This is a genomic window from Chryseobacterium carnipullorum (assembly GCF_900142785.1).
GTDB classification, from domain to species: Bacteria; Bacteroidota; Bacteroidia; order Flavobacteriales; family Weeksellaceae; genus Chryseobacterium; species Chryseobacterium carnipullorum.
The window spans coordinates 172172-229842 of sequence record NZ_FRCD01000005.1; the positions used below are offsets into that span (position 1 = coordinate 172172).

Sequence of the window (57671 nt, forward strand, 5' to 3'; positions counted from 1 at the left end):
GGTATATGAAATCAATATGCTGAGATGTATTTTCTGCGGGATGTGTGAAGAAGCTTGTCCTAAATCTGCCATTTATCTTACAGACAGATTGGTAGATGTAGAAACCAACAGAGGATCTTTCATCTATGGAAAAGATAAATTGGTTGAAAAAATAAATGAAAGGATTGATATTACGACAAGACAATCCGAGAAACAAAAAAATGCGGTAAAATAATGGATCAGTTTTTATTTTTCTTGGTGGCGTTTTTAGCAGTAGCTAGTGCAGTATATTTTGTATTTGCAAGAAATCCTCTCTATGCTATTTTGTCATTAATTGTTACGATGTTTTCAATTGCCGGAATGTACATTCTTCTGAATGCACAGTTCCTTGCAATCATTCAGATTATAGTATACGCAGGAGCCATCATGGTATTATTCCTTTATATCCTGATGATGCTTAACCTTAATAAACAAGACGAAAGTAAGAAGAACAATACTTTAAAATTTGTTGGAGTCTTTACAGCCGGTCTTTTATTAATTGGAGTTTTAGGCGTATTCAGAGGAGTAACCGATAACCACATTGTATTGGAAGATGTAGACAAAGGAGTGGGTCTTACTAAAAATCTGGGCAGACTTTTGTTTAATCAATATGTTTTACCGTTTGAGCTTGCATCCATTCTAATTTTGGCAGGTATCGTAGGTGCGGTATTAATCGGTAAAAAAGATTTATAAAATTATGGGAGAAGTAAATACATTTATACAAAGCGTCCCTCTTAACTATTTCATCATTCTTTCTTCAGTATTGTTCTGTTTGGGAGTATTGGGAGTACTGTTGAGAAAAAACGCTATTGTTATTTTGGGCTGTGTAGAGCTTATGCTGAATTCTGTAAACCTTTTATTGGCTGCTTTTTCAGCATATAAAGGCAACGGAGACGGACAGCTTTTAGTTTTCTTCATTATGGTGGTAGCCGCCGCTGAAGTAGCGGTAGGTCTGGCAATTATTGCTATGCTGTATAGAAATACCCGTTCTGTGGATGTAAGTATATTTAATAAATTAAGAGGATAAGGAATGGAAAATTTAGTGTATGCAATAGTACTTTTACCACTTTTAGGGTTTCTTATTAACGGTTTATTCGGAAAAAATCTTCCAAAAATATTCGTAGGCTCTCTGGCTACAGCAATGGTTTTCGGATCATTCTGTATTGCAGTAAGTCTTTTTATGAAATTTGATTCTGAAAGTCAGCCTGTCATCGTAAAGGCTTTTGAGTGGTTTACAGTAAACGGGATCCAGATTAATGTCGGATTTCAGATTGATCAGCTTTCGTTAATGATGGTGATGATCATTACAGGGATCGGTTCTCTGATCCATTTATATTCTATCGGATATATGAGTCATGACAAAGGTTTCTATAAGTTTTTTACTTATCTGAATCTTTTCATCTTCTCTATGTTACTTCTGGTAATGGGAAGCAACTACCTGATCCTGTTTATCGGATGGGAAGGGGTAGGTCTTTGTTCTTACTTACTGATCGGATTCTGGTATACCAATGAAGAATATGGTAAAGCAGCAAGAAAAGCTTTCATCATGAACAGAATTGGTGACCTTGCTTTACTGATCGGGATCTTCATGATCGCGGCTCAGACCAATGCAGTGGATTACCTTACCGTAGCACAGAACTCTTCAAAATTTGAATTAGACGGAACAGTAATTATCTTTATTACGGCCAGTTTATTTATCGGGGCTACCGGTAAATCGGCTCAGGTTCCTTTATATACCTGGTTACCGGATGCAATGGCAGGTCCTACTCCGGTTTCAGCATTGATCCACGCGGCAACGATGGTAACAGCCGGGATCTATTTGGTAGTAAGATCAAACTTCTTATTTACCTTGGCTCCTACGGTTCAGGGAGGAATTTTATTCATCGGATTCTTAACAGCTGCTTTGGCTGGATTCTATGCACTTCGTCAGAACGACATCAAAAAAGTATTGGCTTACTCTACCGTTTCTCAGCTTGGATTTATGTTCATTGCTTTAGGATTGGGAGCTTATACGACTGCGATGTTCCACGTAATGACGCACGCATTCTTCAAAGCACTACTATTCTTGGGAGCAGGTTCTGTCATCCACGCGATGAGCAACGAGCAGGATATGCGTTTCATGGGAGGTCTGAAAAAATACATTCCTATCACCCACGCTACTTTCCTTATCGGAACACTGGCAATCTCAGGTTTCCCTCTATTATCGGGGATGATCTCAAAAGACGAAATTTTAGTAGCAGCATTCGCTAAAAACCCTGTTTACTGGGTGATCTTATTTGTTTTAGCGGCAATGACTGCCACGTATATGTTCAGACTGTACTACCTGACCTTCCATGGAGAATTCAGAGGGACGGAAGAGCAGAAACATCACTTACACGAAAGCCCGTCTAATATGACGCTTCCGTTGATCGTTCTGGCTATCCTTTCTGTGCTTGGAGGTTTCATTAACCTTCCTCACTTTATCGGACACGGTCATTATGCCAAGCTGATGGAATGGCTCAAACCGGTTCTTACTGAACAAAGCTATAACCAGATGGAAGCTACTCTTTCGGGAGTTCCGTTTGGCACTGAAATGATATTATTAGCAGCCACAGTGCTGATGTTCTTCTCTGTATGGTTTATTGTAAAAAATACCTACGTGAAAAAGAAAAAGATGGCACTGGCAGAAGAAAGCTATACCGGATGGGAAAAGCTTTCTGCTAAGAAATTATATGTAGATGAACTTTACAATGCATTGATTGTAAAAACTGTTGAAGGATTAGGACGCGGAGGAAAGATGTTTGATAAAGGTATCTTAGACCGTTTTGTAGACTTTGTAGGCGAAGGCGCTGAAGACAGCGGAAAAGCGATGAAGCGCATCCAAAACGGAAATGTAGAGACTTATATTCTTATCATGTCTTTAGCTGTGGGAATTATACTGATTGTTAACTTTATATTACAATAATGTCTGGTTTATTATTAACATTATTACTATTACCTCTAGTAGGTTCGGGATTAGTTTTTGCCTGGAAAAATAAATCCAGCAAATATTTGGCGCTAGGAATTGCATTGATTCAAATGCTTATTACTTTCTACATCGCAGCGGATTTTGATTTTAATCCGACCGTAGACAGTGTATTGCAGCATGAGATCAATTATCCATGGTCACAATTTATTAAAAGCTCTCTTCATTTCGGAATTGATGGAATGAGTCTGCTTCTATTATTGCTGACCAATATTTTAACGCCCATCATTATTTTATCTTCTTTTAATGAAAATGTAAACTATAGAAATACATTCTACGGTCTGATTTTGCTGATGCAGTTCGGTCTTGTAGGGGTGTTCACTTCTTTAGACGGACTGTTGTTCTACATTTTCTGGGAAGTAACCTTGATTCCGATCTGGTTCATTGCCGGGCTTTGGGGACAGGAAAATAAAAGATTTGAATTCACCACGAAATTCTTCGTTTATACATTCGTTGGGTCATTATTCATGTTAGCTGGATTGATCTATGTGTACAACCACTCTGCATCATTTGCTTTAACAGATTTATACAACGCCCAGCTTAAAGAAACACAACAAACGGTGGTCTTTTGGTTTATCTTCTTTGCATTCGCAGTGAAATTACCGGTATTTCCTTTCCATACATGGCAGCCGGATACATACACCTACTCTCCTACTCAGGGATCCATGCTTTTATCAGGGATCATGCTGAAGATGGCGATCTATGGGGTTATCCGTTATCTTCTTCCGATCACTCCTCTTCCTATTGCGGGAATTTCAGGACAGATCGTGATTATACTTGCTATCGTAGGAATTGTTCACGGAGCACTGATTGCGATCATCCAGACCGATATGAAGAGAATCATTGCCTATTCTTCTTTCTCTCACGTAGGATTGATGGTCGCAGGGATCTTCTCTTCTGCAGTGATCACTTTAAGAGGAACATTCAATATTGAAGGAGCTGAAGGAGCTTTAGTACAGACTTTTGCACATGGTATCAACGTAGTGGGACTGTTCTACTGTTGTGATATTTTATACAAGAGATTTAAATCAAGAGACATCAGACAAATGGGAGGTTTAGCGAAAGTGGCTCCTAAATTTGCCGTGTTGTTCCTGATCATTATATTAGGTTCAATGGGAGTTCCATTAACCAATGGATTCATCGGAGAATTTATTTTGTTGAAATCGGTCTATGACTTTAACGGATTGGCAGCAGTTATCGCCGGTCTTACGGTCATTCTTTGTGCTGTTTACCTGTTGAGATTCTACGGAAAAGCAATGTTTGGTGAAGGAAACGAAGCCGTTTTAAGTACAGCAAAAGATTTATCCGCTGTGGAATTTTCTGTATTGGCAAGTTTAGCGGTTTTCGTGATCTTGCTGGGTATATTCCCACAGCCGGTAATCGATATGGTGAATAGTTCGCTGACGTTTATCTACACAGCAATGGCTAATTAGAAGATTAAAAGATTTAAAAATTAAAAAATTAAGAGATTAAGAAATGAGGAATCAGAAATTTTATCTCATCTCCCCCGTCTCACATCTCAAATCTATATTATGAGTGTTTTAATTATTGTTTTCCTAACGGCAGTTATTGCGTTATTTTCAGGAGTTTTTGAACAAGGAAAATTCGCAAGATACATTGGGATTTTAGGATTGATCATCGCTTTATATGTAAGTTTCTTACCGGAATGTGCTTTCTTTGAAAAGTATAGACACATGTATGAATACACTGCAAATACGGCGTTATTCACCAAAATATCTATTGTAACAACCTTATTGTTATTCTTCCTGGGAGGTTTTGCATTCAGCAATCACAGAAGCCACCAGTCAGAATTATATGCACTGATGCTTTTTGCATTATGCGGAGGAATCGTCCTTTTCGGATACCAGAATCTGGTTACTCTTTTCTTAGGGGTAGAAATTCTTTCCATCCCGTTGTATGTAATGGCGGGTGCCAACAAAACTGATTTAAGATCAAACGAAGCTTCGATCAAATATTTCCTGATGGGTGCTTTCGCAACAGGTTTCTTACTGTTCGGGATTGCATTTATCTACGGAAGCAGCGGAAGCTTTGACCTGTATAAAATCCAGGATTTTGGAGTTAAAAATCCAAAAGATGCCATGTTCATTTTAGGTGTTCTGCTTATTTTGTGTGCACTGGCATTCAAAGTAGCATTAGCCCCTTTCCATATGTGGAGTCCGGATGTATATGCCGGAGCCCCTTCACTGATCACGGCATTCATGGCGAGTGTGGTAAAGATCTCAGGATTCTTTGCTTTGTTCAGATTAATGACCATCGGATTTGGAGGCGTGACGGAACAGTGGATTAATGTTTTTGGAGTATTCTTAATCATCACATTGCTTTTAGCCAACGTTATGGGTCTTGCCCAGACCAATGCAAAGAGAATGTTGGCCTATTCTTCTGTATCTCACGCGGGATACATAGGATTGGTATTCTTCGGAATGACCAGCCTTTCTACCTATAACCTGGCATTCTATTTATTTGCTTACTCATTATCTACGGTAGGCGTTTTCATGTGTCTGATCTATGTAGAAAAGCTAAAGAGAGAAACGTCTTTCGGAGCCTTCAAAGGATTGGCAAAATCTGAACCCCTACTGGCAACTGTTGCAGCGATCTCAATGCTATCAATGGCAGGAGTTCCTTTAACTGCAGGTTTCATGGGAAAATTTGCTTTATTCTCTCAGGCGATGAATTCCAAGCATGGCGTTTTCTTAGTATTGGTAGCGGTATTAGGTTCTGCAGTGTCTATTGCCTATTATTTAAGACTGATCATTTCTATGTTCTTCTTTAAAGATTCTACATTTAAATCTTCAGAAAAAGTAACCCTTACCTACAATATCGTAGCGGTATTTGTCATTGCATCTATTATTCTGTTGGGTATTTTCCCGGATATTTTCGCAAGACAATTCGGATTGTAAGATCTAACATAAAAATATACAAAGCACAACTTTTCAGTTGTGCTTTTTTTGTGATGAACAGTTATTCGATGAAGACTTTCAGATAAAACCAATCAAAGAAATACTATTTTACACAACTAACAACGAACGTGAAAGTTACTATCATCACAATAGAATTATAAAAAATTATAAACCTGTATACCAGAAACACTGAGTTTTTATTTTAAATATGCCGGAAAACAGTTAAATTTGAATAACATTGACCACCATGAAAAAAAATCTTATCACTCTATTGACATCTTCAATCATTGCAGCAGTTGTTTTTTATGTAAGCAAAGACAAAACAGATGTGGGCAATTACGGAATGCTTGTAGCGGCAGTTGCTATTATATTTAGCGTACCATTAATGAAATTTTTGTTTCCGGTAACCAAAGAGTTAAAGATTGGAACATCAGAATTCTATCCTAATCTTTTTCATAAAACTGTAGATTATTTTAAAAAGAAAAGCCACTACAGATAATGCTCTACCGATTTCAGGATTTTGTTTGATAATAAGAAGTAAAGCTGCAATAAAAGATAGTTTTTCACTAATTTATACCCAATCCGGAAGTGTTCTTTTTTTCATAACTTTACTTTAAATTTCAGCTTTTGGCCAATCTTTATAAAAAAGACGCTCCCTTTCAGGTTCTTATCTCATTCGAAAAATATTTGGATGTGCTGGAACATATCCGTTATAACGATCGTTTGGAATACCGTGCCAACTATGCTGAATCATTGATTGACAGTACCAAAAACTTTCAGGAACTGAAAGACGGCTTTCAGGATGTTTCCCTTCTCGAAAAACATAAAGACCTCATCAGACTGTTGCTTGCCGATCTTTTCCCGACGGGATTGACCAATAATGAGATTAAGGCAGCCAGTATTCCGCTTTCCAATGTCACTTTTAACTATACGGAACGTTTTAAAAATATCCTTAAAGATGCAGGAAAAGATTTTGAAATAGAGCTGAGAAATATCGATGACGATGAATTTTATGTATTCTGTTGCTGCCTCATCGTACAAACTTATTTCAAAAGAGACATCAAAAGTAGCATGCCTCTTTATTATGATATCCCGAACAGGCTGGGAATCATGAAACATTATAAGATCACAATCAATTCAGATTTTACGGATCTTTATCCTACTGAAACGGCAAAGATTCCTTCTGATGATGTACTGGATATGCTGTTGGAAAATCTCGATGATTTCCAGCTTTGGAAAAAATACTTCCCATCGCAATCGTGGGTGCTTAAAGGTTTTGCTATTATTTCTCTGGTAGACTGTACTTCAGAAGTCGCACTCTCTGACCTGAAGTCGAGTATGATAGAAATCGATCCCGAAGATCTCAGCCCGAATGAAAATCTTGTTGAAATTTTTAAATCTTATTTTGATGTACCGGAGCTTAATTTCGGACTGATGCTTTTCGATAAAAAAGATCAGAAACTGGGAAGACTTCCGATCTATGAAAATATTTTCACCCATCATGTTCTGGATTTCTGGATCAATGCATTTGATGAAGAAACCCGAAAGAGTACATTTACCAATTTAAACCATAATTCCAAACCGATTGTCATCTCGAATGTCAACAATCTGGATGAAAGTATCAAAGCTCTTCCTTCCTTCAGTATTTTAAGAGATAATAATATCAACAGCTTCATGGTGATTCCTATCATGAAAGACAATGATCTTCTGGCCATCATGGAATTCACCTCTCCACAAGCCAACAGCTTCAACGGATTAAAGCTGAAAAAAATGGAGTTTTTCACCGATATGATTCTTTTCTCCCTGAACAGATTCAGCTTTGAAAAAAACTACCAGATAGAAGCTATTATCCAGCGCGAATATACCTCCATCCACGACAGTGTGGTGTGGAAGTTCAGAAACGAAGCCGAGAAATATTTCAATGCTTCACTGGGAAAGAAAATGTATACGCTGAAACAGATCTCTTTTAAAAACCTGACTCCATTGTTTGGGTTCTCCGATATCCGTTCTTCTTCAGAAAAACGTTTTAATCTGATGCTTGAAGACCTCAACCAGCAAATTGAAACGCTTCAGGATTTATTTACCTTGATCAATTCTGACTCAGAAAAATATCTCCTGGCACTGGATGTTTTTGAAAATGAACTGAACAACGAGATCAAAGCTGATACGGAACAGCGTCTCCAAAGACTTTTAAGAGAGGAAATCCATCCTTATCTGCAGGGAAAACTGGAAATGAAGACGGACAAAAATATCAAGACCAGGATCAAAAATTATTTTGTACAGGTCTTTACACAAACCGATTTATTTTACGCCAACAGAAAAAGTCTGGATGATTCTATAACACTGGTTAACAGAAAACTGGCCGATATGCTGGATGAAAGTCAGGTTAAAGCACAGCAGATCTTCCCACATTATTATGAAAGATTTAAATCTGACGGTGTAGAACACAATCTGTACATTGGACACAATATTGCACCGGATCTTAATTATACTTCAAAAGAAGTCCACAAATTAAGATACTGGCAGCTTAAGACGATGTGCAATATGGAACGTGAATTTCAAAACTTTAAAAGAGATCTTCCCATCCAGTTAGATATTGCTTCACTGATCTTTGTTTATAATGAAAAAATAGACATCCGCTTCAGAATGGATGAAAAGCGCTTCGATGTAGACGGTGCCTATAATTCCTATTACGAAATTATAAAAAAACGTCTGGATAAAGCCCATGTTAAAGACTCTTCAGAAAGAATCACCTGTCCCGGAAAGATCACCATTGTTTATTTCGGTATGGAAAATCAGAGAGAATATCTGGAATATATCAACAAGCTCCAGAAAAAAGGAATTTTGCAGAATGATGTGGAATTTTTAAAAGTTGAAGATCTACAGGGAATTACCGGACTATTAGCATTGAGGATTTCATTAGCTGATGAATCATAAGCCCGAAAGAAACACCAAATCAAAAGAAGAAATTCTTAGAGCACATTAGAGATTATTATTGCTTATATTTTTTTAGTATTGTGAATTTTCATAATGTCATCTTTTCAACAAAAATAAAAAACCATCAATCGATACAGTAAGAATCCGGCTTTTTAAGCTCATCCTGTGGTATTCCCGCCTGTTCAAAAATAGAATATTCAATGGTTCTGCATATACTGTTCAGCGCCAGATCATTTTCCTCTTCTCCAAACGGTTCTCCTATTTCCTGAATAATGGCATCCAGTGCAATGAAGGTATAACTGATGAGAAGAACAATCAAAGGCATCATCCACCCCAGTGAATCCACCAATCCAAAAGGCAGCCAGAAGCAGTACAGATACACCGTCCGGTGAAGCAAAACGCTGTAAGCAAATGGCAGTGGTGTATTATGGATTCTTTCACACCCTCCCAAAATATTGGAAAACTGGTTCAGCTGATGATCCATAGAAGTCATTACGATGGTGTCGATATTTCCTTTTCGCTGTTGCTCATTCAGCCAGTCTGCAATAAACCCCAGAATAATGCTCGGAATAAATTTTTTGTCCTTCAGCTGTTCTGCATGCTCCGGAGAAAGAAGCCTGGTTAAATGCTCGGTCCCCGATTTGTCTCTTAGCTGGTAATTCAGAGACCAGCCGAATGCCGATATCAATTTAATCATCTTTTCCTTTTCCTCTTTTGATCCTGTTGATGGATCATTGACCAGGGAAAGAATCTGTCTTGTCAGCGATCTGGTTTCAATCACCAGTGATCCCCAGAGTTTACGGCCTTCCCAGAAACGGTCATAACTTGCGGAATTACAGAACCCCATGAAAATAGCCAGCGCGAGACCCAGCAAAGTAAAAATGGTAGGATTAAGATGTACTTTATAATCAAAGATCTTTCCTTTAAAAAAATAGATGGAGAGTGAAAATAACAAAATAACACTCAGCTGGACTATAATTTTCTTCAGTACGGAACCTCTCCATATAAACAACATTTTCAGCCAATTGGTCCGCTGTCTGACAATCATCTGTATTTTTTTTTAATTAAAGAGTAAGAAAAGCATAGGCAAAAGAAAGCACGGAAATAATGATTCCGGCCATAAAAATCTTATACGTAATTGATAAAAGCTTGTATTTTCTGTCAAGAACTTTTCCCAGAAAATAAAGATCCTTTACCATAGAATCGTAAATGTAATCCCTGTCCTTGATAAGATCTTTCATCGCCGTGTGATAGTCATTGAATATCATTTGGTGAAAATTTCCGAAGAACAGAAGATTTACTTTCCGGTCTGTAACGTCCTGAGCTGTAAAATTAGTTTTAGTTACATTCGGTTTTGTAGACAGTATGGCAAATATAATCGTCAAAACACTTGAAAGCAGCAACACAAAACTTGGAATGATCAGGTGGGCATTCTTAGGAGTATCCAGTTTAGGAACCAGTACAGAAAGACAAACTGAAATAATAATGGCATTAACGGAAAGAAGAATATTCGCTTTGCTGTCTGCAATATCACTCAGTCTCGTATGATTATTCAGAGTAACTCTGAACAGGGTATCAACGCTACGGTCAGATTTTGCTTCTTTAGGTTCTTTCTTATTATCGGACGATTCTTTTTTATCTTCTTTTTTATCCTCCTCTTTTTCCAGCTTCTTTTCTATCTTTTTGATATTTTTCTTTTTTAACGGCTCCCAGTTCTCCTTTGCATAGTCGGTGTAATAATGGTGCCTGTTTTTAAGCATATCAAGGTTTCCGGCATTCCATTCTTCATTGGAGAAGCATCTTACGTTGGTAAGCTCCCATTCTTTTCTCAGGGCATCGGAGATATCATTATAATCGTGGCTCGCGAAGTGACTGCAATCTGCATCTTTCACAATCTTCTCGAGAAGGTTCTGTGGTTCGTAGGTGATTTTTGTCGCCAGAATCAATCGCGAAACATCTTCGATATAGCTTTCGGGATAATTTTCCTGTTTCAGAAAATCGGCAAGAATGGTCACCCCTTTTTCTTCATGGTTCTGGGCACATTCTACATATCCGGTATCATGAAACCACAGCGCCAGGAGAACTTTTTCCTGATCTTCTTCGGATACAGAAGTATTTCGCATGATCTCCTCAGCCTTATTGACAGTATAGGTCGTATGAATAAAATTATGGTAAAAGTATACAGAAGATAACTTATCTTTGAATAAGATTTCGACATAATCTTTAGCTTTGTGTAAAATGCTCATTCCTGATTTTTTGTTAATGTAAATTTATGAATTTATCCTTTAAAACTCATTTAAAAAATACTTCTATTGCTTTTAGAGCAGTATTGTCTGCAGGAGTTCTTTATTCCTGCGCAACATATAACGTAAAAAAGGGTAAAAACTTATTTGAAGTGGAAAATTCTGATATAAAATCTGAAAATGATTTTAAAATTTTCCTGATCGGGGATGCCGGAAATGCGAACGAACCTCAGGCGCAGCACACCTTAAATTTACTCAAAAACAAACTGGATTCCGCAGACAGCAAATCTATGCTGATCTTCCTGGGCGATAATATCTATCCCAACGGTTTACCTAAAGAATCAGATAAAGATTACGCATCAGCGAAACAGAAGCTGGAGAATCAATTGTCCATCACCAAAAATTTCAAAGGAAAAACATTAGTCATTCCAGGGAATCATGACTGGAATAATGACCTGGAAGGATTAAAAGCACAGGAAGATCTTGTCAGGAATTATTTCAATGATAAAAAATCTTTCCTGCCTAAAAACTCATGTGGTATTGATGATATTAATCTGTCTAAAGACATCAAACTTATTGTCATTGACACCGAATGGGCTCTTGTAAATTGGGATCAGTATCCTGGCGTGAACAAAAACTGTCCGATCAAGACCCGCGAAGATTTCTTCACAGAATTTAAAGATCTCGTGACTAAAAATCAGGATAAAAGAATCATTGTTGCTTTGCACCACCCCATTATCAGTAGCGGAACTCATGCAGGCTTCAATTCTGCAAAATCACATCTTTATCCGTTGAAAAGCAAGGTTCCCGTTCCGGTGGTTGCCAGTGTCATCAATGTTCTGAGAAGTTCTTCCGGAGCAAGTCTTGAAGACATTAATAATCAACATTACGCAGACCTGGCCAACAGGTTGAAAAGCATCGTTCAGGATAAAGAAAATATTATTTTTGTTTCAGGACATGATCACAATCTACAGTATCATGAAGAAAGAAACATCAGACAGATTATCAGCGGTGCAGGTTCTAAAACAGACCCTTCCACCATTGCTGAAAAGACCGATTTCTCTTACGGAGGCAGTGGTTTTGCCGTTCTGAATATCAGAAAAGACCAGAGCACCGACGTTGAATACTTCTCTACAAAAGATAACCAGCTTAAAAAACTTACGCATATTTCGGTGATTTCAAAACCGGATGTATTTGTCAATAATTACCCAAAGTCCTTTCCCGCCACCGTTCAATCCAGCGTTTATCCTGTAGAACTTACCCAAAAAGGCAAAGTCTACCGTTGGCTTTGGGGAGAACACTACAGAAAATATTATGGAATCCCGGTTGATGCTCCTACCGCTGATCTGGCTTCATTGAATGGCGGGTTTAAACCTTTCAGAGAAGGCGGAGGAAACCAATCCAACAGTTTAAGACTAAAAGCAGCAGACGGCCAGGAATTTGTCATGCGTGGCGTGAAGAAGAGCGCGGTACGTTTCCTTAATAATATGGCGTTCAAAAAAAGCACTTTCGGAAATGAACTGAACAATACATTCCCTGAAAAGTTCCTGCTTGATTTTTATACGACCAATCATCCGTTTACTCCTTTTTCAGTAGGAAATATGGCAGATAAGCTGAATATCTTCCACAGCAATCCGAAATTATATTATATTCCGAAGCAATATGCTTTGGGAGAGTACAACAAAAATTACGGTGACGAAATGTATATGATCGAAGAACGTTTTTCTTCCGATCCTAAAACACTCGCTTCACTTGACAATGCCAAAGACATCCTTTCCACAGATGATGTTCTGAAAAATTTCACCAAAAATTACAAATATTCTGTAGACCGGGAATCCTATATCCGGGCAAGAATCTTTGATATGCTGATTGGTGACTGGGACAGACATTCCGACCAGTGGAAATGGGCAGAATATCAGGACGGTGATAAAGTCATTTATAAACCGATCCCGAAAGACAGAGATCAGGCGTTCAGTAAATATGATGGGGCTGCTTTTAAAATTATTATGAATGTTCCGGCCATCCGCCACATGAAAACTTTTAAGGAAGAGATCAAAAACGTAAAGTGGATGAATATGGAACCGTATCCATTGGATCTTATCTTTTTAAAAGGAGCAACTCCGGAGGAATGGGCTGCGCAGGCCAGATATATTCAGGAACATCTTACGGATGCAGATATTGATGAAGCATTTACCAATCTTCCAAAAGAAGTAAAAGATGAAACGATCGCTGATATCCAGAGAAAACTAAAAATCAGAAAAACAAAACTTCAGGACTATGCAGCACAGTATTATGATGTACTGCAGAAAAAAGTTCCTCTGGCAGGAACTGTAAATCCAGATAAATTCGTGATTACCAAAGACGGACATTCCGTTAATGTAAAACAATATAAACTGGATAAGAACAAAGAAAATCCTGAATTGGTTTTCGAAAAGACCTACGAAGATTCAAAAACGAAAGAGCTCTGGATCTACGGTCTTGAAGATCACGATATGTATGAAGTTTCGGGTGAAGGAAGACCGAAAATGAACATCAGGCTCATTGGAGGATATAATCATGATGTTTATAATATCGCTGATGGAAAAAGCGTAAAAATTTATGATTTTAAATCTCAGAAAAATACTTACAATGGTTCTGCCACGAAAAATATTTCTGATGATTATGATGTCAATACCTACAATTATAAGCATCCGAAGTATAATTTCTTTGCCGGTTATCCGAATGCAGATTACAATCCGGATGATGGGGTAATCTTAGGGGTTCTGGCTAATTACACAGTGAATAATTTCATCCGTGATCCTTATACTCAGAAACATAGTCTTAAGGCTAATTTTTATACGGCTACTGGAGGATTCAATGTGGCCTATAAAGGAATTTTCAAAAAAGCAATATCGGGATGGGATTTCAATCTTGATGCCGCTTTTACTACGCCAAGATTTGCCGAAAATTTCTTCGGATTATCCAACGAAAGTTTATATGATAAAGAAAATACAGAAAGAGAATACAACAGAGCAAGAATCTCCAAGTTTAATTTTGCACCTTCTATTTCTAAAAAAAGCTGGATGAACCTTCAGCATCAGTTCCAGCTTACGTTTGAGGATAATAAGGTTCAGCGTAATGATGACCGTTTTGTAGACCAGTCGCCGGATGTGAGACCTGAGGTTTTCAAAAGCCAGCAGTTTGCAGGAGCCAATTATACTTTCAGCTTCAAAAACTTAGATAATAAGGCTTTCCCTACCTTAGGTCTGGAACTCCTTGTAAAAGCAGACTGGAAAACGAATCTTGCCAATACCGAAAGAAATTATTTTACCCTGAACGGAACGCTGGGTATAGATCACAGAATTGACAAAAGAGGCAATTTTGTTTTTGCCAATTCCAGTCATGCGATGTGGATCAGCAATAACAATTTTGAATTTTACCAGGCAGCAAGTATTGGTGGAAATAATGGAATGAGGGCTTTCAGAAATGAAAGGTTTTCAGGGAAATCTTATTTCACCAACAATTCTGAGATCCGATGGGATTTCGGAAGGGTAAAAAACAATATCATTCCTGCCAATATGGGGGTTTTGATAGGCTATGATCTGGGTCGCGTATGGAATGACAATGAAGATTCCCAAAAGTGGCATCAATCTGTAGGAGCAGGCTTCTGGATGAGCGTCGTCGATATGTTCTCTGCCAGGCTGAATTACTTCTATGGTTCAGATGGAGGCAGAATTTCTGCAGGCGTTGGGATGACTTTCTAAATTGATCTGTTTTATCGTTTATACTTTAAATTTTACACGTAACTGTGGAGAAAGATTCACCCTATACATTAAATATCAATATAAAAGAAATTTAAAAATTCATACATTTCATTCGTAAATCACTACAAATAAAGCAAATACGATTTATAAAACGAACTCATATTTTCCACAACTTTCAATAAACACATCCATAGAACTATATGTTTGTACATCTTTTAAAAATTCAATGTTTTAAAAAGAATATATATTTGTTTTAAATTATTTCAACAAAAACAAAACTATAGGATGAAAAAAACGCTATTATACATGGCATTATTTGTCATGTCTTCACATGCGCACGCACAGGTGGGTATAGAGACTCCAACTCCACAAAACACATTACATGTCAACGGAAGCCTTCAGGTCGTTAAAGACCTTAATGTAGGCGGAAATGCCAAAACCAAAGGAAATTCGGGAAACCGGGGTGAGGTTTTGATGTCCAACGGAGCCGGAGCTGCTCCTACATGGGGAACTATTGAATCTCAGAATTTTTTAAAAGTAGTATTTGTAGGCAATAAAACCGATACAAATCCAAGTTCAGGAAGTTATACCGGTACAGGAAGCAATCCGGTAAGCACTCATGACAGCTACGCGAAGAGCTATGTTTATAATGTAAGCAACAAAATAGACAATACGTATCTGCAGTATAATACCAGCACGGGATTATTCACCGTGGTTAAACCAGGATATTACAACATTGTTCCCTATATTACGTATGATCTTAGCCTGAATGGTGATGGATATACAGCAGGAACAGCAAAGTCGTCTATTCAGAAGGTTTCTCCTGCAACGGAAACACTGGCCTCCATTTCTACAGGGCATGGCGAACGAACCCTGGCTGTGAACCACAACCTGTCTTCTATTACGTATTTTAATAAGGATGATACCTTCAGGATACGATGTGTTTATACCCAAAGTTTCAGATTATCTGCTGGAAACATTCACATTTCTTATCTTACTCCGTAAAGATATTTTTGAGTTTAACCCTTTTGCTATTATTTAGCCTGAGGGTTAAATTCAAATCTATATACATTACCTCCTGTCTCTTTATCTTTTTCATCAGCAATCAAAAGGGTTTTATCATCAAGGAAAACAACTGCTTCTTTCTGAGAGTTATGATTTAACGGTATTTTTTCAATTTTGGAAGTATTGAAATTATCTGCTGTAAATCCTGAAAGTACATGGATATTTTTATGGGTCAGCAAAACGATTGTATCATTTGTACTGCTCACTGCTGCTGAAGTAATGGCCGCATCACTGTATTTACCTTCAAGCTTTAATTTTCCGATGAGCTTAGCTTCAAAATCACCTTCTTTATTCGGAACCTGGAATACCAGGAAAGTTCCGTCAAAACCTTTGCTTCTATTCTTAGTAAAAAGATAGAAATTCCCGTTCATCTCTACGAAAGCTTCACAGTCGTACAGCCAGTTCGACTTTTTCGGTGGAAACTCTGTTTGTCCTTCATAATGAAATTTTGTAGTTTGGATGGCTCTTGTTGTCTTTTGGGAAGTATCTTTTAAGTCTAATTTCAAAATAGCCAGATTCTGCCTGTTATTGTCATTATTTCCAAAATCACCAATGTAAATATTTCCCTGCCCATCTTTCGTGATATCCTCCCAATCGTGATTTTCAGCATTATCAACCAGAACATCGGTTACCAGTTTACCCTGCATATCCAAACCATACACTACATTTTTATTTCCCTGATCTTCTATAGCCCAAATGGTATTTTTATCCTGAGACAATACGATCCCGGAAACTTCTTTCAGCTTTTTAGGCAAAGAAAACTCTACTTTCAAATCTTCAGTTCTAGGGGAATCCTGAGCTTTTGGATTACAGCTCCACAATAAAAAGGCCGATAGGGTAAGAATGCGCAACATAGCTATTTTTTTAATTTTTTAAACTGAAAATACGAGTACCGTATATTTTTCTCTAAGTTATTAATAATCTGCTGATGGTAAAGAAAAAAACCTGTCGCAAGCCCTATTAAACTTCCGATAATCGTGTCCAGAAGTCTTGCATGCATCAGATTTTCAACGTTATGATGTACCAGACTTCCGGTTTCCGTTAAAAGAATCGTTAAAGGCGTTATAAATATCACCGCAAAACCATAATTCCTTACAATCAGAAGTTCTATAATAAATTGCAGGACCGTGATCATGATGATCATTTCTATCTTGGCAGGATTCACCAACAGGATCAGCCATGCAAAACCTATTCCAATAAAAGTACCGAGAATTCTGTGCATATTACGTTGTCGGACATGTTCAAAATTCCGTCCCTGTATGATGGCTATTGCCGCAATGGAGATCCAATAGGTATTTTCAAATTTCAGAAGATGCCCTGTGATCAGCGTCAGCATCATAAAAAAACCGATAATACTGCTTTCTACAAATTTGGTATACCGTCTTTTATTAAAACTTCTCCTTCTTGGAAGCGATAAGACCTCTTCTTTTTCTATAAAAACAGAGTACAGAAAAGCCAGTGTACATGACAATATAGCTCCCATGGCTACGAGACCTACTCTTATGGGGATCATTTCAAGATCGAACTGATAAGTGCTCGCCATGGCTGCCAGCATGATAAAGAAAAAATTTCCGGGCGGGGGAATTTTAAAATAGGAGGTAATAAAATGAGCCAAAAAAGAAATAATTCCCAAAGACAGTCCTGCTGCATAAACATTAAAACTAAAAAACAGGCTGATGGTAAAAGAAAAAATCATCCCGAAAGCACAGACCGCCAGATGAATCATCCTTTGAGTGATAGGCGCTGAAGTGAAGTATAAAATAGTCAGAGCTCCCAAACTGGACAAGCTGCCATAATTGGGTTTTCCTAAAAAATAGCCTATAAAAAGACAGCTTCCGATACAAAGTGCCGCAAGAAACGGAAAATGCCATTTCCTTTCTGTTTTCTTGAATTCCAACAGATACTGAAACCGATGATGTGCGGGACGCTGAACCTTCATTTTATGACATCAGTTTTGCTTTCTCCCACAAAACATCCATTTCCTCTAAAGACAGATCAACCAGACTGATCTTGGATTCTTCAGCCAGCTTTTCCATTGTCTGAAATCTTGAGATGAATTTTAAATTCGTCCTTTCCAATGCAGAATCCGGATTCAATCCTGAAATTCTTGCATAATTAATGAGTGAGAAAAAGACATCGCCAAGTTCCAGTTCTTTTTTATCTAAATCGGTTTCTTCATGGAATTCCTGAATCTCTTCATCTACTTTTTTCCAGGCATCTTCTGCATCGTGGAATTCAAATCCGATTCCTTTTACTTTATCCTGAATCCTGTAGGCTTTTACCAAACTTGGAAGACTTTTCGGAACGCCACCCAAAATAGAGGTATTGCCTTCTTTCAGTTTCAGCTTTTCCCAGTTCTGCTTCACCTCTTCTTCATCTTTAACCTCCGTATCACCGTAAATATGAGGATGCCGGAAAATCAGTTTCTCATTTAAAGAATTGATGACATCAGCGATATCGAAACTTCCTTTTTCAGATCCTATTTTAGAATAAAACACCAAATGAAGTAAAACATCACCAAGTTCTTTTTTGATTTCCTGTAAATCTTCCTGCAAAATTGCATCTGAAAGTTCATAGGTCTCTTCAAGCGTCAAATGACGAAGTGATTGCAGGGTCTGCTTCTGATCCCATGGACATTTTTCACGCAAATCATCCATGATGTCTAATAATCTTCCGAAAGCTTCTAATTTTTCTTGTCTGGTATTCATAGGTCTTTGAAAATTCAAGTATTGCAAATTTAGGGTAAATCTTTATGAATAAAGTTCTTTTGTCCTGAAATCGCAGATCTGGTTTGGTCAAATAAAAAACAAAAAAATCCCTGGCAGAAGTTCTGCCAGGGATTTATATTGTACCATTCGGGATTGATTATCCTTTCTTAGTGTGTGTACTTTTTGGAGCTGCTTTCGCTGCGGAAGTTGCTTTTACTTTTGCAGGAGCAGGCTTTTCTGCTTTTGGAGCTGCTTTTTTAGGAGCATCTTTATCAATGCTTACTTCCCCTTGTTCACCATCCAATGTTTCAGATTCTGCTTTTACGAAGCTTTCAGGAGTGATGTATCCGGCTTTCTGAAGAATATTGTACCACTGAGCCAATTTCTTGATATCAGAAGCATATACTCTGTCTGTATCATAATCAGGAAGAGAAGCCGTCATAAAAACTTTAAGATCATCATCAGAAGATTTGTGGGAAATAGCTTCTTTATAATCATAATTTTTAGCAATATTTTCAAAAACCTCGAATAAAGGAACTTCTTTATCAAATGTAAACATGGCAATATTATCTAACAAACTCACCTGGCTGGAGTTTCCAATGCTTACTTTTTTCTTAGTCGTAACATCTTCAATGATAAAACCGTTTCTTAATTGAGAAACTAATTTGAAAAGTCCTGGCTTTCCAGAAATTGAAATTATTTTTTCTAACAGCATAATTTTATTTTTTGTAAATTCTGCAATCGGCACTGGGCTTTTTGCTGTTTATTATTTTGTTTTTTAATCCTTGTTTAAATTACTTTGGAAATCTCATTTTGTAACTGATGCTTACTTCTCCATTGGAGATTTTCGTCAGCTTACCTTTTACTAATTTTTTCTTCAATACGCTTAAATGGTCTGTGAACAAAACCCCTTCAATATGATCATATTCATGCTGAATTACGCGGGCTCTAATATCGGAAAAAGTTTCTGTATGTTTCACAAAATTTTCGTCATAATATTCAATGACGATCGTTCCCTTTCTTTTCACATCTTCTCTTACATCCGGAATAGAAAGACAGCCTTCATTGAATTTCCATTCTTCGCCTGATTCTTCAAGAATCGTAGCATTAATGAAAACTTTTTTAAAGTTGGCCAGCTCGTCTTTGATATCTTCGTAATCTTCGTCTTCTGCAAGAGGAGTAACATCAATGACAAACAAACGCAGGTCCAGTCCGATCTGCGGTGCAGCCAGACCAATCCCGTTTGCACTGTACATTGTTTCGAACATATTATCTATAAGTTCCTGTAAACCGGGATAATCTTTTTCTATATCTTTCCCTACTTTTCTCAAAACAGGATCCCCAAAAGCTCTTATCGGTAAAATCATCTTATTCTTTGTTCTAAAAAATTCTGCAGTATAATAGTTGCACTTACTTTATCTATCAACCCCTTTTCCTGTCTCTTTTTCTTGCTTTTTCCACTTTGGGAAATAAAAAAAGAAGCCATTTTGGAGGTAAATCTTTCATCCAGGCGGTGGACCGGAATACCGGAAAATTCTTTCTGAAATTCTTCAATGAATTTTAAAATATCCGTCTCCACTGCAGAAACATTTCCTTTCAGATCTGTAGGAAGACCTACTACCACATCATCCACTTTGTTTTCGGTGAAATATTTTTTCAGAAATTCCATCAAAAACCGGGTTTCAACGGTATCCAGGCCACTTGCAATAATCTGCATATCGTCTGTAGCAGCGATACCGCAGCGTGCCTTTCCGTAGTCTATTGCAAGGATCTGTCCCATAAGTGTGCAAATTTAGTAAAATTTAATGATTTTATTCATAACGCAGTTTTTTTATAAAAATCATGTTTTATTCCATTATTTTTTTTATAATTTTAATCTTCCAAAAAACGAAAATATGAAGAAACTCATCCTCGTAAGACATGCGAAAAGCGACTGGCCGGAAGAAACAGAGGATTTCGACAGACCGTTGGCAGACAAAGGATTAAAAGACGCGATGAACATGTCCAGATTCATGAAAAGCAATGATATTTCCATTGATCATTTTGTTTCCAGCCCGGCGGTCCGTGCACTGAATACGTGCAAAATTTTTAACCAGACCTATCAGCTTAATGTCTCTACGGAAGATAAGCTTTATAATCCCTCGGAAAGAAATTTTGAATCGGTGATCTACGACCTGGATGACAGCGTGGGTTCTGTAGCCCTTTTCTCTCATAACAACGGAATTTCCAATTTTGCGAATTCTATCTCTGAAGATATTTTTCATTTCCCTACCTGCGGAGTTGCCGGTTTTGAGATCGACTGCAATTCGTGGTCTGAATTTGACGGTGCCAAAAAGAAACTCCTGTTCTTTTATGAGCCCGGTAAAATATAATTTTATCTTTTTGTATCTGATTCCTCTCCTACTCTTTTTTTCATGTCAAAAAAAGGAGAAAACCTATATTGAAACTGTTGCGCTCAATGATGTTCAGCTCACCAAAGCCAAACCCGGTGACTGGAGATATTCCCGTGATGAGCCCTTTCAGACTTTTGAAGATTTTCAAAAGCTGGACAAAATAAAACCAGAACCTGGAAAAAACACGATTTACCTTCAGCCCATAGGAGAATTCAATGATCTTCAGAAGAAAGAAATAGAACGTACCAGAGACTATTTGAGTACGTATTTTCAGCTCAGTACAAAAGTCCTTCCGGTTTTACCCAATACTATTTTTCCCAAAATGGCAAGGCGAATTTTTAAAGATGGTCAGGAGCAGATTTTGGCAGGTTATGTTCTGGAGAATATACTGATCAAAAGAAAGCCTAAAGATGGTGTTGTTTTAATGGGAATCACAGAAAAAGATCTTTTTCCGAGACCTGAATGGAATTACGTTTTCGGGCAGGCCTCTTACAAAGACGGGGTGGGCGTCACATCCATGTACAGGTTTTCTAACGGCAATCTTTCTGAATCCAATTTTAATGAAAGTCTTGAGAGGCTGATCAAGATAAGCTCACATGAAATCGGGCATATGTTCGGAATCAGCCACTGCCTGAATGCAAACTGCGTGATGAACGGAACCAATTCGCTTTCTGAAACCGACTTTCATTTTGCCAGAGCCTGCTCACTCTGCCAGCAAAAATTGAATTCAACCCTTCGGTATGATCAAAAGAAACGCCTGACTGCTCTTAAGCATTTCTTTGAAAAACAACATTTAAATGCTGAGCTTTCCCGCACAGAGCAAGATCTTAATTTGTTAAAGTAGGTCACTTTTCCTCCACTCACGAATTTTGTCAGACCTTCATGAATTTTACTATTCAGTTTCAGATCAGAAAAAGTATGAACGTAAAACATCGGTTTATCCTGATCCTGTAAAAGAAGCACTGACGATTCAAAATGCACCTTCAAAGGAGTATAAAATTTTCAGCATGGTAGGAAATCTTATCCTTTCAGGTTCATTGGAAAGAGATTCAATTCATGTAAGCGGATTGACAAAAAGAGTCTACATTATTCAAATCGGAGATGTTATTAAGAAGTTCATTAAAGAGTAATCACTTCTGTCATCTATAAAGCAAAAGAGCTCCAAGGAATACCGGAGCTCTTTTCTATTGAATATTATTAAATTCTTTATTAGCTTTTTACCTTTCTCAGATCCAAATCGTCAAAATCAAAACTAAAATCTGTAACGTCAGAGATAGGTTTTAATTGGGCAGATTCTGCTTTTCCGGTTTCATCATAATTAAAAATAATATAGGCATCGGCATCATAACTTCTGTCGTCCCATTTAATAATAAATGAATTATTGGAATAAGGAAGCAACTCTCCTTTCAGTCTTGGTGAATTTTTGCAGGAGATCCTGTAGGTACTTCCCTGCTGGGCAATTTCTACATCACCAAACCATTGGTCACGGTACTTCCCTACAAATTGTTCTGCTTTCGGCTGAATATTTTTCTCCTTTTTAAAGGCTTCAGATTTTGCAAAAGCTTCTTTTTTCTGTTGGTCATATTCGGCATTTACTTTTGACATTCTTTCGCCATATATTTTCAGCCAGTTTCTGTCTGCTACTCCCAGATAAGAATCTTTAACGGTGTTCGTAATGGTATTGAACGCTGCTCCGGACTGCTGGTTGGTAAGGACTACAATTCCTAATTTCATATCCGGAATCAGGGTAAACTGAGTAACGGTACCAATCAGTCCTCCGGTATGCTGAATTTGCTTGTGTCCTTTTACATCACTCAGAAACCAACCTAATCCGTAACCATAAAAACTTGTATCATAAGGGTTTTTCATAGCGACTCTATCTGGAATCTGTAAGCTCCATAATTGCTGTACATTTCGATCTGACACCAGTTTTTTACCGTCTTTCGTCGTGAAATTATTTAAAAGAAATTCAGCCCAAACAGTCATGTCTTTAATATTACTCATAATTCCTCCTGCTGCATTACCTGTTTCGCTCCAGTCGTGAGGAACCGCAATGGCTTTACCATCTACAGGAGCATGGGCATCAATCTTGTTGGATACCGCTTTGGCTCTACTGTAGCTTCCAAAGCTTGAATTCATCCCCACAGGCTTCATAATTCTCTGCTCAATAAATTCTGCCCAGCTCAATCCGGAAATTCTGTGGATTACTTCTCCGGCTACAATGAACATTACATTATTGTAGTCTAAGGTCGTTCTGAAAGGATTTTCAGGCTTCAGAAATCTCACATTGTGTACAATATCATTAACTGTAAGACTTCCGCCTTCAGGGAAAAACATCAGATCCCCCTGTCCTAAACCTAATCCTGCTCTGTGCGTGATAAGATCTTTGATGGTCACATTTTGAGAAACGTACGGATCGTACATCTGAAATTCAGGAATATATTTTGAAACTTTATCGTCCCAGTTCAGCTTTCCTTCATCAGCTAAAATAGCCAAAGCGGTACATGTAAAACCTTTTGAGTTTGAAGCAATTCCCACCAATGTATTATCATCCATCGGCTGTTTTGTGGTTAAAGAACGTTGTCCGAAACCTTTGGAATAGATCACTTTTCCATCTTTTATGATCCCGACTGACATACCCGGTACGTCAAATGTTTTTAAAGTATTCTGGATCAAATCATCCAATTTTTTCTCTTCAACCTGAGCATTGAAGAGCCCTACTGCGGCAAGAAAAAGTAAAAAAGAAAATTTCTGCTTCATTTTTTATAATTTTCTCAAATTTAATAAATATTAGGGGATGCCTGTCTCCGTTCTACAACTTTGTTTATTTAAAAGAAAACTAAAACTTAATAAAAAATAAATCTTTCCTAACTTTGCAAAAATTTTCAGAGCTTCATGACAAAAATCCTTCTTCTTTCCGATTCCCATTCTTATATAGATGACCGCATTTTAGAATATGCGTCGCAAGCTGATGAAATATGGCATTGCGGAGATTTCGGAAGTATTGAGGTGATTGAAGAACTGGAAAAAATAAAACCGTTAAAAGGCGTTTACGGAAATATAGACAACGCCAAAATCAGGGCTGAGTTTCCTGAGGTAAACCGTTTTTTCTGTGAAGATCTGGAAGTTTTGATGATTCATATTGGTGGATATCCCGGAAAATATACCCCAATCACCAACAAAGAGATTTCTGAAAAGACACCCAAACTATTTATTTCAGGACATTCTCATATTCTGAAGGCTATGTTTGACAAAAAAAATAATCTTCTGCATCTGAATCCGGGCGCTTGCGGCAAGCAGGGATGGCATACAATGAGAACCATGATGCGTTTCGTGGTGGAAGGAGAAGAGATCAAGGATCTTGAGATCATTGAACTGGGGCCGAAAAGTTAATTTTGAAAACAATAAAAGAAACAGCAAGTACATGAAAATCGGAGACAAAGTTTCTGTAGTAGATGAGGATTTAAGCGGAGTCATTACTTCTGTGAAAGGCAATATTGTTGTTTTCAAAGATGAGTATGGGTTTACGCATCAGTACCCGAAAGAGAAGCTGGTTCCTAAAGATGCTGATCTCTATGAAAATATTCGGATCATTAAAAAAGCGGAACCCCAAAAAGTGGTTTCCAAAAAGCACCAGAAAAATCACATGGTCCTGGATCTGCATTTTCATCATCTGGTTAAAAACCCAAGCGATTATGACAGTTTCGAAAGACTCTTTATGCAAAAGGCAAAACTGATGGAAGTTCTGAACTTCTGCAGAAAACATCATTTGAAAAGGCTGGAGATCGTTCACGGGATTGGTGACGGTATATTGCAGAGGATGGTTATGGATGTTTTGGAAAGCCAGTCAGATATCGATTTTTACAATAAAGAAATACTTCATCATCAATCAGGTGCCGTTATGATAGAATTTCACTAAATTTGCCTCAATTGAAATATGAACGTACTTAATTTACTTTTTACCAAAGACGGATTAATCTACCAGATCGCAAAAAACAAAAGCATTCTGGAGGAAAAGTCTTATTTCGTTACCGAAGAAACACCAGAAAATTTAATTGAGGATAAACTTGATGAAATTTTACTGAAACAAAGGTTTGAAGAGATCCATGTGATTTCTGCGCTGAATCATTTTACGCTGATGCCTGAAGGATTTTCAGAACATGATGCAGGATTTGAACTGATTGCTTTTAATGCTCCGGCAGACAGAGAAAAAGAAGAACTCATGCTTTCTGTCAACAAAAGATTCGGTGTACAGTTTTATTACACGTTCCCTAAAAACTTTTATAAGAAAATAAAAGAACTGGCCGTTCCCGTTCATTTTAATTTTTCTGGAGAAAAGTTTTTAAATTCTATTAATAATAAAAACAATAAAGAAATCCATATCAATCTTTATCATAACCAGTGTGAGTTTTTTGCCATTGATAACAAGAAGGTGATTTTATATAACAACCTGGATGTGAATTCTGAAGTAGATTTCCTTTATTTCGTAATGTTTACGTTAAGCAAAATAGGTTTCGGAATTAATGAAACCAGCTTTTATGCTTATGGTGAAACGACAGAAAATGAAACTTTTATTTCTGAGCTTCAGAAATTCGTTAAAAATATGAGGATTGTCTTTGACAACATTCCCAATAAGAATTTTATACTTAATTAGGTTACGGGCTGCAGGTAGCAGGAATAAGTTTCCAATTGCAACTACCTGCCGCCTGTGATCTGCGATCTAACAACTAAATAAATATGTTCAGAATAATCTCAGGCAAGTGGAAAGCCAAAAAAATAGCCGCTCCTAAAAACTTTGATGTAAGACCTACTACAGATTTTGCCAAGGAAGCGCTATTCAGCATCCTGGAAAACAAATATGATATGCAGTCGATTTCGGTACTTGACCTTTTTGCGGGCATCGGTTCTATCACCTTTGAATTTGCTTCCAGAGGATGTCAGGATGTCACTTCAGTTGAACTGAACCCCAAACACACAAGCTTCATCAATGCTACAGCTTCAGATTTGGATATGTCACAACAGATCAGTGTTCAGAGAGGCGATGTTTTTGACTGGCTTAAAAAATTCAGAAACAATAAAAGTTTTGAGATTGTATTTTCTGATGCTCCTTTCGAAATGGAGGAGAAGAAATATTATGAGTTGCTGTCTTTAGTTCTGAACAATAAATATCTTAAACAGAACGGCGTTCTGATTATAGAACATCAGAGCAGAATGAAACTTGAGCACCCGAATTTAACAGACACCCGAAAATACGGAAATGTAAGTTTCAGTTTTTTCGAAGCGAATAAAGAAGATAATCAGGAAATTTAATTCCTGATTATTTTTTTTACGGAAAGATCGGGTGCAGCAATGCCCCAATTGGTAATCGCTTCCAGTACCGGCAGTAAAGTCTTTCCAAAATCGGTTAAGGTATATTCTACCATTAAAGGAGGTTTTTCTGTATAGACCTTTCTGTTGACGATATGATCTTCCTCAAGCTGTTTCAGCTGAAGGCTTAAGGTCCTTTCTGTAATCGTCGGAATTAGTTTTCTTAATTCGTTATATCTTTTAGCACCATCTATCAGGTGAAATAAAATAACTGCCTTCCACTTTCCTCCTATAAACTTCATCGTTACGCTGGTACAGCAAGGATATTCTTTGTTATCTATTGTATACATTTTATACTATCATTTTTTACCGTTATTGCAAAGGTAATAAACTTAAATTACTTTTGTAACTATAAAAATGATAGTACAATAATTTATGAACTTTTTACAACAAATGAAAAACAGGTATACTGTAAAAAAGTATAATCCTCAAGGCAAAATCAGTGCAGAACAGATTGCCGAACTGAAAGAAATCCTTAATTTAAGCCCGTCTTCAATTAACAGCCAGCCATGGAATTTTATTTTCATTAATACTCCTGACATCAGAGAGCAACTGGCAGAAGCATCTTATTTTAATAAGGATAAAGTATTGGAAAGCAGCCATGTGATTGTATTCCAGGTCATGAAAAATCCGGAAGAATTTGAAAAACAGATCGAAGAAAATCTTCCTGAAGGTTCCGTTAATTATTACAGAACCATGGTAAAACCTAATGGTGACGCTGCGATCCGTTCATGGATGGGGCATCAGGTATATCTTTCGCTGGGTGTTCTTCTTTCTGCTTGTGCTGCAATGGGAATTGACTCTACTCCCATGGAAGGAATTGAGACCGATAAATATGATGCAATTCTGAAAAACGATTCTTACGAAACACTTTTCGCCGTTGCGATCGGAAAAAGAGCTGACAACGACAGTAACCATCCGGAAGTCACTCCCAAAAGAAGACTGAAAAGTGAAATGGTGATTTTAGAGTCTTAATAGCTCTGTTCTTTAGCCGTAAAATAAAAGCTGTTTCTCTGGAAACAGCTTTTGTATTATAATACTTTCAATTCTAAATCGATGGTCTTTCCGAAGAATTTTTTAGAGATCTTCTCAAAGTTTTTCGTCAGATCCGAAAGATAAAAATGATAATTGGGTTTTGGATTATTATCATTCAGAAGATGATATTTATCCAGAATGATCTTCAGGTGATTGGCCACAATGTTGGGGGAATCAATCACGCGGACTCTGTTTCCATAATATTGTTTGATTTCATCAATCAATAAAGGGTAATGAGTACATCCCAGGATCAGGGTTTCAATGTTTTTCAGCTTGTTATTGCTTAGATAATTATAAATGATGGCATGCGTGATCGGATGGTTCTTGAATCCTTCTTCAATAGCAGGAACCAGTAGCGGAGTAGCAAGCTCATCTACTTTGATCCATTTATTTTGTTTCCTGATGCTTTTTTTATACAACCCTGAATTGACAGTTGCTTTCGTCGCAATCACCCCAACATTATTGTGAATTTCATAAGCTACTTTCTCAGCAACGGGATTAATAACATCGATAACCGGAACTTTTCCATCCACAGACTGCATCACCTCGTTCAAGGCATTGGCTGTAGCCGTATTGCAGGCAATAACAATAGCTTTGCAGTTTTGCTGAAGCAGAAAATTGGTGATCTTGGTGGAATATTCTATAATCGCATCTTTCGACTTTTCACCATAAGGAAGGTGCTTGGTATCACCGAAATAGATCAGATCTTCGTGTGGAAGGAGTCTTTTGATCTCTTTGGCTACGGTAAGTCCTCCCACCCCACTATCGAAAATACCGATAGGTTGGCTTGGTGAAAGATGTGAATAGTCTTGTTTTTTAGTTTTCAAGTGAGCTGAAATTTTATACAAAAATAGTGAATAATCGTCTATTTAATTAAGATTGCTGATTGAAAAATCTTTCGGGTATCTTACTTTATAGCTTACCCTGAATTTTTTTGTTTCAGATGATGAAATTTTAACGTTCCACAGTAAAAATCCTTTCTCTTTATCCAGGTCTGCGTTATCACTTTGAAGAAGTTCAATCTTTACAGATTCATCCTTACTCAAAGGAATCTGATCCCGGATCTCAATATTGATAGCCTCTTTTTTATTATTTCGGATAACAAGATCGTAAGCAATTGTTTTTTCCTGATAGGAAGAGAATAATTTTTCGCTTGCCTTATCATTTACCATTTCTTTACGGATACTAATCTTCTTGTCATCACCAAGGGTAATGCTCATTTTATCATTTGTCTGATTGGGATTAATTCTTGTTTCACCTACATACATATTTTCAAAAATCACACTGGCACCACCTGAAATCAGATTGTACTTATTAAAATCTTTAATATCTGCGACCAAATAGGTCGTAGTATTGTATTTTGGAACAGTATAATATTTATATTCCGCCGGAAGTTTTATTTGTTTTAGGTTGATAAAATGATCTTCATTGTTTGATAAAATATCATAAGGAATATCAGTATCAAAACTTACATTTAACTGATTTTCATTGATTTTAACGCCATAGCCTACCATGACAACTTCCTCAATATTCTGCGATCGCATAGTATCTTTTTTGCTGGAATAACTATAGGTTTCTCTTTCTTCATTCTTGTAAGAATTCAAAAACCACGGGTTCATAGTTGGAGCCTCATTATTTCTTGAAGACCTTGCATTGATCAGCGAAAGCTTTACTCCTTTCCAGTCAAGTCCGGTATCCTGCCTTACCTTTGCTTTAAAAGTCACATCTAAAGGCTCAGTCAATTTATTGCCTTTCACTTCATAAAACGGTTCCCAAAAAACATTCTCCGCCAAATACCCCAGATCCATTTTTGCATTTCCTCCCGCACCACTTACAATTCTCAAAACAAGAACGCCATCAGAAAAAGTTTCTTCAGCTTCTGTGTTGGCTTTCAGCCGACTTCTCAAAGTCTCAAGTTTCAGAATGGTTTGTGTATATTTTTTATTGATATCAAGCTGTGCTATGCTTATTTCGTTTCTTTTGATCTTATAATATTCGGTAAGTTGCATCAGTTGGGCTACGGTGGAGGTATTGCTCCCCACCAACAGTCCCTGGTTTTTGTCTAACAGTTCCAATGTCTTTTCATTCGTCTGTCGCTCAATATTGATTTTCGTGCTGAGATTTTCTAAGATAGCAATGCTGTCTTTAATTCTTTTCCCATTAGGATTATTATTCTCAAAATAATTCGAATTGTAGCTGCTTCTGTATTGTGCAGAAAGGATAGAAATATCTTTATTATTTGTATTAATCTGTATCGATTTTTCCACAATCTCATCTGAAATATTAGTTATAACAACCTCTGACGTTCCTGAAGGAAGTGAAACGCTCACCGAATTCTGTAGTTCAGCAGAAGATCTGTACACATTCACAGCATTAACTTTTGCTTTTGTAAAAATCGGTTTTTGGGAAAAATAGAAAGCACTAAAAAAAAGAAAAAATAATAGTAAGTTTTTTCTCATGGTTGATCATTTTTTATTTAAAGTATACTTTCAAATATACATTAATAAACGTTATACCAAAAATAAATCAGAAGCAATTCCATCCGCCATGAACCAATGTTTTTCGGGAATTTTAAGATGATTATTTTCAATCACCAGAATGCCTTCTTCAATTTTCGTCTGTATTTCATGCTGGAAATGCTCATAGGTCCGGACATCGAATTTACTCTTCAGACTTTCAATATCTACTCCCCAAATCGTTCGAAGACCGATCATAATCATTTCATTGAACTGATCGTTTTGCGAAAGGATCTCTTCTTCTTTGGCAAGTATTCCGGTATGAAGTTTTTTAATATACTGCTGGTTGTTCGCAACATTCCAGCTTCTAACATCAAAGCCGTTGTATGAATGGGCGGAAGGTCCTATTCCCAGATACTCTTTATATTTCCAATACGCAGAATTATGTCTTGAATAAAAACCTGGTTTTGCAAAATTGGAGACTTCATAATGGTCAAATCCGTTGTCTTTCAGAAAATCCGAGAGATAATAGAATTCTTTATTCTGTTCTTCTTCACGGGGACTGGCCACTTTACCTTTCGCGATCCAGCTTTCCAAAGCTGTTTTCGGTTCAACAGTCAATGCATAAGATGAAATATGAGGTACTTCCAGGGCAATAGTTTTGTTTAAATTCTCTTTCCAGATCTCCAGATTGGAGGTCGGCGAACCATAAATCAAGTCGATACTTAAGTTTTCGAACCCAAAATCCTGGGCTCTTTTGATGGAACCTTCTGCTTCGGAAGCATTATGGGCACGGTTCATCAATTTTAAATCCTCATTAAAAAAGCTCTGGGTACCAATCGACAGTCTGTTAACAGGAGATTTCGAAAGCTGTTGTAAGAAATTTTTGTCCAGATCATCAGGATTGGCTTCTAAAGTGACTTCAATATCACGGTCAAAACTGAAATACTTCAGTACTTCATCGATCATTGAAGTGATTTCGTCTGCCGAAAGTATGGAAGGAGTTCCTCCTCCAAAATATAGTGATTGTAAACTTTTGTTCTCTAATTCGTTTTTCCGGAGCCTGATTTCAGTCTTCATGGCACTGATCATTTCATCTTTAAAGTTCAAAGATGTAGAAAAGTGAAAATTACAATAGCTGCATTTTTGCTTGCAAAAGGGAATGTGAATGTATATCATAAAAAAAGCTCTGAAAATTTCAGAGCTCAAATTTATTTAAATTAAATCAGATTAATATCTATATCCTCTATGATTAATAAAGTTATCAAAGTTATACCCTAAGCTCAGCATAAAGCTGTTTCCACCATAAGTCTGGATATCAGACATTCCGATGTTATAAGTTGCTCCGATCATTAATTTATTAATTCTAACTTTAACTACCGGCGCCACCTGTAACTGCTGGCTGTCGAATCTGTTCTGTACCGTTCTGTAGCTTACACCGGCAGAGAATGAATTGATGTCATTAAAGAAAGTAGCCATTAGGTTATAGTCGATCATTCTTGTTGAATTGGTATTCAGGTTGATCAACGCTGATGGCGTTACAAAGATATTGTCAGCAAAATGCCAGTCATATCCTAAGTTTAAGAAGAATTTAATTGGTGAAGGCTCGATTCCGTTAACGATCGCCTTGTCATTACTTAGCGCAATATCGTTTACCGAAACCCCTGCAAAAATGTTTCTATACGTTGCAGCAGCACCAAAGTTGGCATAAGCCATAAAAATATTCCCTTCTTTTCCGATCAATAAAGGATCGTAACCATCTTCAACATTCACTGAAGTATAGTCAAAGTTCATATTATAAAATGAAACACTAGTACCGAAAGAGAATTGGTCTTTTCTTTCTCCTTCACTGCTTAGTGGAATAAAGTATGAAGCTCCCGCTGTAATACCGCCTGCAGAAATAGGTCCATTACTGTCTCTAAAAATAGAGAGCCCTGCTCCTACTCTGTCGAAGATGTTCCCGTTAATTCCTATAGACTGCGTATTTGGAGAATCGCTAAACTTGTCAAATTGTTTGTGGTAATTAGCATTAAGCTGTACGTAATCTGTCTTACCGTACTGAGCTGGGTTGAACAGGAATTCACCATCCAAAAGATATTGCTGATAGTATGGTAGTGATTCTTGTGCTTTGTATGCATTTGACAAAAGAGCTAAACATACGATAGCATATAGTTTTCTCATAACAAATCTTGATTTCAATTCAACAAATATAAAAAAATTCTCAATATATTTTTAGTTTTCTAAATAATTTCTCCATTTTTTTACGGCATCCGCCATATCTTCCGGCATTGGGCTCTCAAAATATAATTCCTTTTTTGTGGTTGGGTGTATAAACCCTAAAGTATGCGCATGAAGTGCATGTCTGGGAAGAATTTCAAAAACATTTTTTATAAACTGCTTATACTTAGGTAGATTCACTCCTCTGAGAGGGGTATGTCCTTCGTATCTTTCATCGTTAAACAAAGTATGGCCGATATGTTTGAAATGGGCCCTGATCTGGTGCGTTCTTCCTGTTTCAAGTTTACATTCCACCCACGTCATATATTTGAAGCGTTCCAGCACCTTGTAGTGTGTAACAGCATGCTTCCCATGGCTTCCGTCCTCATAAACGGACATCTGCATTCTATTCTTCGGATGTCTTCCTATATGCCCTTTAATAGTACCTTCGTCTTCTGAAGGATTTCCCCAGACAAAAGCCCAGTACAATCTTTTGGTGGTTCTGTTAAAAAACTGCTTCGCTAAAAAGCTCAATGCATATTCATTTTTTGCGACCACCAGGAGTCCGGAAGTATCTTTATCAATTCTGTGCACAAGACCTACCCTGTCCAGATCAGATTTCTGGCCATTCTTTTCAAAATGGAAAGCCAATGCATTCACCAATGTTTTATCCCAGTTTCCGTGGCCGGGATGTACAACCATGCCGGGTTCTTTATCCACCACTACCAAATCATCATCTTCATAAATGATATTCACAGGGATATCCTGAGGAATGATCACATTCTCTCTCGGCGGATGGGTAAGAAGCACAGAGATCTGGTCTCCCGGTTTTACACGGTAATTCTGTTTTACCGGAGCTCCGTTTACGATCACGTTCCCCGCCCTGCAGGTTTGCGAAATTTTATTCCGTGAAGAGTTTTGTCTGTATATTAATAGGAACTTATCGATTCTTAACGGCTCCTGTTTTTTATCAACTTTGATGTTAAGATGCTCGTACAAACCTTTATTTTCCTCATCAATATCGATATTCTCCATACTGTCGGAATCTAATAATTCTTCATCTAAAAAATCCTCGTTATCTTCTGCCATTATTTTATTTTTTTACGCAAAAGGCCCCAACATTTTGCAGTTGAAGCCTATATTTTATATCATAAACCGTTATTATTCTACTACTACTTTTTTAGCTTTTGGTTTTTGAGCTGGCTGTTGTGCTGTATTTCCAGAAGTCGCCGTCTTATTTCCTGAACCCTGACTACCTGTTGCAGTAGTTTTAGGTTTTTCAGCTCCGGTTCCGGCAGGTTTAGCCCCAGCAGCTGTACTGGTTTTGGCCGGTTCCGTTTTGGTCGGTTCAGATTTTGGAATTTCTTTTTTAGGTACAGGTGCTGCTACAGGTGGATCGTAATTGGGTTCCACATGGTTGGGAACTTCATCATAATGTACCGGAGGCAATGAAGTATCCACCTTCATACGATAAATAGAGTTCAGCTGTTCTACTTTTGCTCTAAGCTCAGCAGGTGTTCTTTTACTTGCCCAAAGATCGATCTGCATTCCCTGATCTCTTACATCTCCGGAAGCAGGATCCTGATAATAAATAATATCAGATTCGTCTTTACTTCCATCTTCATGTTCTACCAATCCTATTTCAAACATACTTTTCGAGATCACTGCTCTAGCCTCTTTTACAGTAAGTCCTACGACACTAGGAATTGAAATATTCCTCATGGGCCCTGATCCTACAACAACATCAATGACAGAGAATCTCGGAAGACGTGATCCCGGATTAACAGCATTACCTTTATATAATATTCTTAAAAGAGCATCTTTCTGAATACTTGGTTCATAAATAGTGTCTCCGATCTTAAGGCCCACCTGATCCAGTCTCTGGAAAGCCAGCCCCGAATATCGGTTGATCACATCAGGAACAGTAATAGGAGCCCAGGTTCTTGGGTTGACTACAATTCTTACCAGCGATCCCGGTTTTACCCTCGAACTGGATATAGGATGCATCTTTAAAACCTGAAAAGGCTTATATTTAGGATTGTACTCCGCACTGTCTACTTCATATTCCAGTCCTGTATCTTCCAATATTTTCACGGCATCATAAACAGATTTATTGATGACATTGGGCACGGGAATTTCCTGACCGTGATTGGTATGATACTCCAACCAACGGAAAGTAAGCCACACCAATCCCACAAAAACACCGATGGCGACTACTAAATTCAGTAAAACTTTCCAATTGAAAAGTGATTTAAGCATACTTAAAAATACTTTAATTATAACGGCAAATATAGCTAATAATTTTAAATGTACTTTTATTTAACACAATTCATTTTCAATTTTAAAATTTCTGAATTTCCCTTATTGCATTACATAAAATGATTAAATTTGCTTTAATTGATACTATAATGGTTATGAGCAAAAAAAGTGTTGCCGTTGTCATGGGAGGCTATTCAGACGAATATGTGGTTTCCTTAAAAAGCGGTCAGTTGATCTACGATTCTCTGGACAGAAATCTTTATGATGTATATAAAGTGGTCATCCTTAAAGATGAATGGTATTTTTTAGGGGATAATGATAAAAAATATGAAATCAACCGCGGAGATTTTTCAGTGACATTAGATGATAATGAAACCCTGAAATTTGATGTCTGTTTCAATATTATCCACGGAACACCGGGTGAAAATGGAATTCTTCAGGCCTATTGGGATGCCATAGGACAAAAATATACAGGTTGTGATTTCTATCAAAGTGCTTTGACCTTTAATAAAAAAGACACCTTGGCGGTATTGTCAAAATATGGAATTCCTTCTGCTAAAAGTATTTATCTAAGAAAAGGAGAAGAGATTAATGCTGATGAAATCGTTGAAAGTCTTGGCCTTCCGGTCTTCGTTAAACCCAACCAGTCAGGATCCTCTCTTGGGATTTCTAAAGTTAAAGAGCAGTCGGAACTGATCGCGGCTACTGAAATTGCCTTTAAAGAAGATGATGAAATTCTTATTGAGAGCTTTCTGGACGGAATGGAAGTGTCCGTAGGCGTTATTGATTTCAAAGGTGAAACCCTGGTTTTAGGGATTACTGAAATTGTCCCTACGAATGAATTCTTCGATTATGAAGCTAAATATGAAGGAGCATCAGAAGAAATTACCCCGGCAAGAATTGACGATGCCACCAGAATCAGAGTGGAAGAAATTTCAAAAAGAGCTTACAATTCTCTTGGAATGAGCGGTTTCTCAAGAAGTGAATTTATCCTTATGGACGGCATTCCTTATATGCTTGAAATGAATACCAATCCAGGATTCTCCCCTGCCAGCATTCTTCCGCAACAGGCAAGACATTATGGAATCTCCATCATGGATCTGTGTGGAAACGAAGTAGAAAAAGCAATTCATAAGTAATGGTAAAGTTATTTTCTATTTTATTATTAATTCCTCTTGTTACATTTGCTCAGAAGTATACAAAAACACTTGAGTTAGATATTTCCAAGAGCGGACTGGAGCCTAAGAATATCAATTTTTCTGATGACGCCATCTACTTGGATGAAAAAAAATGCTTTAACTATATCAAAAAAAGAGATTTAGTTATAAACAATGAAAAGGTTCCCAACTATTTTGAGATTCTTTCTTTGGATAACACTATATTATTTTCCGTAATTATAAAAAAAAATGAAAGCGGAAATTTTGAAGGCATCATTAATTTGCATCCTATTGAAAAGCTTTATAAAAATTCAAAAATAATAGGAAGAAATGACTTAATATTAAATCTTTCTTCCAATCAGGTTCTAAATAATAACTGCAGCTTAAATATTGAAAATTTAAAGCTGTTCTACGAAAAATCAAACGAAAACAACTAGGATATGAAAATTGCTGTTTTCCCCGGATCTTTTGATCCTATTACTCTGGGACATTATGATATTATTGAAAGAGCGGCTCCGCTTTTTGACAAACTGATTATTGCCATCGGGCAGAATTCCCAAAAAAAATATATGTTTCCGATGGAAAAAAGGATGGAATTTATTCAAAATTCCGTAGCAGAATTTCCCAATGTGGAAGTTGATTTTTTTGAAGGATTAACGGTAGACTACTGTTTCGAAAAGAATGCTCAGTACATTCTGAGAGGCTTAAGAAACCCTGCCGATTTTGAATTTGAGAAAGCCATTGCTCATACCAACCGGACTTTGGCCCACAAAAAGCTGGAAACTGTATTTTTATTAACTTCATCAGGAAAATCTTTCATCAGCAGCAGCATTGTAAGAGAGATCATCAACCATGACGGAGAATATGAACTGCTGGTTCCAGACTCTGTTAGGGTAAAAAAATAATTAATGAGTAATAGGTAATGAGTAATTTGGGAAAGAACTAAAAACTTTTTCATTCTTGTGATTAAATCTCTCATCATTACCTTATTCAGATGATGTTTCGGTCATAAAAAAGCAAATCATAAGATCTTCCACTTCAGTGGCAGCAAATTACAGAGCTGTTTCAAGAGAAAGATCTGAAAAGGAAAAATTTGCGAAACTCTGCATTGTTGTAGAAAAAATTGATGAGACTCAACTTTGGCTTGAAATCATTGAAGAACTGGAATATCTAAGTCCTGAAAAAATAATACATTTAAAATCAGAATGTGAAGAACTTGTAGAGGTTATGACTAAATATAAATTTAGATTATCCCAACTTTAAATGGCATAATTTTTATTACTCATTGCCCATTACCTATTACTCATAAATATATGCACGAACAGTTCAATTTTGCCATAGAAGTACTCGGAACGATTTCCTTTGCCATGTCCGGGAGTTTTGCGGCTATGCAGAAACGCCTTGATCCTTTCGGGGTGCTGATTATTGCGTTCGTTACTTCTGTAGGAGGAGGAACGGTAAGGGACTTATTGCTTGATATTCCGGTATTCTGGATGCACGATCTTCTTACATGTGCCCTCATTCTAGGAACAAGTATTTTTGCGATGATTTTCAAGTCTATTGAAAAAAACTTCAAGGTGACTTTGTTTATTTTTGACAGTTTCGGACTGGGACTGTTTACTATTATCGGAGTTCAGAAAGGACTTCATGCCGATATTCATCCGCTGATCTGTATCGCACTGGGAACCATCACAGGCTGCTTTGGAGGGATTATACGGGACATTCTCCTGAACAGAATTCCGCTGATCTTCAGGAAAGAAATCTATGCTACGGCATGTATCGTTGGAGGATCTGCCTTTCTTTTAATGACTAAATTAATTCCACTTTCGTACACCTTCATACAAATCTTTACGATTTTATTGATTGTGGCCATCAGAACGCTTGCCGTAAAATACCATTGGCAGATGCCTAAGTTTTATGGATATGATCAGAATTCTGAAATGTAAACACTCTATTTACCGTTTACAAAATAAAAAAAGCACTCCATCAGGTGCTTTCATTGTTTGTATGTAATTTCTTAGAAGGATTTCCCTCTCTGTCTCATATTCGGGTTGTGCATGTGCTTCTGCATAGAAGGCATTTTAAGCTGATCTTTCATCATTTTAATCTGATCCGCCATCATTCCTGCACTGTCTAATCTTTTAGCCTCTTCCAGAAGCTTTTGCCCTTCCTGTCTTCTTCCTTTGGAAATGGCTACTGCAGCAAGATTTAATGTAGCCATAGCTCGGTCATGTTTCATATTCAAGCCATACTCCAAAGCTTTTTTCATCAGAGGTTCTACTTTCGCTGGATGTTCCTGAGCCTGGGTAAGTCCCAACAAATAGTGGAAATATCCATACTGTGATTTATGAAGCTGCGCCTGGTAATTGGTGATCCCATTTAACCATTTTGCGGCTTTTTCCATATTTTGTTTTCTCAGCTGCCAGAAGGCAAGAAGGATATATTCGTTTTTGATGAAAAGTAAAACAGGCAGTGCTGCAAGAAGGAATACTACAATTCCCCAGCCTAGATTTCTTGTGAAAATCATCATATAAAGTCCTAGAAGTATAAGAACTGCTGCAATTACAATTTTTATGTACTTATTCATTATTCAATTTTAAGAGTGCAAAGATAGAAAATTTACAGGTTAGAAGCTAGAGGTAAGAAGTTAGAATTTTCATAACTACTGAGTCTTGATTCTTTCAAAAGTCTGAAAACAAAAATCGTATTGATTTTTTTCATCTTTTTCATGGCAGGTCTCTTCCGTTTTTTTCCATATCTTCATGTCGATCTTAGGGAAGAAAGTATCAGCTTCAAGATCGGCTTTTACCAAAGTGACTTCCAATTTGTCAGCCATATCGATCGTCTGCTCATAAATTTTTCCGCCCCCGATGATGAAGATATTTTCATCAATCTTTTTGGCAAATTTCAAAGCCTCTTTGATGCTTCCTACAATTAAAATTCCTTCTTCAAACCAGTTTTTCTTTCTGGAAATAACAATATTTGTACGGTTAGGTAACGCCTTTCCAATGCTTTCATAGGTTTTTCTTCCCATGATGATAGGATGTCCGGAAGTCAGATCTTTAAAGTGTTTCAGGTCTGTAGGAAGATGCCAGAGCAGTTTGTTGTCAAAACCGATCTCATTCTTCTCTCCCATTGCCACCACTATTGTTGTCATTCTAATAATTTTTTACAAAATTAGCACATAATTTGTATATTTGATCAGCACAAAAAATTAAAAAAAATAAACTATGAAAAATAAAGGCTGCCTGAGCGCAGGAACTATCGGTATTGCTCTGCTTATCATTGTAGGTGTACTATTCTTTTGGGGGAAAAACGGTTATAATAATTTTGTTTCAAAAGAACAGAACGTCAATTCCAAATGGTCTAATATCGAAACGGTCTATCAAAAAAGGGCCAACCTTATTCCAAACCTTGAAAGAACGGTTAAATCGTATTCAAAATTTGAACAGGAAACCTTAACGAAAGTTGTTGAAGCACGCTCTAAAGCGACTTCCATCCAAATCGACCCTACGAATATGACAGAAGCTGATCTGGCGAAATTCCAGTCTGCACAGGGAGAATTATCCGGAGCATTAAGCAGATTAATGGCGGTTGTGGAATCTTATCCAAATTTAAAAGCGGACCAGCAGTACATCAATTTCCAGAGAGAGTTTACGGCAATTGAAAACAGCATCAGAACCGAAACGGTTTACTATAATGACGCTGCCAAAGATTACAATACTACGATCAAAACGTTCCCGAATAATATTCTGGCCAACTTTACCAACTTTAAAGAGAAACCTTTCTTCAAGGCTGAAGCCGGTGCAGAAAAAGCACCTGAAGTATTTAAATAATGAATCGTTTTCTGACAAATCAGCAAATCACTTCCCTGGTGGAAGCGATACAGTCGGCAGAAGAACATTCTACAGGCGAGATCAGGATACACATTGACTCGAACACGGAAAATAAGAATGCAAACACTGCATTTGAAGTTTTCAGGGAACTCTGTATGAATAAAACTGTTGACAGAAATGCGGTGCTTTTTCATGTGAATTTCGAACAGAAATATCTTACCATCATTGGTGACATCGGAATCCATGAAAGGGTACACCAGTCGTATTGGGATCACCTCCACGACTTTATTACTGCTGAATTTGCGAAAGGAAATTATTGTAAAGCTTTAAAAAGCGGCATCCTGGAAACGGGTCTCGAATTAAAAAAATATTTTCCTGTTCAGGGAAAAAATCCCAATCAGCTCTCTAATGAAATTACGTTCTCTTAAACTGTTATTTTCATTTTTACTCCTCTGCTTTTACACTTTTGTATCAGCACAGTATACGATTCCCCAAAAGCCGGCGGTTTTGTATCCTGTGTTTGATGAAGCAGGATTGCTTACTCAACAGCAAAAAGACGAGCTGAACAATAAGCTGATCAAATTTGCAGACTCTACGTCCACGGAAATTGAAGTGATCATTATTCGTTCCACAAAAGGGGAAGATGTGAACTTTCTCGCAACCATGTTCGGTGAGCAATGGAAAATCGGAAAAAAGGGAGTAGATAACGGGGTCGTTTTCCTTATTGCTACAGAAGACAAGACCATGTCCATCCAGCAGGGACGGGCCGTAGAACAGTATCTTACCGCTTCTGTGGCGGGACAGATCCTTGACTATATCGTTACTCCCAATTTCAGACAGGGACAATGGTACGAAGGGATCAACAGGGGCACCTCAGCCATTATGGAGGCAGTTCAGGGGAAATTCAAACCTACGGAAACCTCAGCACCTTCAGGCAATGGAAGTGCATTTAAAATTATTCTGATTGCCTTTGTCATCTTTATCATTCTGGCCTTTCTCTTCGGGGGTAGAGGCGGAGGACGTGGTGGCGGCAATAATGATGACGATGATGTGATCATCACCAGAAGAGGACGTAGAAATTATCCAGGCGGATTCTTCCCTTTCCCGGGCAGCTTCGGAGGAGGCGGTGGCTTTGGTGGCGGAAGTTCCGGTGGCGGAGGTGGATTCGGCGGTTTCGGCGGCGGAGGAAGCTTCGGTGGCGGAGGGGCTTCCGGCGGATGGTAAAAAAATAACGACTTTTAATATAATCGGGCATACTGCCCGATTTTTTTATTTAAAATGCTAAAATCTAATCGTTTCTTTAGTTTATTGTAACACTAAATTCAACTTCACCTATTAAAAAGTTAACAAAACCACTTAAAAACCGTCTTTTATCCAATAATTTTTCATTATATTTACTGAAAACAGGTTTATGAAGAAGACGCTGGTAGTTTTTGCACATCCCTATTTAGAGCACTCTAACTCCAATCTAGAGCTCATTAATTTCTATGTCCGTCACCAGCATTTTACCCTCAGAGATCTTTACGAGGAATATCCGGATTTTCATATTGCGGCCTTCAGGGAGCGAAAAAGATTAAGGAATTATGACCGTTTTATCTTTCAGTTTCCGCTCATCTGGTTCGGAATGCCTCCCTTATTAAGATTGTGGATCGATGAAGTTTTTGACAGGGACTGGCTGCGGGAAGGTGAAACCAATCCACTGGAAGGCAAAGAGATTTATATTCTGATTACAACAGGAGGAAAAGAAAGATCTTTCAGCAAAAACGGAACGTATCAATATACGGTGGAAGAGCTGATCAGCGGGCTGATTGTCTCTTTAAAGGTTTTCAAAGCTGATATCAAACATATCAAGATCGTTTACGAAGCCCATAAACTGAGCAAAAAAGATATTATTTTACATAAAAAAGAATTTACACAACTACTCAATCAATAGCCTATGGAGTCCAGCTTAGCAATGAATACATTAATTTTCTTAGGTGTAGCCATTATCATGGTTCCGCTGGCGAGAAAATTTGGACTGAGTTCAGTGATCGGATATATTTTAGGCGGTATCATCATCGGGCCTTATGTTCTTCGGCTTACCGGAAAAGATGTCAATGACATTATGCATGCCAGTGAGTTTGGAGTGATCATGCTTCTTTTTTTGGTAGGACTGGAACTGGAACCCCGTAAATTCTGGGAAATGCGGAAAAAAATAATGGGTCTTGGGCTTACGCAGATGCTGCTTTCTATTTCACTCCTTTTTCTGGTTTTCATCAGTGCAGGATGGAGAATAGATAAAGCGATTGCCATTGCGATGTGTTTCGCACTCTCTTCTACTGCTATTGTATTGCAGACTTTACAGGAAAAAAACAACTTTAAAACCATGGCTGGAGAAGCTTCTTTCTCTACCCTTTTGTTTCAGGATATTGCGGTGATCCCTATTCTTGCTATCCTGCCAATCATTGCCAATTATAAAGCGAGTCATCAGGATAACGAAATTCAGATTATCATTCAGAAACTTCCGGAGTGGCTTCAGGCCGGAACCGTTATTTTAGGCGTTGCTATTCTAATTTTGCTGGGAAGATATGTATTTGTACCCTTTTTAAGATATGTTTCAAAGTCGGGAATGACAGAACTCCTAACCGCTTCTTCTTTATTCCTTGTCATAGGGGTTTCGGAGCTTATGGCTGCCATAGGCCTTTCACCTGCCTTGGGAGCTTTCCTTGCCGGAGTCATGCTTGCCAACAGTGAATTCAGGCATGAACTTGAAGCACAGATCAATCCTTTTAAGGGACTTCTTTTAGCTGTATTCTTTGTCAGTGTAGGTTCTACCATTAATTTTAATATCATTCAGCAGGATCCTCTGTTTATCTTCTCTACTGTTTTTGCCGTACTTGCAGTAAAATTTGTGGTGCTTTATGCCATCGGAAAGTTTTTCAAAATTGATACGCCACAAAGTTTATTTTATGCTTTTGCTCTTTCTCAGGTAGGGGAATTTGCATTTGTCCTGATCAATTATGCGTCGGATCTTTATCTTTTAACGCCTGAACTTAATGCACAAATGATGGCTGTTACGGCAATAACGATGTGTATCACTCCTATCCTTCTAATTATTAATGACAAATTCATTACTCCCAAATTTATAAGAGAAATACCTGATGAAGAGAATGATTTCAATATTCTGGACAATGATGTAAGCCAAAAGAAGATCATTATTGTTGGTTTCGGACATTTCGGAAGTACAGTAGGACGTCTTTTAAAAGCAAATAAAATCTCAGCAACCGTTCTGGACAGAGATTCTGACCGGGTAAAAATTCTGAGAAGTCATGGTTTTAAAGTGTATTACGGTGATGCTACCCGAATTCCTATTTTAAGAGCTGCGGGAATTGAAGATGCTGAAATTTTAGTTTTATGTCTTGATGACCGGAATGATAATAAATTCATTGCAGATCTGGTCCGGGAACATTATCCGAAGGTGCAAATTTTTGTAAGGGCTAAAAACAGAATCGACGCCTATGACTACCTCAACAACGGTATTGAAAATATTTACCGGGAAACATTAGGAACTGCCGTAGATATGGCGGTAGATGTTCTTCATGAGACCGGGATGAGAAAATATGCGGCAAGACGTCTTGGTCAACGATTTATGGCAATAGACAAAGCTTCCATCCGAAGATTGGCCAAAGCAAAAGGTGATGACGAGATCTTATCTTTTACCACAAAAGAAATCCTCCAGCGTGAGGAGGAATTATTGGCTTTTGATAATCTTAATTTTGATAACAGAGACTGGGAAGGATCCTCGTCAGTAGATGATGATAATGACGAGGAAACTCCAGATTGATTTATTGAATACTGACGCTGCCGCCACTACTTTCCTGCTTGGTTACGTTTTTAAGTTCTCCTTTTTTAGAAACATCCACACTTCCACCGGAAGAAGCTTCGGCATCTACTGAATCAACAGCGCTTACCTGAAGGCTTGCACCACTGGAGGCATCCGCTTTCAGATGGTCTACAATGAGATCTTTCGCTGATACACTGCTGCCTGATGAAGAAGTGATATCAGCATTTTTGCTCTTCCCAGAAATATCAAGACTTGCCGCCGAAGATGCTTCAATATCAAGATCTACAGCCCATATTTTACCACTGAAACTGCTGCTGCTTCCCGCAGAGATATCGAAATCATTGGCTTCCAGATCTCCTGTCACGCTGGCTGCACTGGATAGATCAATGCTAACTTTTTCCTGTGTGAATTTATCTTTTATGGTAATGCTTGCTGCAGAATTAGCTATAATTTTTGAGAAATCTTTTGTGTAGATTTTAGCTTTTACATGATGGCTGTTCATCACTCTGATCCCTTTTTTGTAATGGATATGAAGCTTTCCGCCGTCGTTGTCCACAAGAATTTCGTTGATGATATTTTCTGGTGCGGAAATAACCACTTTCTCTACGTCAGATTTAATGACCTCAGCATCAATCGCCTGGGAAACTTCTATTTCGTCAAAATCACCGTTAAATGTTTTCTCTTTAACCGGGCCTTTATCCTTATCGATCACCTTGTCAACCCAGCCATTATCATTATTATTGTCGTTGTTTCTTTTATCATGTCTTTCGTTACATGATGCCATCAGCGCGAAGGCTGACAACATAAAAAGAGTTGTTGATTTCATGTTTACTATGTTTATAAATTAAGTTTTTAATATCTTTATACTTTAATAACAACTAATTTATGAAAAATATTTCATCGGTATTGTTAATTTCTGCGCTGGCACTTAACCAATCTTGTACTACAATGAAGAAAACCGATACTCAACAGGAGATTCCTGTTACCGATCCATCTCTATCTTCAAACCCTTTTATGAAGAAAAGCAAGCTTCAATATGAAGCTCCGGAATTCGATAAAATTAAAAATGAACATTTCAAACCTGCTTTCGATTTCGGACTGAAACAGCACGACGCTGAAATCCTGAAAATTGCCAATAATCCGGAAGCTCCCACTTTTGAAAATACAATTGTTGCTTTGGAAAAAAGTGGTGAAGTTCTCAAAAGAGCCACTATCGTATTTTCTAATCTTACAAGCGCGAACACCAACCCTACCCTTCAGGCTTTAGACGAGGAATATGCTCCTATTTTTGCAGCCCATTCCGATAAAATGTACCTGAACGAAAATTTATATAAAAGAATCAAATCAATCAAAGAAGACGGTCTTGATGCGGAAGGTAAAAAACTTGTCCAATTTTACAAACAGAACTTTGAAATTGCAGGAGCTAATCTTTCATCAGCTGACAAAGAAAAACTAAAGCAGATCAATCAGGAACTGGCATCACTTTCTACGCAATATGCCAATAAACTATTGGAAGCAAGAAAACAGGGAGGCGTATTTTTCTCTGATGCAAAGGAACTGGATGGACTTTCTGCTGATGAGATCGAAGCAGCAGCCACCGATGCTAAAACGGCAGGCCAGCCGGGAAAATATCTTCTTGCTCTTCAAAACACCACTCAGCAGCCTCTTCTTCAGAATCTGAAAAACAGAGCTACCAGAGAAAAACTGTTCAAGGCATCATGGCTTAGAGCTGAAAAAGGAGACGGAAACGATACCCGTGAAACGATTGAAAAATTAGCCAAGCTAAGACTTAAAAAAGCCCAGACTTTGGGAAAAGCAAGCTTCGCTGAATGGAAACTTCAGGATCAGATGGCCAAAACGCCTGCGGCAGCAACGAAACTAATGAACCAGATTGCTACCCCGGCAGTAGAAACGGCAAGACGGGAAGCCAAAGATATTCAGGATCTGATCGACCAGCAAAAAGGTGGTTTCAAAGTAGAGCCATGGGACTGGAATTTCTATGCAGAGCAGGTAAGAAAAGCAAAATATGATCTTGATGAAAACCAGATCAAACCTTATTTTGAAGTAACCACTGTTTTGGAAAAAGGTGTTTTCTATGCCGCTGAAAAGTTCTACGGACTTACTTTTAAAAAGAGAACTGATCTTCCGGTTTATCACCCTGATGTAGTAACCTACGAGGTTTTTGATCACGACGGAAAGTCTATTGCCATCTATTATCTTGATTTCTATACCAGAGATTCTAAAAATGGTGGTGCTTGGATGAGTAACTTTGTTGAGCAGTCTTATCTTTTAGGAACAAAACCTGTTATCGTCAACTGTTATAACTATCAGAAACCGGCTCCGGGAAAACCATCGTTGATCAGCTATGATGATGTTTCTACAATGTTCCATGAGTTTGGACATTCTATCCATGGTATGTTTGCAAGCCAGAAATACCCATCGCTTTCAGGAACAAGTGTTCCGAGAGACTTTGTGGAATTCCCGTCGCAGATCAATGAGCACTGGGCTTTAGATCCTATTGTTCTTAAAAATTATGCGATCCACTACGAAACGAAGCAGCCGATTCCTCAGGCTCTCGTTGAAAAAATAAAAAAGGCATCCACTTTCAATCAGGGATATATGACGACAGAACTTGTTTCTGCAGCAGCTCTGGATATGGACTGGCATACAGTAACCAACGAAAGTCAGCTCATTCCGGTTCTGGATTTTGAAAAGCAATCATTAGCCAGCCACGGATTTACTTTGGCTACCGTACCTCCAAGATATCACACGCCTTATTTTGCCCACATCTGGGGTGGAGGATACTCTGCAGGATATTATGCTTACCTATGGTCTGAAACCCTTGATAATGATGCATGGGAATGGATCAAAAACAATGGAGGTCTGACAAGAGAAAATGGTGACCGTTTCAGAAAATACATTCTTTCCGTAGGAAATTCTGTAGACCTGAACCAGGCATTCAGAGATTTTACAGGACACGATCCGGATATCAAACCTTTATTGAGAAACAGAGGTTTTATAAAATAAATTTTACAGAGAAGCATTCGAAAGAGTGCTTCTTTTTTTATGGATACAAGAGCTAAGCTTATTTCTATTGATAAAAGGTTTATTTTTGTCGTTCAAAAAAATTGAAAAATATGGAATGTCCCTGCTGTTCAGGAAAATCTTATGAAGAATGCTGTAAGCCTTACCATACAGGAGAAAGGCATGCTCCTACGGCAGAAGCTTTGATGCGTTCCCGGTTTTCTGCATTCGCGATTCCGAACGGAGAATACCTGATGGAAACTACCTATCCGGCAAAAAGGAAATTTCACAATAGAGAAGATCTTCAGGAATGGGGTGAAATTAATAAGTGGACCAGGCTGGAAATTGTAGCAACCCCTTCCGTAAGCAAGGTTGAATTTAAAGCCTTTTATACCAACGAGGAAGGAGATAAAGAAGTTCATCACGAATTATCAAAATTCAAAATGATTCAAAACCGTTGGTTTTATGTGAGTGGAGAATTTTTAGAATAAAAAAAATGTCCGAAAAAAAATTCGGACATTCATTATCGTTTTTAGTGAGCATCTGTTCCGTCAACACCGTGAGCGTGACCATGTGCCAATTCTTCTTCTGTCGCAGGACGTGTGTTTACAATTTCCACCTGGAAATCTAAAACTTTCCCAGCCATTGGATGGTTAAGATCTGCAATTACTGCTTCCGGAGTTACGTCTACTACGAATGCCTGGAAATTATTTCCCTGACCATCGGATAATGGTAAAATAGCTCCTACAGGAGGAATTCCAGCTTCCTGAAACATATCGATAGGCAATTGGGTGATTGAATTCGGATCTTTCTCTCCGTAAGCTTCTTCCGGCTGAATAATAAAAGCAGCTTTATCACCAGCTGTTAAGCCAAGGATATTTTGCTCAAATTTTGGAATCATCATTCCTACACCATATAAAAATGTAAGTGGATTTTCGGCTGTTGTTTCTTCCACAAGAATCTTACTTCCATCTTCTTCGATCGTATGAAGTATATAGCTTACTGCTACAACATGGTTGTTTTCAATTGTCATATTTTTTCTTTTTTTCGTGATGTTTTTTCACGATTAACGGCACAAAGATAGTATTTTTGAAATGATTGATTATGAAAATCACATTAAAACAAAAATCTTAAAGCATCATCGTTTTTTACTTTTGATTCTTTGATTCATCCCGCTTCTTCTGTCTCAGTACATAAAGATAAAGACTTTCCACCTTCGTTCTTGCCCAATCTGTCTTTCTCAGAAACTTCAGTGAAGACTTTATACTTGGATTGTCTGTAAAGCATTTTATATTGATCTGCTCGCCAAGTTTCTCAAAGCCTTCATAGTATTCTAACAGTTCTTCGAGAATGGCATCGAGTCTTTTTCCGTGTAATGGATCTTTGGACGGTTCGTGCATTGCTATTTTTTTGTAAAAGTAGAATATTATAAGTTGATATGGAAATCTTCCCCCGTATATGCTGATAGCTGTTCAACAGAAAAATGGTCATCAACGGAGCTTTTGAATTTCAAAAAAGGTTGATGGAGAGCAGAGATGTTATTCTGCTTAACGGACTGGAAACTCTGGAGTTTGAAGCTTTAAGTGAAGATGCACTCCTGATTTTCTTAGAGATTTGAGTAACCGTTGTTTAACGAAAGTTTTAAGCTGAATCTGATCAGTTCTCATGTTGAAGATCTTTCCAAACACAAAATAGGACTTACTTTTTACACACCTGATCTTTTTCTGATTGATATTATTGATGGCAGGGATCTCGTGAGTCACGGAGCCACAGGTAAAATTGGTTTTGAAACGTTCATGTTTGCATTCCATCCGCAAGTGGCCATTGCTTATTATCAACCTTTGGAAGGATGATTTTGTTCATAAAAAAACCTCTGCTTTTATTCAGCAGAGGTTTCTTTCTATAGATTTTGAATAACCGATTTTACTTTCTCTCCAAATAATTCAATGGATTTCATCATGATGTCGTGAGCAGGATCTCCAATGTCCATATGCCCGATGAATCTTGTGATTCCAAAAATCTCCTTCATGTAGGCAATTTTATCAGCAACTTCTGTCGCATTTCCGATGAATAATGCGCCTTCCCTTCCTCTTCCACCGTCATACTGCATTTTCGTGTAAGGAGCCCAACCTCTTGTTGCCCCGATTCGGTCCATCTGGGATTTATAATTATTGAAATACCCATCTACAACGGCCTGATCATCGCTTACAAAAGTGTGAGAATGAATAGCGATCTGCATTTTATCCATATCATGCCCCGCTTTCTGATATTCCTGTTTATAAAATTCTACCAGATTTTTAAACTGTACCGGCATTCCCCCAATAATGGCTACCACCAAAGGCATTCCTAATTTCGCAGCACTTAAAACAGACTGCGGAGTTCCTCCTACTGCTCTCCAGATCGACAGTTTCCCATCATTTTTCGCTCTCGGATAAACCGTTTGGTCTTGCATGGGTGCACGGAGCTTTCCTGACCAGGTTACATTTTCTTCTGAATTGATTTTTAAAAGCAATTCCAGTTTTTCATCAAAAAGTTCTTCGTAGTCATTCAGTGAATATCCGTACAAAGGAAATGACTCGATAAAACTTCCCCTTCCGACGAATATTTCAGCTCTTCCGTCTGATATCAGGTCTAAGGTTGAAAAATCCTCATATACTTTTACCGGTTCTGAAGAACTTAAAACAGTCACTCCACTTGCCAGTTTTATATTTTTGGTGATACTTGCCGCAGCAGCCAGCACCATTTCCGGTGAAGAAACTGCATAATCCGGACGGTGATGTTCTCCCATTGCAAAAACATCAATACCTACCTCATCCATTAATTTTACCTGATCCAATATCTCACGGATCTTTACGCCTGCATCTCTATATTTTCCGGTTGCCTGATCAAAAGCCAGGTCACCAAACATTCCTATTCCTAATTCCATATTTTAGATTTTAGATTTTAGATTTTAGATTAACAAAATTACGGATGAAAAAGGTGAAAAACATTGATGTTTGTTAAGATAGGATCATTGTCTTTAAGACAGGTTTCCTGCACAGATACTACAAGAGTTGAAAAGAATCAGCAACGGAATGTGTTATCAGATAATTTTATGATTAATCCACTTTACATATTCTCTGTTAAATAAAAAATCCAGCCTTGCAGCTGGATTTCATTGTTATTTCTTCAGATACTGATCAAAGTAGTCAGTTACTTTCTGCATCAGATGAACCCTGTCTTTTCCGATCACATTATGCGGATGTCCAGGATATACAAAATAGTCAAGCTGAACTCCGTTGTCTACCGCAGACTTGATAAACTTAATAGAATGCTGCCATACCACGACATCATCCTGAGCACCATGGATCATCAGTAATTTTCCTTTTAAATTCTGAACTTTATCCAAAAGATTAGCGGTAGCATATCCCTGAGGGTTTTCCTCCGGTGTATCCATATATCTTTCTCCGTACATGATTTCATACATTTTCCAGTCGATCACCGGTCCTCCTGCAACGCCCACTTTAAATACATCCGGCTTACGAAGCATGAAACTTGTGGTCATAAATCCACCAAAGCTCCATCCGTGGATTCCCATTTTCTGAGCATCAACGTAAGGAAGTGATTTTAAATAGTCTACTCCTTTCATCTGGTCATTCATTTCTGTTGTTCCCAGATTTCTGAAGACCGCCTGCTCGAACTTCAGTCCACGGTTCGAAGAACCTCTTCCGTCCATTGTGAAAATAATGTAACCGTTTTGAGCCATATATTCATACCAAAGGTTTCCGGATGCCGGGAACGTATTGGTCACCAATTGCAAATGTGGTCCGTTATAAAGGTAAACGATCACCGGATACTTTTTGCTGGCATCAAAATCTGTAGGAAGAATGATCTTTCCATAAAGAGGTGTACCGTCATCAGCTTTTAATTCTACATTTTTAATTTCAGGTCTCTGATAATTTTTCAATGTATTTTCAGCGGTAAGAATATTGGTTGACTTTGCCGTGCCTGTATTAATAATATTGGCTGACCTTGGTGTTCCTGCATTGCTGTAGATATCGTATAAATAATTTCCGTCATTGCTCAGTACACCTGTATGCACTCCCGCTGCATCATCCAAACGCTGCATTTTAAAGTTCGTCCAGTTGATTTTGTATAAATGTTTTTCCAAAGGAGTTTCTTTCGTAGAAGTGAAGTAAATTTCCTTTTTCTTATCATTAAAGCCTAAAATATCGGTTACCAGCCAGTCTCCTTTTGTAATCTGAGCGACCAGTCCTTTTTCAAGGCTGTAGTGGAACAGATGGTTGTATCCTGTTCTCTGACTCTGCCAGATAAAATCTGTATTGGAATTCGGGAAGAAGGTAAGCGGATGCTGAGGCTCCACATATTTATCACTGGTTTCTTCAAATAAAGTTTTTATGAAATTTCCTGTCGCTGCATCGTACTGATTCATTTTTACATGATTCTGTCCGCGGTTCAGAACGCCTACGAAAATATATCTTGAATCCGGACTCCAGGTAACCGCTGTTAAATACTGATCTTTTTCACCTTCAATTTTCAGGAAAGTGGTCGACTGATTTTTAATATTATAAACACCTAAAGTTACCTCGTGGGATTTCTGACCTGCCATCGGATACTTGATGTTGCGGTTGACCGCTGGCGTTACCGACCAGTCAATAACAGGGTAATCTGCTACCATCGTCTGATCCATTCTGTAAAATGCTACCGCCTCAGAGTTGGGAGCGGGAAAAATTCCTGTATCAATTCCGAATTCGTTTCTGTGAACCGTCGCCCCTCCATTGATGATATTTTCATTAGAGTCGTTGGTTACAGCGATTGTTTTCCCGTTTTTGTTGACAAACAAATTATTCTTTACGGTAAAGGCAAAAGTCTGGTTATCTCCGAACATTTTTACGTTGGAAGCATTTCCATCGACAGATGTAGTTGTTTTTATTTTCCAGTCGTTTCCGGATTTTTCGATCCAGAACATTTTGTCATTTGCACTAAAATACCCGTTTGAACCACTAATGAACTTAATCTGAGGAACTGCTTTCAGTTTAGCATCAGAGAATGATTTGTTCAATTGGGTCAAAGATACTAGTGTATCCTGCTTATTGGTCTTAAGATCGGTCATCAGATACCCTCCTTTTACAGCCTGGATATAAGATTTACCGTCCGGAGCCCATGAAAATTGGGAAATATTTTTCACAGCAAGATTCGTTCTCAGTCCGTTTACTGCCTCCGCCATGGTGAATTTTTGGGTCTGCGCAAATGCAGAACTGCCCAAAACCAGCATCAATAAAGAAAATTTATGTAATTTCATTGTATAAAATTGAATCCCTCAAAAATAAGAAATAAATACCATCCGTTAATAAATGTTAAATTAAAACATTCATAAAATAGGATTAATAGATGGATAAAAATTAATTCTTAACTTAATGGTATAAATAGTTGGCTATACAATAGTGGGAATTGTGAATTTTACCAGCAGCAATAATTGACTATTGACTTGCGAAGCGAATTGACCATTAAAATAAAAGTTACAGTGAATTGTGATTCGTTGATTGTGAATTTTACTAGCCCCAATAATCAACCATTAACTTGCGTAGCAAAATTCACCATTCACACAAAAAAACATTTCTTATCCTAAATCAATGACTCGTATAGGTCATGTACCCTACATTTGCAGTATCAATAACAAACAAAAAATACAATACAATGGCAACAAAATGGAACCTAGACCCAACGCATAGTGAAATTACTTTCAAAGTAAAACACATGATGATTTCAAATATTAAAGGAAACTTCAGAACATTCACTGCTGAAATTGAATCTGAAGATGATACATTTAGCAACGCTAAAACAACAGCTACGATCCAGACTGATTCTGTATTCACGAATAATACAGACAGAGATAATCACTTAAAGTCTGCAGAGTTTTTCAATACAGAGGAACATCCTTCTATTACCTTTGAATCTCAGGCTTTGAATAATAAAGTAACAGGAAATCTTACGGTTAATGGGATCACAAAACCTATCACTTTAGATGTAGACTTCGGTGGGATCAACGTTGACCCTTGGGGAAATACAAAGGCAGGTTTTTCTTTTGAAGGAAAGATTAACAGAAAAGATTTCGGACTGAACTGGAACGCTGCTCTTGAAGCAGGGGGCGTAATGGTAAGCGAAGAAGTAAAAATTGCCGGAGAATTACAGTTTGTAAAACAGGCATAATAAAACGGAATTTTTGTGTAACGGTAAGGAGTCAATTTTTGGCAACTTAGCATTTAAACAAAAATTATCCTATTCACAACATAAGAAGGTTCAGGTATTTTTCTAAAAGCCTTGAACCTTTTTTTAATTTCCCCCTTATTTATGAATCTTAACGATCTGCAAAACATCAGTAACAATTTTGGAAATACCCAAAGAATGCCTGTTTTATTTCTTGGGCACGGTTCGCCGATGAATGCTATTGAAGAAAACCAGTTTGTCCAGGGATTCAGAAAAGCGGCTCAGGAAATCCCAAAGCCTAATGCTATTCTTTGTATTTCTGCACACTGGTATACGCAGGGAACTTTTGTCACTGCAATGGATATGCCTAGAACAATCCATGATTTCGGTGGTTTTCCAAAAGCTTTGTTCGATGTGCAATATCCTGCTCCGGGAAATCCGGAACTGGCGAAAGAAACCGTTGAACTTTTAGCTCCTGTGTTGGTGGAGGAAGATCACAACTGGGGACTTGACCACGGCGCATGGTCGGTCATCAAACATATGTATCCGGAAGCTGACATCCCTGTGATTCAGTTAAGCATAGATTATACAAAACCACCACAATATCATTTTGATCTGGCCAAAAGGCTGAATAAACTCCGTGAAAAAGGAATTTTGATCATTGGAAGCGGGAATATTGTGCATAATCTTCGCCTGATCGACTGGAAAAACATAGACACGGTTGGCGCCGGCTGGGATTGGGCTGTGGAAGCAAGAGAAAAGACAAACAACTGGCTTCTGGATGGAAATTTCCAGAATATAATAGATTACCAGAATCAAGGCACATTCCTGCAATATGCAGTTCCTACACCGGATCATTATCTTCCGCTGATATATACCTTAGGATTAAAAGATCAGGCTGAAAACCTTTCTTTATTTAATGATGAGCTGATTGGCGGATCACTAAGCATGACCAGTGTAAGGATCGGATAATGGTGCTGTTCTTTTTTTATCACTAGAAATTTAGTAATATTGTTTTACCATGAAAAAAGCGATATTACTATTTTTATTTATACTCCCTTTTTATAGTATAACGGCTCAGATCATTAAAGGGCATATTGTGAACGATTCCGGAAATAAGATTTCCGGTGTAAATATTTATATTGATGGCACCCAAACAGGAACCATTTCAAAGGAGGACGGAAGTTTTAGCTTAAGTATTTCTTCAGGAAGCCAAGGAAATGTGATTTTCCAAAAGGATGAGTATGACACTTTTGCAACAGCTGTTTCAGAGGTTGTGAATAAAAATCTGAAAGTGGTTTTGAATAAAACCAATGCGATTGAAGAAATCAGGCTTATTCCGTATACTTCAGAAGCCTACAGGAATTATATTAATTATTTTCTCGACACTTTTATAGGTGCCGACCGCGAACATGTAAAGATCAAAAATCAGAAGACCCTGAAATTTTCCTACGACAAAAAGAATAGGTTTCTGAAAGTAAAAGCGCCCAATACTTTAATCATCGAAAATAAAAATCTGGGCTATGAGATCCAATACAATCTTATCAGCTATTCTCTTGATTTAAATAAAAACTCAGTCAATTATACAGGAACGAGCTTTTTCACGGAAACAAAAAACACGGATAGAACAAAACTTAACCGAATGAATGCTTACGACGGAAGTATGCTGCATTTTTTCAGAAGCATTTATGACAATAAGATCTCCCAGGATAAATTTGTGGTCAATCATGTGGTAAAAGTATCCAACCCAAAATATCCTACAGGAGAAGAACTGAAACTGCTGGAAGATTTTAAACAAATCGTAAGAAGTTCAGCGATGGTAAAAATTCCTGACAATATCCGTGATATTTCACAAAGGAAGAACAGCGAGAAGCCCTACGCACTGGCGATCGTAAAAACCCTTATTCCGGATTCAGATTATGTAACCAGAGAAGACGGGAAGGTTCTTTTCAGTTTCAAGGATATGCTTCAGGTCAATTATCAGAAATATTTCTACGAGCATAAAGGAAAGGAGTTCATTAAAGGTAACATGCCTGTCGTACTGACCTCTTTTCTGCATCCGGAAGGTGAGGTATTTGAGGTTTCAAAAGAAGGGAATATCACCAATCCGGACCAGCTCATCAATGAAGGCGATTTTTCAAAAAACAAAATTGAAAACATGCTTCCACTGGATTATCAGCTGGGAGACTGAGATATTCCCCTTTAGATTTTATTAAAACTTATTATTGTACTGCTTGCAAAACATTTATGTTCCCGTATCCATAGCTTGAATTGACGGTAGGATAATAGGTGGCAGACTGTCTCATTTTATTCAGAACCTGTTCTCTTGTCCATGATGGGTTCTTCGACCAAACAAGTGCAGCGATACCCGCAGTAGCAGCAGTAGCTACCGATGAACCTCCTACATAATCCGCCTGATTATTATAGTAACTTAACACCGGAACTGTATTTCCATTGGCTCTTTCCATCTGAAAAGTAAAATCGATCTGGCTTCCGGAATGGCACACGTCACATTTCTGATTGGAAGTTCCTTCTTTTACTCCGGTGACAGCCTGTGTTTCAGACATACTTGCCGGGAAAATAACGCCTACGAAATTGGTAAAGCTGGTAGAAGTTCCTCCTGCACAAAAGATCAGTTTTCCTTTGGAATAGGCATATTTTACTCCATCTTCAATTTTTCCCACAGAGAAAATGTGCCCCATCGACATGGAAATAATTTTCACACTGGTAGTATTAGCCAGATCTGTAAATGCTGTTTTAACTCCGTTTTGCTCGCTTGCTGTTTCCAGTACTACATTGGAGGCAGCACGGTAAGTAATCAGATTGGCATTGTATGCAACTCCTACCGGAAGTCCTGCATTATTTTTTGGAGCAGCCATCACAGAAGCCATTTTTGTTCCGTGTCCACACTGGTCAGCCGGACCATCTGTGGTAGATCCATTCACATAAGATCCAAATTTATTGATCGTTCTTCCGGAAGAAGCTCCTGTATTAAAATTGCTTCCCAATAACGTCTGCTCAGGTGAAACGCCGGTATCAATAAGTCCGATGGTCACGCCTGCTCCGGTACTGTAGCTCCATGCATTTGGAATATTGTGCTTGGTAAACGCCCACGGAACTCTGGCATTGGGAGCTGTAGTGGTGTAGTCTGCAGCATTTAAAGCCGTAGATTCAAATCCGCATCCTGATGAGGAACCGCTGGACTTTGCATTGGCATTAAGGCTGTTTTCTATTTCAAAATAATGATAATCTCCCGGCTCCACATAACGAATGGTTTTCATCTTTCTCAGCGCTGTGATGGTTTCCTGCTTTTCAATGATCACATCTATCTGATTGAGATATTGATCTGAAGAGGTGAGAAATCGCGTCTGTTCGACGCCTTCATATTTTTTTATAACGCCTAAAACTTCAGCTTCTATGCTTTTATTATCCGGAGAAAGACTTCGGTCAAAATCATCTTTTGAAGATCCGAATCCGATGGATACCATTCTGTTTCCTCTGAAAATAGCACTCCAGAGCAGGTGGTCGGAAGCATTTTTCCAGTTGAAAGAACCTGTATTCTTGATCGTGCTATTGATTTCTGCATTGATCTGTTTCCCTGTTAAAGGATCATTCTGAACATTTTCAATGGTAAGATTTTCGTTTTGAAGGTCATCTCTGTTGTTACATGAATTCAAAACAAAAAAGAGTGCCAATAGGTACAGTACACTTTTTTTCATAGTTTTATTTTTATGGTTTGGAACCACAATATAACACTTTGATGTGAATTGAAAGCTTAGAAAAAATGAATTTAGTATTACAAGAATATCAATTGGTGTATTGATCTTAAAAAAGTTTATACTTCTTTTTCATAGCAGACACTGTTGTCAACCCCGATATACTGTCCATAATTGGGAATTCTTTTGTAACCGGATTTTTCATACAGTGCAATGGCTTCCGTTTGTTTAATTCCTGTTTCCAAAACACATTGGCTGTATCCTTCTTCTTTCGCCCAGATTTCCAGTTCACCCAATATCTTTGAAGCAAATCCTTTCCCCCTGCTTTCTGTATGGGTATACATTCTTTTTATTTCTACCGTATCTTCAGAAAAAGGTTTGAAAGCACCGCAACCCACCGCAATATCTTCCGAGTAAATTACTACACAATTTTTAAGCATATCAATTGAATTGAACTGGTGATAAAATTCATGATCTTCCCCATCACGTACTGCAAGATCGGCATCCAGGAGCCTGACTAAATTCTGAAAGTCGATGTTTGAGGAATCAGTTCTCTTTGTAGTCATTATGTATTGATTTAAAAATTTAATACAATTTAAACATTTAAAATAATAGAAAAGCTTCCCCGGTGAGAGGAAGCTTTGAATTTATTTGTTTTTATTTACTTTTTTCAGGCATCGGTGGTGGTGGATTTTGATAACCAGCCTTTTTATCGAGCTTTTCTTTCACTTTAATCGCTATATCCCTTCCCATTTTCCCTCCTGCATCTATGCTTTCTTTCATAATGTCCGGTAAAACGGAAATCGTCTTTTTCCCAACAGGAGACTTATAGAACTTGATAAGTTCATCAATTTCTGATTCGGTATAATACTTAGCATAGATGGGAATATAAACTTCAGTGATTCTATCCGTTGTCACTTCTGCTACAAATTCATTAAAAAATTCATCCGAAATATTGGGAGAGTTTTTCTTAATCTCCTGCATCTGTTGCTGCATTCCCGAGATGGCCATTTTATCGGCACCCATGACTTTAATAAGCTCCCGAACCTTAGCTTCTGATGTCTGGGAGAAAAGAAGTGTTCCTACTAAAAGGCTTACTGTAGTGATTAGTTTTTTCATTTTACTCCAACTAAACTTCAACGTTGAATTTTCTTTCGTTGATTAACTCTGCAATTGCCAGCATATCTTTTCCGATCAATCTGTCGTCTTCCAGTTTTTTAACTTTAGAACGTATTACAGCGTAATTTTCTTCGATGATCTTCGAGCATTGAGAAGGTCTTCTGAATTCTAATCCCTGTGCGGCAAACATTAATTCTACCGACAGAATGTTGACGAGATTTCCTAAAACCTGATTGAACTTTCTACCGGAAATACTTCCCATAGAAACATGGTCTTCCTGACCTAAACTTGTAGGGATAGAATCTGCCGATGCAGGGAAACACAATGTTTTATTTTCTGTAACGAGAGCTGCTGAGGTATATTGCGGGATCATGAATCCTGAATTCAATCCTGAGCTTTCTGTTAATAATCTTGGAAGCCCGTATT

At 37.8% G+C, this 57671-nt stretch carries 61 protein-coding genes (2 of these 61 running past the window's edge); 34 read left to right on the forward strand and 27 right to left on the reverse strand.

What is annotated here, in order from left to right; all coding sequences use genetic code 11:
* The 8 genes from BUC06_RS07585 to BUC06_RS07620 form a co-directional block, all read left to right on the forward strand.
* On the forward strand, positions 1 to 214 hold the 3' portion of the coding sequence (locus BUC06_RS07585; protein ID WP_073331953.1) for a NuoI/complex I 23 kDa subunit family protein. The gene continues 344 nt to the left of window position 1, outside the view; the window shows 214 of its 558 coding nt (coding positions 345-558); its start codon lies off the left edge, out of view; the stop codon is at positions 212 to 214.
* Entirely contained in the window at positions 214 to 711 is a 498-nt protein-coding gene (locus BUC06_RS07590; RefSeq protein WP_073331955.1) for an NADH-quinone oxidoreductase subunit J family protein, read from the forward strand. The genes BUC06_RS07585 and BUC06_RS07590 overlap by 1 nt, the downstream gene beginning before the upstream one ends.
* Positions 712 to 715: 4 nt before the next feature.
* Positions 716 to 1045 (forward strand): NADH-quinone oxidoreductase subunit NuoK, encoded by a 330-nt coding sequence (gene nuoK, locus BUC06_RS07595; protein WP_034703571.1) that lies wholly within the window; start codon positions 716 to 718, stop codon positions 1043 to 1045.
* 3 nt (positions 1046 to 1048) lie between these two features.
* Positions 1049 to 2962: an NADH-quinone oxidoreductase subunit L gene (nuoL, locus tag BUC06_RS07600; protein ID WP_073331958.1), complete on the forward strand. Its 1914-nt coding sequence runs from the start codon at positions 1049 to 1051 to the stop codon at positions 2960 to 2962.
* A complete protein-coding gene (locus tag BUC06_RS07605; RefSeq protein WP_073331960.1) occupies positions 2962 to 4455 on the forward strand; it encodes a complex I subunit 4 family protein in 1494 nt (497 codons plus the stop codon). The genes nuoL and BUC06_RS07605 overlap by 1 nt, the downstream gene beginning before the upstream one ends.
* A 99-nt stretch (positions 4456 to 4554) precedes the next feature.
* On the forward strand, positions 4555 to 5940 hold the full coding sequence (locus BUC06_RS07610) for an NADH-quinone oxidoreductase subunit N (protein WP_073331962.1): 1386 nt from the start codon (positions 4555 to 4557) through the stop codon (positions 5938 to 5940).
* Positions 5941 to 6187: 247 nt separating this feature from the next.
* The gene (locus tag BUC06_RS07615) at positions 6188 to 6439 is read left to right on the forward strand and encodes a hypothetical protein (RefSeq protein ID WP_073331964.1); all 252 of its coding nucleotides are present in this window, start codon (positions 6188 to 6190) and stop codon (positions 6437 to 6439) included.
* Between the two features lie 128 nt (positions 6440 to 6567).
* Positions 6568 to 8877, forward strand: a complete 2310-nt coding sequence (locus BUC06_RS07620; protein ID WP_073331966.1) for a GAF domain-containing protein — start codon at positions 6568 to 6570, stop codon at positions 8875 to 8877.
* Between the two features lie 124 nt (positions 8878 to 9001).
* On the opposite strand, the gene BUC06_RS07625 is transcribed toward BUC06_RS07620, so the two are convergent.
* Complete coding sequence (locus BUC06_RS07625; protein ID WP_073331969.1) at positions 9002 to 9925, reverse strand: bestrophin family protein; 924 nt, start codon at positions 9923 to 9925, stop codon at positions 9002 to 9004.
* 16 nt (positions 9926 to 9941) lie between these two features.
* Positions 9942 to 11123 carry a Pycsar system effector family protein gene (locus BUC06_RS07630; RefSeq protein WP_073331972.1) on the reverse strand — a complete coding sequence of 394 codons (1182 nt, stop codon included), beginning with the start codon at positions 11121 to 11123 and terminating at the stop codon, positions 9942 to 9944.
* Between the two features lie 26 nt (positions 11124 to 11149).
* Between BUC06_RS07630 and BUC06_RS07635 the strand changes: the two genes are divergently transcribed.
* Complete coding sequence (locus tag BUC06_RS07635) at positions 11150 to 14863, forward strand: metallophosphoesterase (protein ID WP_073331975.1); 3714 nt, start codon at positions 11150 to 11152, stop codon at positions 14861 to 14863.
* 285 nt (positions 14864 to 15148) lie between these two features.
* Positions 15149 to 15868, forward strand: coding sequence for a hypothetical protein (locus BUC06_RS07640; RefSeq protein WP_073331978.1), 720 nt, complete (start codon positions 15149 to 15151; stop codon positions 15866 to 15868).
* 29 nt (positions 15869 to 15897) lie between these two features.
* Here BUC06_RS07640 and BUC06_RS07645 read toward each other — a convergent pair whose 3' ends face one another.
* From BUC06_RS07645 to ruvX, 6 genes are all read right to left on the reverse strand, one after another.
* Complete coding sequence (locus tag BUC06_RS07645) at positions 15898 to 16782, reverse strand: hypothetical protein (RefSeq protein WP_073331980.1); 885 nt, start codon at positions 16780 to 16782, stop codon at positions 15898 to 15900.
* A gap of 2 nt (positions 16783 to 16784) precedes the next feature.
* On the reverse strand, positions 16785 to 17867 hold the full coding sequence (locus tag BUC06_RS07650; protein WP_073331983.1) for an FUSC family protein: 1083 nt from the start codon (positions 17865 to 17867) through the stop codon (positions 16785 to 16787).
* A 1-nt stretch (position 17868) separates the two neighbouring features.
* The gene (mazG, locus tag BUC06_RS07655) at positions 17869 to 18636 is read right to left on the reverse strand and encodes a nucleoside triphosphate pyrophosphohydrolase (RefSeq protein WP_073331985.1); all 768 of its coding nucleotides are present in this window, start codon (positions 18634 to 18636) and stop codon (positions 17869 to 17871) included.
* Between the two features lie 157 nt (positions 18637 to 18793).
* Entirely contained in the window at positions 18794 to 19351 is a 558-nt protein-coding gene (locus tag BUC06_RS07660; protein WP_073331988.1) for a DUF5606 family protein, read from the reverse strand.
* 79 nt (positions 19352 to 19430) lie between these two features.
* The gene (def, locus tag BUC06_RS07665; protein ID WP_073331991.1) at positions 19431 to 20003 is read right to left on the reverse strand and encodes a peptide deformylase; all 573 of its coding nucleotides are present in this window, start codon (positions 20001 to 20003) and stop codon (positions 19431 to 19433) included.
* A complete protein-coding gene (ruvX, locus tag BUC06_RS07670) occupies positions 20000 to 20416 on the reverse strand; it encodes a Holliday junction resolvase RuvX (RefSeq protein WP_073331993.1) in 417 nt (138 codons plus the stop codon). The genes def and ruvX overlap by 4 nt, the downstream gene beginning before the upstream one ends.
* Positions 20417 to 20531: 115 nt before the next feature.
* Here ruvX and BUC06_RS07675 point away from each other — a divergent pair, with 115 nt between their 5' ends.
* From BUC06_RS07675 to BUC06_RS07685, 3 genes are read left to right on the forward strand one after another with little or no spacing between them, the layout of a single operon-like run.
* The gene (locus BUC06_RS07675; protein ID WP_073332172.1) at positions 20532 to 21008 is read left to right on the forward strand and encodes a SixA phosphatase family protein; all 477 of its coding nucleotides are present in this window, start codon (positions 20532 to 20534) and stop codon (positions 21006 to 21008) included.
* Positions 20989 to 21873 carry an archaemetzincin gene (locus BUC06_RS07680; RefSeq protein ID WP_073331996.1) on the forward strand — a complete coding sequence of 295 codons (885 nt, stop codon included), beginning with the start codon at positions 20989 to 20991 and terminating at the stop codon, positions 21871 to 21873. Before BUC06_RS07675 ends, BUC06_RS07680 begins: the two co-directional genes overlap by 20 nt.
* A gap of 25 nt (positions 21874 to 21898) precedes the next feature.
* Positions 21899 to 22159, forward strand: a complete 261-nt coding sequence (locus BUC06_RS07685) for a T9SS type A sorting domain-containing protein (RefSeq protein ID WP_073331998.1) — start codon at positions 21899 to 21901, stop codon at positions 22157 to 22159.
* 79 nt (positions 22160 to 22238) lie between these two features.
* Here BUC06_RS07685 and BUC06_RS07690 read toward each other — a convergent pair whose 3' ends face one another.
* Positions 22239 to 23789 carry a serine hydrolase gene (locus BUC06_RS07690; RefSeq protein WP_073332001.1) on the reverse strand — a complete coding sequence of 517 codons (1551 nt, stop codon included), beginning with the start codon at positions 23787 to 23789 and terminating at the stop codon, positions 22239 to 22241.
* A gap of 135 nt (positions 23790 to 23924) precedes the next feature.
* Between BUC06_RS07690 and BUC06_RS07695 the strand changes: the two genes are divergently transcribed.
* The 4 genes from BUC06_RS07695 (at position 23925) to BUC06_RS07710 (ending at position 26339) form a co-directional block, all read left to right on the forward strand.
* The gene (locus tag BUC06_RS07695; protein ID WP_073332003.1) at positions 23925 to 24422 is read left to right on the forward strand and encodes a metallophosphoesterase family protein; all 498 of its coding nucleotides are present in this window, start codon (positions 23925 to 23927) and stop codon (positions 24420 to 24422) included.
* 31 nt (positions 24423 to 24453) lie between these two features.
* Positions 24454 to 24948 carry a Smr/MutS family protein gene (locus BUC06_RS07700; RefSeq protein WP_073332006.1) on the forward strand — a complete coding sequence of 165 codons (495 nt, stop codon included), beginning with the start codon at positions 24454 to 24456 and terminating at the stop codon, positions 24946 to 24948.
* Positions 24949 to 24966: 18 nt separating this feature from the next.
* A complete protein-coding gene (locus tag BUC06_RS07705) occupies positions 24967 to 25683 on the forward strand; it encodes a DUF3822 family protein (protein WP_073332008.1) in 717 nt (238 codons plus the stop codon).
* 83 nt (positions 25684 to 25766) lie between these two features.
* On the forward strand, positions 25767 to 26339 hold the full coding sequence (locus BUC06_RS07710; protein WP_073332011.1) for an RsmD family RNA methyltransferase: 573 nt from the start codon (positions 25767 to 25769) through the stop codon (positions 26337 to 26339).
* On the opposite strand, the gene BUC06_RS07715 is transcribed toward BUC06_RS07710, so the two are convergent.
* A complete protein-coding gene (locus tag BUC06_RS07715; protein ID WP_073332015.1) occupies positions 26336 to 26686 on the reverse strand; it encodes a winged helix-turn-helix transcriptional regulator in 351 nt (116 codons plus the stop codon). The genes BUC06_RS07710 and BUC06_RS07715 overlap by 4 nt on opposite strands.
* Before the next feature lie 85 nt (positions 26687 to 26771).
* On the opposite strand from BUC06_RS07715, the gene BUC06_RS07720 reads away from it, so the two are divergent.
* Complete coding sequence (locus tag BUC06_RS07720) at positions 26772 to 27371, forward strand: nitroreductase family protein (protein ID WP_073332018.1); 600 nt, start codon at positions 26772 to 26774, stop codon at positions 27369 to 27371.
* A gap of 56 nt (positions 27372 to 27427) precedes the next feature.
* Here the strand turns inward: BUC06_RS07720 and murI are convergent, their stop codons facing one another.
* From murI to BUC06_RS07750, 6 genes are all read right to left on the reverse strand, one after another.
* The gene (gene murI, locus BUC06_RS07725) at positions 27428 to 28258 is read right to left on the reverse strand and encodes a glutamate racemase (RefSeq protein WP_073332022.1); all 831 of its coding nucleotides are present in this window, start codon (positions 28256 to 28258) and stop codon (positions 27428 to 27430) included.
* 42 nt (positions 28259 to 28300) lie between these two features.
* Positions 28301 to 29890, reverse strand: coding sequence for a DUF4139 domain-containing protein (locus BUC06_RS07730; protein ID WP_073332024.1), 1590 nt, complete (start codon positions 29888 to 29890; stop codon positions 28301 to 28303).
* Positions 29891 to 29941: 51 nt separating this feature from the next.
* The gene (gene hemW / locus BUC06_RS07735) at positions 29942 to 31066 is read right to left on the reverse strand and encodes a radical SAM family heme chaperone HemW (protein ID WP_073332027.1); all 1125 of its coding nucleotides are present in this window, start codon (positions 31064 to 31066) and stop codon (positions 29942 to 29944) included.
* Between the two features lie 51 nt (positions 31067 to 31117).
* Complete coding sequence (locus tag BUC06_RS07740) at positions 31118 to 32068, reverse strand: PorP/SprF family type IX secretion system membrane protein (protein WP_073332030.1); 951 nt, start codon at positions 32066 to 32068, stop codon at positions 31118 to 31120.
* 51 nt (positions 32069 to 32119) lie between these two features.
* A complete protein-coding gene (locus BUC06_RS07745; RefSeq protein ID WP_181876108.1) occupies positions 32120 to 33193 on the reverse strand; it encodes an RluA family pseudouridine synthase in 1074 nt (357 codons plus the stop codon).
* 72 nt (positions 33194 to 33265) lie between these two features.
* Complete coding sequence (locus BUC06_RS07750) at positions 33266 to 34363, reverse strand: PASTA domain-containing protein (protein WP_073332033.1); 1098 nt, start codon at positions 34361 to 34363, stop codon at positions 33266 to 33268.
* Positions 34364 to 34518: 155 nt separating this feature from the next.
* Here BUC06_RS07750 and BUC06_RS07755 point away from each other — a divergent pair, with 155 nt between their 5' ends.
* The 5 genes from BUC06_RS07755 (at position 34519) to BUC06_RS07775 (ending at position 37466) form a co-directional block, all read left to right on the forward strand.
* Complete coding sequence (locus tag BUC06_RS07755) at positions 34519 to 35502, forward strand: D-alanine--D-alanine ligase (protein ID WP_073332178.1); 984 nt, start codon at positions 34519 to 34521, stop codon at positions 35500 to 35502.
* Positions 35502 to 35957, forward strand: a complete 456-nt coding sequence (locus BUC06_RS07760) for a hypothetical protein (RefSeq protein WP_073332037.1) — start codon at positions 35502 to 35504, stop codon at positions 35955 to 35957. Before BUC06_RS07755 ends, BUC06_RS07760 begins: the two co-directional genes overlap by 1 nt.
* Positions 35958 to 35960: 3 nt before the next feature.
* Positions 35961 to 36425 (forward strand): pantetheine-phosphate adenylyltransferase, encoded by a 465-nt coding sequence (coaD, locus tag BUC06_RS07765; protein ID WP_073332040.1) that lies wholly within the window; start codon positions 35961 to 35963, stop codon positions 36423 to 36425.
* A gap of 118 nt (positions 36426 to 36543) precedes the next feature.
* Positions 36544 to 36783 carry a four helix bundle protein gene (locus BUC06_RS07770; protein ID WP_394363678.1) on the forward strand — a complete coding sequence of 80 codons (240 nt, stop codon included), beginning with the start codon at positions 36544 to 36546 and terminating at the stop codon, positions 36781 to 36783.
* A gap of 50 nt (positions 36784 to 36833) precedes the next feature.
* Complete coding sequence (locus BUC06_RS07775) at positions 36834 to 37466, forward strand: trimeric intracellular cation channel family protein (RefSeq protein WP_073332042.1); 633 nt, start codon at positions 36834 to 36836, stop codon at positions 37464 to 37466.
* A gap of 71 nt (positions 37467 to 37537) precedes the next feature.
* On the opposite strand, the gene BUC06_RS07780 is transcribed toward BUC06_RS07775, so the two are convergent.
* Together BUC06_RS07780 and BUC06_RS07785 are read right to left on the reverse strand one after the other, a co-directional pair.
* A complete protein-coding gene (locus BUC06_RS07780; protein ID WP_073332045.1) occupies positions 37538 to 38107 on the reverse strand; it encodes a hypothetical protein in 570 nt (189 codons plus the stop codon).
* A gap of 75 nt (positions 38108 to 38182) precedes the next feature.
* Positions 38183 to 38677 (reverse strand): dihydrofolate reductase, encoded by a 495-nt coding sequence (locus BUC06_RS07785; RefSeq protein ID WP_073332048.1) that lies wholly within the window; start codon positions 38675 to 38677, stop codon positions 38183 to 38185.
* Between the two features lie 73 nt (positions 38678 to 38750).
* Between BUC06_RS07785 and BUC06_RS07790 the strand changes: the two genes are divergently transcribed.
* The 5 genes from BUC06_RS07790 to BUC06_RS07810 all read left to right on the forward strand — a co-directional run bounded on the left by BUC06_RS07790 (position 38751) and on the right by BUC06_RS07810 (position 43179).
* On the forward strand, positions 38751 to 39356 hold the full coding sequence (locus tag BUC06_RS07790; protein ID WP_073332050.1) for a LemA family protein: 606 nt from the start codon (positions 38751 to 38753) through the stop codon (positions 39354 to 39356).
* Positions 39356 to 39784, forward strand: a complete 429-nt coding sequence (locus BUC06_RS07795; protein ID WP_185116975.1) for a TPM domain-containing protein — start codon at positions 39356 to 39358, stop codon at positions 39782 to 39784. The genes BUC06_RS07790 and BUC06_RS07795 overlap by 1 nt, the downstream gene beginning before the upstream one ends.
* A complete protein-coding gene (locus BUC06_RS07800) occupies positions 39765 to 40580 on the forward strand; it encodes a TPM domain-containing protein (protein WP_073332055.1) in 816 nt (271 codons plus the stop codon). The genes BUC06_RS07795 and BUC06_RS07800 overlap by 20 nt, the downstream gene beginning before the upstream one ends.
* A gap of 187 nt (positions 40581 to 40767) precedes the next feature.
* Positions 40768 to 41289, forward strand: coding sequence for an NAD(P)H-dependent oxidoreductase (locus BUC06_RS07805; protein WP_073332058.1), 522 nt, complete (start codon positions 40768 to 40770; stop codon positions 41287 to 41289).
* 3 nt (positions 41290 to 41292) lie between these two features.
* The gene (locus tag BUC06_RS07810) at positions 41293 to 43179 is read left to right on the forward strand and encodes a monovalent cation:proton antiporter-2 (CPA2) family protein (protein WP_073332060.1); all 1887 of its coding nucleotides are present in this window, start codon (positions 41293 to 41295) and stop codon (positions 43177 to 43179) included.
* 1 nt (position 43180) lies between these two features.
* Here the strand turns inward: BUC06_RS07810 and BUC06_RS07815 are convergent, their stop codons facing one another.
* The gene (locus BUC06_RS07815) at positions 43181 to 44005 is read right to left on the reverse strand and encodes a head GIN domain-containing protein (RefSeq protein ID WP_073332062.1); all 825 of its coding nucleotides are present in this window, start codon (positions 44003 to 44005) and stop codon (positions 43181 to 43183) included.
* Positions 44006 to 44064: 59 nt separating this feature from the next.
* Between BUC06_RS07815 and BUC06_RS07820 the strand changes: the two genes are divergently transcribed.
* Entirely contained in the window at positions 44065 to 46206 is a 2142-nt protein-coding gene (locus BUC06_RS07820) for a M3 family metallopeptidase (protein ID WP_073332063.1), read from the forward strand.
* A gap of 110 nt (positions 46207 to 46316) precedes the next feature.
* Positions 46317 to 46694, forward strand: coding sequence for a YchJ family protein (locus BUC06_RS07825; protein ID WP_073332066.1), 378 nt, complete (start codon positions 46317 to 46319; stop codon positions 46692 to 46694).
* Positions 46695 to 46735: 41 nt separating this feature from the next.
* Here the strand turns inward: BUC06_RS07825 and BUC06_RS07830 are convergent, their stop codons facing one another.
* The gene (locus BUC06_RS07830; RefSeq protein ID WP_073332067.1) at positions 46736 to 47236 is read right to left on the reverse strand and encodes an FKBP-type peptidyl-prolyl cis-trans isomerase; all 501 of its coding nucleotides are present in this window, start codon (positions 47234 to 47236) and stop codon (positions 46736 to 46738) included.
* A gap of 115 nt (positions 47237 to 47351) precedes the next feature.
* Positions 47352 to 47603 carry a VF530 family protein gene (locus tag BUC06_RS07835; RefSeq protein WP_073332069.1) on the reverse strand — a complete coding sequence of 84 codons (252 nt, stop codon included), beginning with the start codon at positions 47601 to 47603 and terminating at the stop codon, positions 47352 to 47354.
* Positions 47604 to 47828: 225 nt separating this feature from the next.
* Here BUC06_RS07835 and BUC06_RS07840 point away from each other — a divergent pair, with 225 nt between their 5' ends.
* Positions 47829 to 48056: a hypothetical protein gene (locus BUC06_RS07840; RefSeq protein WP_073332072.1), complete on the forward strand. Its 228-nt coding sequence runs from the start codon at positions 47829 to 47831 to the stop codon at positions 48054 to 48056.
* A gap of 47 nt (positions 48057 to 48103) precedes the next feature.
* Here BUC06_RS07840 and BUC06_RS07845 read toward each other — a convergent pair whose 3' ends face one another.
* Entirely contained in the window at positions 48104 to 49129 is a 1026-nt protein-coding gene (locus tag BUC06_RS07845; protein ID WP_073332073.1) for an LLM class flavin-dependent oxidoreductase, read from the reverse strand.
* Positions 49130 to 49363: 234 nt separating this feature from the next.
* Positions 49364 to 51505, reverse strand: coding sequence for a S9 family peptidase (locus BUC06_RS07850; protein ID WP_073332076.1), 2142 nt, complete (start codon positions 51503 to 51505; stop codon positions 49364 to 49366).
* Between the two features lie 395 nt (positions 51506 to 51900).
* On the opposite strand from BUC06_RS07850, the gene BUC06_RS07855 reads away from it, so the two are divergent.
* The 3 genes from BUC06_RS07855 to BUC06_RS07865 all read left to right on the forward strand — a co-directional run bounded on the left by BUC06_RS07855 (position 51901) and on the right by BUC06_RS07865 (position 54601).
* Entirely contained in the window at positions 51901 to 52413 is a 513-nt protein-coding gene (locus tag BUC06_RS07855; RefSeq protein WP_073332078.1) for a YceI family protein, read from the forward strand.
* 141 nt (positions 52414 to 52554) lie between these two features.
* The gene (gene ygiD, locus BUC06_RS07860) at positions 52555 to 53382 is read left to right on the forward strand and encodes a 4,5-DOPA-extradiol-dioxygenase (protein ID WP_073332080.1); all 828 of its coding nucleotides are present in this window, start codon (positions 52555 to 52557) and stop codon (positions 53380 to 53382) included.
* Between the two features lie 49 nt (positions 53383 to 53431).
* Positions 53432 to 54601 carry a carboxypeptidase-like regulatory domain-containing protein gene (locus tag BUC06_RS07865; protein WP_073332082.1) on the forward strand — a complete coding sequence of 390 codons (1170 nt, stop codon included), beginning with the start codon at positions 53432 to 53434 and terminating at the stop codon, positions 54599 to 54601.
* A 31-nt stretch (positions 54602 to 54632) separates the two neighbouring features.
* Here BUC06_RS07865 and BUC06_RS07870 read toward each other — a convergent pair whose 3' ends face one another.
* The 4 genes from BUC06_RS07870 to hutH form a co-directional block, all read right to left on the reverse strand.
* Entirely contained in the window at positions 54633 to 56129 is a 1497-nt protein-coding gene (locus BUC06_RS07870; RefSeq protein ID WP_073332084.1) for a S8 family peptidase, read from the reverse strand.
* Between the two features lie 116 nt (positions 56130 to 56245).
* Entirely contained in the window at positions 56246 to 56692 is a 447-nt protein-coding gene (locus BUC06_RS07875; RefSeq protein WP_073332086.1) for a GNAT family N-acetyltransferase, read from the reverse strand.
* 91 nt (positions 56693 to 56783) lie between these two features.
* On the reverse strand, positions 56784 to 57245 hold the full coding sequence (locus BUC06_RS07880; protein ID WP_073332089.1) for a DUF2059 domain-containing protein: 462 nt from the start codon (positions 57243 to 57245) through the stop codon (positions 56784 to 56786).
* Between the two features lie 10 nt (positions 57246 to 57255).
* Positions 57256 to 57671, reverse strand: partial view of a histidine ammonia-lyase gene (hutH, locus tag BUC06_RS07885; protein ID WP_073332091.1) — the 3' end only. 1075 nt of this gene lie beyond the right edge of the window; the window shows 416 of its 1491 coding nt (coding positions 1076-1491); its start codon lies off the right edge, out of view; the stop codon is at positions 57256 to 57258.

Excerpts from the sequence above, each read along its gene's own strand:
- BUC06_RS07590 (WP_073331955.1), top strand. The coding sequence starts at position 214 with ATGGATCAGTTTTTATTTTTCTTGGTGGCGTTTTTAGCAGTAGCTAGT.
- nuoK (WP_034703571.1), top strand. The coding sequence starts at position 716 with ATGGGAGAAGTAAATACATTTATACAAAGCGTCCCTCTTAACTATTTC.
- nuoL (WP_073331958.1), top strand. The coding sequence starts at position 1,049 with ATGGAAAATTTAGTGTATGCAATAGTACTTTTACCACTTTTAGGGTTT.
- BUC06_RS07605 (WP_073331960.1), top strand. The coding sequence starts at position 2,962 with ATGTCTGGTTTATTATTAACATTATTACTATTACCTCTAGTAGGTTCG.
- BUC06_RS07610 (WP_073331962.1), top strand. The coding sequence starts at position 4,555 with ATGAGTGTTTTAATTATTGTTTTCCTAACGGCAGTTATTGCGTTATTT.
- BUC06_RS07615 (WP_073331964.1), top strand. The coding sequence starts at position 6,188 with ATGAAAAAAAATCTTATCACTCTATTGACATCTTCAATCATTGCAGCA.
- BUC06_RS07625 (WP_073331969.1), bottom strand. The coding sequence starts at position 9,925 with ATGATTGTCAGACAGCGGACCAATTGGCTGAAAATGTTGTTTATATGG.
- BUC06_RS07630 (WP_073331972.1), bottom strand. The coding sequence starts at position 11,123 with ATGAGCATTTTACACAAAGCTAAAGATTATGTCGAAATCTTATTCAAA.
- BUC06_RS07635 (WP_073331975.1), top strand. The coding sequence starts at position 11,150 with ATGAATTTATCCTTTAAAACTCATTTAAAAAATACTTCTATTGCTTTT.
- BUC06_RS07640 (WP_073331978.1), top strand. The coding sequence starts at position 15,149 with ATGAAAAAAACGCTATTATACATGGCATTATTTGTCATGTCTTCACAT.
- BUC06_RS07645 (WP_073331980.1), bottom strand. The coding sequence starts at position 16,782 with ATGTTGCGCATTCTTACCCTATCGGCCTTTTTATTGTGGAGCTGTAAT.
- BUC06_RS07650 (WP_073331983.1), bottom strand. The coding sequence starts at position 17,867 with ATGAAGGTTCAGCGTCCCGCACATCATCGGTTTCAGTATCTGTTGGAA.
- mazG (WP_073331985.1), bottom strand. The coding sequence starts at position 18,636 with ATGAATACCAGACAAGAAAAATTAGAAGCTTTCGGAAGATTATTAGAC.
- BUC06_RS07660 (WP_073331988.1), bottom strand. The coding sequence starts at position 19,351 with ATGCTGTTAGAAAAAATAATTTCAATTTCTGGAAAGCCAGGACTTTTC.
- def (WP_073331991.1), bottom strand. The coding sequence starts at position 20,003 with ATGATTTTACCGATAAGAGCTTTTGGGGATCCTGTTTTGAGAAAAGTA.
- ruvX (WP_073331993.1), bottom strand. The coding sequence starts at position 20,416 with ATGGGACAGATCCTTGCAATAGACTACGGAAAGGCACGCTGCGGTATC.
- BUC06_RS07675 (WP_073332172.1), top strand. The coding sequence starts at position 20,532 with ATGAAGAAACTCATCCTCGTAAGACATGCGAAAAGCGACTGGCCGGAA.
- BUC06_RS07680 (WP_073331996.1), top strand. The coding sequence starts at position 20,989 with ATGAGCCCGGTAAAATATAATTTTATCTTTTTGTATCTGATTCCTCTC.
- BUC06_RS07690 (WP_073332001.1), bottom strand. The coding sequence starts at position 23,789 with ATGAAGCAGAAATTTTCTTTTTTACTTTTTCTTGCCGCAGTAGGGCTC.
- BUC06_RS07695 (WP_073332003.1), top strand. The coding sequence starts at position 23,925 with ATGACAAAAATCCTTCTTCTTTCCGATTCCCATTCTTATATAGATGAC.
- BUC06_RS07700 (WP_073332006.1), top strand. The coding sequence starts at position 24,454 with ATGAAAATCGGAGACAAAGTTTCTGTAGTAGATGAGGATTTAAGCGGA.
- BUC06_RS07705 (WP_073332008.1), top strand. The coding sequence starts at position 24,967 with ATGAACGTACTTAATTTACTTTTTACCAAAGACGGATTAATCTACCAG.
- BUC06_RS07710 (WP_073332011.1), top strand. The coding sequence starts at position 25,767 with ATGTTCAGAATAATCTCAGGCAAGTGGAAAGCCAAAAAAATAGCCGCT.
- BUC06_RS07715 (WP_073332015.1), bottom strand. The coding sequence starts at position 26,686 with ATGTATACAATAGATAACAAAGAATATCCTTGCTGTACCAGCGTAACG.
- BUC06_RS07720 (WP_073332018.1), top strand. The coding sequence starts at position 26,772 with ATGAACTTTTTACAACAAATGAAAAACAGGTATACTGTAAAAAAGTAT.
- BUC06_RS07730 (WP_073332024.1), bottom strand. The coding sequence starts at position 29,890 with ATGAGAAAAAACTTACTATTATTTTTTCTTTTTTTTAGTGCTTTCTAT.
- hemW (WP_073332027.1), bottom strand. The coding sequence starts at position 31,066 with ATGATATACATTCACATTCCCTTTTGCAAGCAAAAATGCAGCTATTGT.
- BUC06_RS07740 (WP_073332030.1), bottom strand. The coding sequence starts at position 32,068 with ATGAGAAAACTATATGCTATCGTATGTTTAGCTCTTTTGTCAAATGCA.
- BUC06_RS07745 (WP_181876108.1), bottom strand. The coding sequence starts at position 33,193 with ATGGCAGAAGATAACGAGGATTTTTTAGATGAAGAATTATTAGATTCC.
- BUC06_RS07750 (WP_073332033.1), bottom strand. The coding sequence starts at position 34,363 with ATGCTTAAATCACTTTTCAATTGGAAAGTTTTACTGAATTTAGTAGTC.
- BUC06_RS07755 (WP_073332178.1), top strand. The coding sequence starts at position 34,519 with ATGAGCAAAAAAAGTGTTGCCGTTGTCATGGGAGGCTATTCAGACGAA.
- BUC06_RS07760 (WP_073332037.1), top strand. The coding sequence starts at position 35,502 with ATGGTAAAGTTATTTTCTATTTTATTATTAATTCCTCTTGTTACATTT.
- coaD (WP_073332040.1), top strand. The coding sequence starts at position 35,961 with ATGAAAATTGCTGTTTTCCCCGGATCTTTTGATCCTATTACTCTGGGA.
- BUC06_RS07775 (WP_073332042.1), top strand. The coding sequence starts at position 36,834 with ATGCACGAACAGTTCAATTTTGCCATAGAAGTACTCGGAACGATTTCC.
- BUC06_RS07780 (WP_073332045.1), bottom strand. The coding sequence starts at position 38,107 with ATGAATAAGTACATAAAAATTGTAATTGCAGCAGTTCTTATACTTCTA.
- BUC06_RS07785 (WP_073332048.1), bottom strand. The coding sequence starts at position 38,677 with ATGACAACAATAGTGGTGGCAATGGGAGAGAAGAATGAGATCGGTTTT.
- BUC06_RS07790 (WP_073332050.1), top strand. The coding sequence starts at position 38,751 with ATGAAAAATAAAGGCTGCCTGAGCGCAGGAACTATCGGTATTGCTCTG.
- BUC06_RS07795 (WP_185116975.1), top strand. The coding sequence starts at position 39,356 with ATGAATCGTTTTCTGACAAATCAGCAAATCACTTCCCTGGTGGAAGCG.
- BUC06_RS07800 (WP_073332055.1), top strand. The coding sequence starts at position 39,765 with ATGAAATTACGTTCTCTTAAACTGTTATTTTCATTTTTACTCCTCTGC.
- BUC06_RS07805 (WP_073332058.1), top strand. The coding sequence starts at position 40,768 with ATGAAGAAGACGCTGGTAGTTTTTGCACATCCCTATTTAGAGCACTCT.
- BUC06_RS07810 (WP_073332060.1), top strand. The coding sequence starts at position 41,293 with ATGGAGTCCAGCTTAGCAATGAATACATTAATTTTCTTAGGTGTAGCC.
- BUC06_RS07815 (WP_073332062.1), bottom strand. The coding sequence starts at position 44,005 with ATGAAATCAACAACTCTTTTTATGTTGTCAGCCTTCGCGCTGATGGCA.
- BUC06_RS07820 (WP_073332063.1), top strand. The coding sequence starts at position 44,065 with ATGAAAAATATTTCATCGGTATTGTTAATTTCTGCGCTGGCACTTAAC.
- BUC06_RS07825 (WP_073332066.1), top strand. The coding sequence starts at position 46,317 with ATGGAATGTCCCTGCTGTTCAGGAAAATCTTATGAAGAATGCTGTAAG.
- BUC06_RS07830 (WP_073332067.1), bottom strand. The coding sequence starts at position 47,236 with ATGACAATTGAAAACAACCATGTTGTAGCAGTAAGCTATATACTTCAT.
- BUC06_RS07835 (WP_073332069.1), bottom strand. The coding sequence starts at position 47,603 with ATGCACGAACCGTCCAAAGATCCATTACACGGAAAAAGACTCGATGCC.
- BUC06_RS07845 (WP_073332073.1), bottom strand. The coding sequence starts at position 49,129 with ATGGAATTAGGAATAGGAATGTTTGGTGACCTGGCTTTTGATCAGGCA.
- BUC06_RS07850 (WP_073332076.1), bottom strand. The coding sequence starts at position 51,505 with ATGAAATTACATAAATTTTCTTTATTGATGCTGGTTTTGGGCAGTTCT.
- BUC06_RS07855 (WP_073332078.1), top strand. The coding sequence starts at position 51,901 with ATGGCAACAAAATGGAACCTAGACCCAACGCATAGTGAAATTACTTTC.
- ygiD (WP_073332080.1), top strand. The coding sequence starts at position 52,555 with ATGAATCTTAACGATCTGCAAAACATCAGTAACAATTTTGGAAATACC.
- BUC06_RS07865 (WP_073332082.1), top strand. The coding sequence starts at position 53,432 with ATGAAAAAAGCGATATTACTATTTTTATTTATACTCCCTTTTTATAGT.
- BUC06_RS07870 (WP_073332084.1), bottom strand. The coding sequence starts at position 56,129 with ATGAAAAAAAGTGTACTGTACCTATTGGCACTCTTTTTTGTTTTGAAT.
- BUC06_RS07875 (WP_073332086.1), bottom strand. The coding sequence starts at position 56,692 with ATGACTACAAAGAGAACTGATTCCTCAAACATCGACTTTCAGAATTTA.
- BUC06_RS07880 (WP_073332089.1), bottom strand. The coding sequence starts at position 57,245 with ATGAAAAAACTAATCACTACAGTAAGCCTTTTAGTAGGAACACTTCTT.